The 54,027-nt window shown below is 50.2% G+C and carries 51 protein-coding genes and 2 pseudogenes (1 of these 53 only partly in view); 21 read left to right on the top strand and 32 right to left on the bottom strand.

The genetic code is table 11. The features are described from left to right. Positions 1–354: 354 nt before the first annotated feature. The 3 genes from pstA to NK662_RS13795 all read right to left on the bottom strand — a co-directional run bounded on the left by pstA (position 355) and on the right by NK662_RS13795 (position 3,130). Positions 355–1,275, bottom strand: a complete 921-nt coding sequence (gene pstA / locus NK662_RS13805) for a phosphate ABC transporter permease PstA (RefSeq protein WP_254759528.1) — start codon at positions 1,273–1,275, stop codon at positions 355–357. Continuing rightward, a complete protein-coding gene (gene pstC / locus NK662_RS13800) occupies positions 1,275–2,168 on the bottom strand; it encodes a phosphate ABC transporter permease subunit PstC (protein WP_254759520.1) in 894 nt (297 codons plus the stop codon). Before pstC ends, pstA begins: the two co-directional genes overlap by 1 nt. 68 nt (positions 2,169–2,236) lie before the next feature. Beyond that, positions 2,237–3,130 carry a phosphate ABC transporter substrate-binding protein PstS family protein gene (locus tag NK662_RS13795; protein ID WP_254759519.1) on the bottom strand — a complete coding sequence of 298 codons (894 nt, stop codon included), beginning with the start codon at positions 3,128–3,130 and terminating at the stop codon, positions 2,237–2,239. 385 nt (positions 3,131–3,515) lie between these two features. Between NK662_RS13795 and NK662_RS13790 the strand changes: the two genes are divergently transcribed. From NK662_RS13790 to NK662_RS13780, 3 genes are read left to right on the top strand one after another with little or no spacing between them, the layout of a single operon-like run. Then, positions 3,516–3,776, top strand: a complete 261-nt coding sequence (locus tag NK662_RS13790; RefSeq protein WP_254759518.1) for a FeoA family protein — start codon at positions 3,516–3,518, stop codon at positions 3,774–3,776. Continuing rightward, on the top strand, positions 3,769–4,491 hold the full coding sequence (locus NK662_RS13785) for a FeoB small GTPase domain-containing protein (RefSeq protein ID WP_254759517.1): 723 nt from the start codon (positions 3,769–3,771) through the stop codon (positions 4,489–4,491). The genes NK662_RS13790 and NK662_RS13785 overlap by 8 nt, the downstream gene beginning before the upstream one ends. Further along, on the top strand, positions 4,469–5,866 hold the full coding sequence (locus NK662_RS13780; protein WP_254759516.1) for a nucleoside recognition domain-containing protein: 1,398 nt from the start codon (positions 4,469–4,471) through the stop codon (positions 5,864–5,866). The genes NK662_RS13785 and NK662_RS13780 overlap by 23 nt, the downstream gene beginning before the upstream one ends. A 36-nt stretch (positions 5,867–5,902) precedes the next feature. Here the strand turns inward: NK662_RS13780 and NK662_RS13775 are convergent. From NK662_RS13775 to NK662_RS13760, 4 genes and pseudogenes are all read right to left on the bottom strand, one after another. Continuing rightward, positions 5,903–6,043, bottom strand: a pseudogene (locus tag NK662_RS13775) (phosphatidylglycerophosphatase A); the annotation flags it as partial. A 36-nt stretch (positions 6,044–6,079) separates the two neighbouring features. Further along, positions 6,080–6,232 (bottom strand): hypothetical protein, encoded by a 153-nt coding sequence (locus tag NK662_RS13770; RefSeq protein WP_254759515.1) that lies wholly within the window; start codon positions 6,230–6,232, stop codon positions 6,080–6,082. A 58-nt stretch (positions 6,233–6,290) separates the two neighbouring features. After that, positions 6,291–6,764 (bottom strand): spore coat protein, encoded by a 474-nt coding sequence (locus NK662_RS13765; protein WP_254759514.1) that lies wholly within the window; start codon positions 6,762–6,764, stop codon positions 6,291–6,293. Between the two features lie 112 nt (positions 6,765–6,876). Next, positions 6,877–7,578, bottom strand: a complete 702-nt coding sequence (locus NK662_RS13760) for a C39 family peptidase (protein WP_254759527.1) — start codon at positions 7,576–7,578, stop codon at positions 6,877–6,879. 477 nt (positions 7,579–8,055) lie between these two features. Here NK662_RS13760 and qoxA point away from each other — a divergent pair, with 477 nt between their 5' ends. From qoxA to qoxD, 4 genes are read left to right on the top strand one after another with little or no spacing between them, the layout of a single operon-like run. Next, positions 8,056–8,928 carry a cytochrome aa3 quinol oxidase subunit II gene (qoxA, locus tag NK662_RS13755; RefSeq protein ID WP_254759513.1) on the top strand — a complete coding sequence of 291 codons (873 nt, stop codon included), beginning with the start codon at positions 8,056–8,058 and terminating at the stop codon, positions 8,926–8,928. A gap of 21 nt (positions 8,929–8,949) precedes the next feature. Continuing rightward, the gene (gene qoxB / locus NK662_RS13750; RefSeq protein WP_254759512.1) at positions 8,950–10,881 is read left to right on the top strand and encodes a cytochrome aa3 quinol oxidase subunit I; all 1,932 of its coding nucleotides are present in this window, start codon (positions 8,950–8,952) and stop codon (positions 10,879–10,881) included. A 13-nt stretch (positions 10,882–10,894) separates the two neighbouring features. Beyond that, positions 10,895–11,506 carry a cytochrome aa3 quinol oxidase subunit III gene (gene qoxC / locus NK662_RS13745; RefSeq protein WP_254759511.1) on the top strand — a complete coding sequence of 204 codons (612 nt, stop codon included), beginning with the start codon at positions 10,895–10,897 and terminating at the stop codon, positions 11,504–11,506. Positions 11,507–11,508: 2 nt separating this feature from the next. Beyond that, complete coding sequence (qoxD, locus tag NK662_RS13740) at positions 11,509–11,814, top strand: cytochrome aa3 quinol oxidase subunit IV (protein WP_254759510.1); 306 nt, start codon at positions 11,509–11,511, stop codon at positions 11,812–11,814. Positions 11,815–11,850: 36 nt separating this feature from the next. Here qoxD and NK662_RS13735 read toward each other — a convergent pair whose 3' ends face one another. Next, positions 11,851–13,248, bottom strand: coding sequence for a radical SAM protein (locus NK662_RS13735; RefSeq protein ID WP_254759509.1), 1,398 nt, complete (start codon positions 13,246–13,248; stop codon positions 11,851–11,853). Continuing rightward, positions 13,220–13,993: a prolipoprotein diacylglyceryl transferase gene (locus NK662_RS13730; protein WP_254759508.1), complete on the bottom strand. Its 774-nt coding sequence runs from the start codon at positions 13,991–13,993 to the stop codon at positions 13,220–13,222. Before NK662_RS13730 ends, NK662_RS13735 begins: the two co-directional genes overlap by 29 nt. Positions 13,994–14,100: 107 nt before the next feature. Here NK662_RS13730 and NK662_RS13725 point away from each other — a divergent pair, with 107 nt between their 5' ends. Then, complete coding sequence (locus tag NK662_RS13725) at positions 14,101–14,352, top strand: hypothetical protein (protein ID WP_254759507.1); 252 nt, start codon at positions 14,101–14,103, stop codon at positions 14,350–14,352. Between the two features lie 32 nt (positions 14,353–14,384). On the opposite strand, the gene NK662_RS13720 is transcribed toward NK662_RS13725, so the two are convergent. Together NK662_RS13720 and NK662_RS13715 are read right to left on the bottom strand one after the other, a co-directional pair. After that, complete coding sequence (locus NK662_RS13720) at positions 14,385–15,671, bottom strand: NCS2 family permease (RefSeq protein ID WP_254759506.1); 1,287 nt, start codon at positions 15,669–15,671, stop codon at positions 14,385–14,387. A 216-nt stretch (positions 15,672–15,887) separates the two neighbouring features. After that, positions 15,888–17,027 (bottom strand): 3D domain-containing protein, encoded by a 1,140-nt coding sequence (locus tag NK662_RS13715; protein WP_254759505.1) that lies wholly within the window; start codon positions 17,025–17,027, stop codon positions 15,888–15,890. A gap of 335 nt (positions 17,028–17,362) precedes the next feature. Here NK662_RS13715 and NK662_RS13710 point away from each other — a divergent pair, with 335 nt between their 5' ends. Both NK662_RS13710 and NK662_RS13705 read left to right on the top strand, forming a co-directional pair. Beyond that, a complete protein-coding gene (locus NK662_RS13710) occupies positions 17,363–17,863 on the top strand; it encodes a PCYCGC motif-containing (lipo)protein (RefSeq protein WP_254759504.1) in 501 nt (166 codons plus the stop codon). Positions 17,864–17,971: 108 nt separating this feature from the next. Further along, a pseudogene (locus tag NK662_RS13705) lies at positions 17,972–18,079 on the top strand (YjcZ family sporulation protein); the annotation flags it as partial. A 156-nt stretch (positions 18,080–18,235) separates the two neighbouring features. On the opposite strand, the gene NK662_RS13700 reads toward NK662_RS13705, so the two are convergent. The 3 genes from NK662_RS13700 to NK662_RS13690 form a co-directional block, all read right to left on the bottom strand. After that, the gene (locus NK662_RS13700) at positions 18,236–20,089 is read right to left on the bottom strand and encodes an ABC transporter ATP-binding protein (RefSeq protein WP_254759503.1); all 1,854 of its coding nucleotides are present in this window, start codon (positions 20,087–20,089) and stop codon (positions 18,236–18,238) included. Then, on the bottom strand, positions 20,082–21,845 hold the full coding sequence (locus tag NK662_RS13695) for an ABC transporter ATP-binding protein (RefSeq protein WP_254759502.1): 1,764 nt from the start codon (positions 21,843–21,845) through the stop codon (positions 20,082–20,084). Before NK662_RS13695 ends, NK662_RS13700 begins: the two co-directional genes overlap by 8 nt. A gap of 323 nt (positions 21,846–22,168) precedes the next feature. Continuing rightward, complete coding sequence (locus tag NK662_RS13690; protein WP_254759501.1) at positions 22,169–23,812, bottom strand: PAS domain-containing sensor histidine kinase; 1,644 nt, start codon at positions 23,810–23,812, stop codon at positions 22,169–22,171. Positions 23,813–23,982: 170 nt separating this feature from the next. Between NK662_RS13690 and NK662_RS13685 the strand changes: the two genes are divergently transcribed. Then, on the top strand, positions 23,983–24,195 hold the full coding sequence (locus NK662_RS13685; protein ID WP_254759500.1) for a hypothetical protein: 213 nt from the start codon (positions 23,983–23,985) through the stop codon (positions 24,193–24,195). 58 nt (positions 24,196–24,253) lie between these two features. Here NK662_RS13685 and NK662_RS13680 read toward each other — a convergent pair whose 3' ends face one another. The 7 genes from NK662_RS13680 to NK662_RS13650 form a co-directional block, all read right to left on the bottom strand. Beyond that, the gene (locus NK662_RS13680) at positions 24,254–26,110 is read right to left on the bottom strand and encodes a PTS fructose transporter subunit IIABC (protein WP_254759499.1); all 1,857 of its coding nucleotides are present in this window, start codon (positions 26,108–26,110) and stop codon (positions 24,254–24,256) included. Positions 26,111–26,129: 19 nt separating this feature from the next. After that, entirely contained in the window at positions 26,130–27,035 is a 906-nt protein-coding gene (pfkB, locus tag NK662_RS13675; RefSeq protein WP_254759498.1) for a 1-phosphofructokinase, read from the bottom strand. Beyond that, entirely contained in the window at positions 27,032–27,781 is a 750-nt protein-coding gene (locus NK662_RS13670; protein WP_254759497.1) for a DeoR/GlpR family DNA-binding transcription regulator, read from the bottom strand. Before NK662_RS13670 ends, pfkB begins: the two co-directional genes overlap by 4 nt. Before the next feature lie 376 nt (positions 27,782–28,157). Next, positions 28,158–28,388: a heavy-metal-associated domain-containing protein gene (locus tag NK662_RS13665; RefSeq protein ID WP_254759496.1), complete on the bottom strand. Its 231-nt coding sequence runs from the start codon at positions 28,386–28,388 to the stop codon at positions 28,158–28,160. A gap of 15 nt (positions 28,389–28,403) precedes the next feature. Then, entirely contained in the window at positions 28,404–28,901 is a 498-nt protein-coding gene (locus tag NK662_RS13660; RefSeq protein ID WP_254759495.1) for a helical membrane plugin domain-containing protein, read from the bottom strand. Continuing rightward, positions 28,876–31,857: a formate dehydrogenase subunit alpha gene (fdhF, locus tag NK662_RS13655; protein ID WP_254759494.1), complete on the bottom strand. Its 2,982-nt coding sequence runs from the start codon at positions 31,855–31,857 to the stop codon at positions 28,876–28,878. Before fdhF (NK662_RS13655) ends, NK662_RS13660 begins: the two co-directional genes overlap by 26 nt. Continuing rightward, positions 31,854–32,663: a formate/nitrite transporter family protein gene (locus NK662_RS13650; RefSeq protein WP_254759493.1), complete on the bottom strand. Its 810-nt coding sequence runs from the start codon at positions 32,661–32,663 to the stop codon at positions 31,854–31,856. Before NK662_RS13650 ends, fdhF (NK662_RS13655) begins: the two co-directional genes overlap by 4 nt. A 161-nt stretch (positions 32,664–32,824) precedes the next feature. On the opposite strand from NK662_RS13650, the gene NK662_RS13645 reads away from it, so the two are divergent. Continuing rightward, positions 32,825–33,079, top strand: coding sequence for a hypothetical protein (locus NK662_RS13645; RefSeq protein ID WP_254759492.1), 255 nt, complete (start codon positions 32,825–32,827; stop codon positions 33,077–33,079). Between the two features lie 198 nt (positions 33,080–33,277). On the opposite strand, the gene fdhD is transcribed toward NK662_RS13645, so the two are convergent. The 6 genes from fdhD to moaA all read right to left on the bottom strand — a co-directional run bounded on the left by fdhD (position 33,278) and on the right by moaA (position 40,645). Beyond that, positions 33,278–34,081, bottom strand: coding sequence for a formate dehydrogenase accessory sulfurtransferase FdhD (gene fdhD / locus NK662_RS13640; RefSeq protein ID WP_254759491.1), 804 nt, complete (start codon positions 34,079–34,081; stop codon positions 33,278–33,280). A 23-nt stretch (positions 34,082–34,104) separates the two neighbouring features. Next, positions 34,105–34,467: a Na-translocating system protein MpsC family protein gene (locus tag NK662_RS13635; RefSeq protein ID WP_254759490.1), complete on the bottom strand. Its 363-nt coding sequence runs from the start codon at positions 34,465–34,467 to the stop codon at positions 34,105–34,107. Between the two features lie 106 nt (positions 34,468–34,573). Next, positions 34,574–35,053, bottom strand: a complete 480-nt coding sequence (locus NK662_RS13630; protein ID WP_254759489.1) for a helical membrane plugin domain-containing protein — start codon at positions 35,051–35,053, stop codon at positions 34,574–34,576. After that, positions 35,053–38,025, bottom strand: coding sequence for a formate dehydrogenase subunit alpha (gene fdhF, locus NK662_RS13625; protein ID WP_279664533.1), 2,973 nt, complete (start codon positions 38,023–38,025; stop codon positions 35,053–35,055). Before fdhF (NK662_RS13625) ends, NK662_RS13630 begins: the two co-directional genes overlap by 1 nt. Positions 38,026–38,398: 373 nt before the next feature. Continuing rightward, entirely contained in the window at positions 38,399–39,211 is an 813-nt protein-coding gene (locus tag NK662_RS13620; RefSeq protein WP_254759488.1) for a formate/nitrite transporter family protein, read from the bottom strand. Positions 39,212–39,631: 420 nt separating this feature from the next. Beyond that, positions 39,632–40,645 carry a GTP 3',8-cyclase MoaA gene (gene moaA, locus NK662_RS13615; protein WP_254759487.1) on the bottom strand — a complete coding sequence of 338 codons (1,014 nt, stop codon included), beginning with the start codon at positions 40,643–40,645 and terminating at the stop codon, positions 39,632–39,634. A 463-nt stretch (positions 40,646–41,108) separates the two neighbouring features. On the opposite strand from moaA, the gene NK662_RS13610 reads away from it, so the two are divergent. Next, entirely contained in the window at positions 41,109–41,312 is a 204-nt protein-coding gene (locus NK662_RS13610) for a cold-shock protein (RefSeq protein ID WP_254759486.1), read from the top strand. A 72-nt stretch (positions 41,313–41,384) separates the two neighbouring features. After that, entirely contained in the window at positions 41,385–41,579 is a 195-nt protein-coding gene (locus tag NK662_RS13605; RefSeq protein ID WP_254759485.1) for a cold-shock protein, read from the top strand. Between the two features lie 38 nt (positions 41,580–41,617). Here NK662_RS13605 and NK662_RS13600 read toward each other — a convergent pair whose 3' ends face one another. Both NK662_RS13600 and NK662_RS13595 read right to left on the bottom strand, forming a co-directional pair. After that, positions 41,618–42,217: a YitT family protein gene (locus NK662_RS13600; protein WP_254759484.1), complete on the bottom strand. Its 600-nt coding sequence runs from the start codon at positions 42,215–42,217 to the stop codon at positions 41,618–41,620. A 71-nt stretch (positions 42,218–42,288) separates the two neighbouring features. Then, on the bottom strand, positions 42,289–44,832 hold the full coding sequence (locus tag NK662_RS13595; RefSeq protein ID WP_254759483.1) for an AAA domain-containing protein: 2,544 nt from the start codon (positions 44,830–44,832) through the stop codon (positions 42,289–42,291). A 177-nt stretch (positions 44,833–45,009) separates the two neighbouring features. On the opposite strand from NK662_RS13595, the gene NK662_RS13590 reads away from it, so the two are divergent. Both NK662_RS13590 and NK662_RS13585 read left to right on the top strand, forming a co-directional pair. After that, a complete protein-coding gene (locus NK662_RS13590) occupies positions 45,010–45,915 on the top strand; it encodes a GNAT family N-acetyltransferase (RefSeq protein ID WP_254759482.1) in 906 nt (301 codons plus the stop codon). Positions 45,916–45,984: 69 nt separating this feature from the next. Further along, a complete protein-coding gene (locus NK662_RS13585) occupies positions 45,985–48,012 on the top strand; it encodes a molybdopterin-containing oxidoreductase family protein (protein ID WP_254759481.1) in 2,028 nt (675 codons plus the stop codon). Positions 48,013–48,110: 98 nt separating this feature from the next. Here the strand turns inward: NK662_RS13585 and NK662_RS13580 are convergent, their stop codons facing one another. Beyond that, a complete protein-coding gene (locus NK662_RS13580) occupies positions 48,111–48,950 on the bottom strand; it encodes an EamA family transporter (RefSeq protein ID WP_254759480.1) in 840 nt (279 codons plus the stop codon). Positions 48,951–49,024: 74 nt separating this feature from the next. On the opposite strand from NK662_RS13580, the gene NK662_RS13575 reads away from it, so the two are divergent. Beyond that, positions 49,025–49,651 (top strand): MOSC domain-containing protein, encoded by a 627-nt coding sequence (locus tag NK662_RS13575; protein ID WP_254759479.1) that lies wholly within the window; start codon positions 49,025–49,027, stop codon positions 49,649–49,651. Between the two features lie 37 nt (positions 49,652–49,688). Here NK662_RS13575 and NK662_RS13570 read toward each other — a convergent pair whose 3' ends face one another. After that, positions 49,689–50,648, bottom strand: a complete 960-nt coding sequence (locus NK662_RS13570) for a DMT family transporter (RefSeq protein ID WP_254759478.1) — start codon at positions 50,646–50,648, stop codon at positions 49,689–49,691. A gap of 104 nt (positions 50,649–50,752) precedes the next feature. Here NK662_RS13570 and NK662_RS13565 point away from each other — a divergent pair, with 104 nt between their 5' ends. From NK662_RS13565 to NK662_RS13550, 4 genes are all read left to right on the top strand, one after another. Next, on the top strand, positions 50,753–51,406 hold the full coding sequence (locus NK662_RS13565; protein ID WP_254759477.1) for a YczE/YyaS/YitT family protein: 654 nt from the start codon (positions 50,753–50,755) through the stop codon (positions 51,404–51,406). A gap of 101 nt (positions 51,407–51,507) precedes the next feature. After that, positions 51,508–52,002 (top strand): DUF6803 family protein, encoded by a 495-nt coding sequence (locus NK662_RS13560; RefSeq protein ID WP_254759476.1) that lies wholly within the window; start codon positions 51,508–51,510, stop codon positions 52,000–52,002. A 109-nt stretch (positions 52,003–52,111) separates the two neighbouring features. Beyond that, positions 52,112–52,654, top strand: coding sequence for a DUF420 domain-containing protein (locus tag NK662_RS13555; RefSeq protein WP_254759525.1), 543 nt, complete (start codon positions 52,112–52,114; stop codon positions 52,652–52,654). 260 nt (positions 52,655–52,914) lie between these two features. After that, entirely contained in the window at positions 52,915–53,679 is a 765-nt protein-coding gene (locus NK662_RS13550; RefSeq protein ID WP_254759475.1) for an SDR family oxidoreductase, read from the top strand. A 29-nt stretch (positions 53,680–53,708) separates the two neighbouring features. Here NK662_RS13550 and NK662_RS13545 read toward each other — a convergent pair whose 3' ends face one another. After that, on the bottom strand, positions 53,709–54,027 hold the 3' portion of the coding sequence (locus NK662_RS13545; RefSeq protein WP_254759474.1) for a hypothetical protein. 77 nt of this gene lie beyond the right edge of the window; only the last 319 of its 396 coding nucleotides appear in the window; the start codon falls outside the window, past its right edge — the gene reads right to left on this strand; it ends in the stop codon at positions 53,709–53,711.

Genomic DNA, 54,027 nt, shown 5'->3' with positions numbered 1-54,027 from the left:
ACTCTCCATAAAAGTGTTTGTCTAGCTTCAAAAAATAAATGTTGACGTTTTGTGTTTTGTTCAGTTTTCAAAGAGCTTGTCCGCCGCTCAAAAGCGACTTCTCGATATTAACATGTTCAATTCCTTATGTCAATATCATTTTCTATTTCACTTTCCACCGCCACACTGCAGCAGCGACGTTTATTAATATAACAACTTACAGAAGGAAATGCAAGAGCCTTTTTAACTTTTTGTAAAAGAATCCTTCCCTATCTTCTCTTACTGTATAGAATCTCTTTACGCCATACATCCAAACAAAAGAGCCGCCCCATCGTCCGTATCGGACCTCAGGCCGGCTCTTTCTTCATCAGAAATTCAGGCAGCAGACTTCCCTTTACTGCGCTTGCTCGTCTTCAGCGTTCCGGAGAAGTATTTGTGTAAGATCCCCGCTCCAAAACGGGCCAGTACGTTGAACACAAGAACCATTACAATAAGCAGTGCGGCTGACTTTGTTGCAATGGCCTTTGCATCCGGTACAATTCCTTCAGAGTTCAGCTTCCAAATATGCACCGCCAGTGTTTCGCCATTGCGGAACGGGTTGAAAGGATTCATTGGAGCATCCACTGGCGCGCCGAAGTTCAATAACGGCGCAACGAGGCCAGCTGTAAAAATAAGAGCAGCAGCTTCTCCAAAAATACGGCCTGCTGACAGGATCACGCCCGTGATAATTTGCGGCAGAGCAGCCGGAATGACAACACGGACAATTGTCTGCCATCTTGTTGCCCCCATGCCGAGACTTGCCTCCTTCATGCTGCGCGGCACTTCGGCAATCGCCGTTTCACATACACGGGTCAAGCCCGGGAGGTTCAAAATCGTCAGCGCAAGCGCCCCTCCCATGATGGTATAGCCCCAGCCAGTCAGATTGACAAACACCAACAAACCAAACAGCCCGACTACAATGGACGGCAAGGATGCCATTGCCTCAATACAAAGGCGAATAAAGTTTAGAAATTTCCCGGGTTTGGCGTACTCGGCCAAGTAAATGCCCGCTCCAAGACCCAACGGGACAGAAATGAACAGCGTTAACACAAGCATATAGAAAGAGTTGAACAATTGCGGGCCAATTCCGCCTCCCGCCCTTGTGTTGCTCGGTCTGCCTGTCAAGAAGCCCGGGTCCCAAAATCCCCAGCCCTTTGAAAGAATTTCATATACAAGGAACAGAAGCAAAATGACAACTAAAGCCGAAATGGCATATAAAATACCGGTCCAAATATTGTTGACTGTACGTGCATTCATCATGAACGCTCACCTCTCTTGCCGATTGCCCGGATGATTAGAATGAACAGGAACGACATCAGCAGCAAAATCATAGCCAATGTCCATAGTGCATTATTCCATGCTGTGCCGTTCAGCGTGTTTGTCATGTCCATTGTCAAAACACCGGTCAGCGTGGAAGTTGGACTGTACAGACTTTCCGGAAGCTTCATTGTATTTCCGATTACCATCTGTACAGCAAGAGCTTCACCAAATGCACGCGCCAAACCGAGAACAACACCCGTTAAAATTCCTCTTTGTGCTGCAGGCACGATAATCCGGCTGATTGCCTGCCATCTTGTGGAGCCAAGGCCATAGGAAGCCTCCAAGTACTCAAATGGGACAGCGCGTATTGCATCAGATGCGATGCTGGCAATGGTCGGAAGAATCATGATGCTCAGCACAACAATACCGGCAATCAGACTGAAGCCGACACCCCCGTAGGATTCACGGAGCAGCGGCACAAGGATGGTGACACCAAGCAACCCGTATACAACAGAAGGAATTCCAACCAAGAGTTCAAGAACGGGCTTCAGCACCTTGTTGCCGAACTTGGGCGAAATAAGGTTCATAAATACCGCCAAGGCTACAGCAATCGGCGCGCTGATCACTACAGCTCCGATTGACACAAGCGTAGATCCTGCAATAAAAATGAACGCGCCAAACTTTGGTTTTTCCGTATTCGGACTCCAGCTTGAGGATGTCAGCATCTCAAAAAAGGAGACTCCGTTTTGGGAAAATGTCTGAATTCCCTTTCCGCAGATAAAAGCAATAATCGCCAATGTGACTGCTACAATAAGGAAGCCGCACAGAGTAACCAGCGTCCTCCCTGCATACTCGCTTTTGAAATAATTTGTCTGTTTTTTCCCCTTCATCCATGTTCACCTTACCTTGTGTAGTGTGAATAGGACTGGCTATGCAGCCAGCCCTTTTCTATCTATCTTTACTTATTCAGCTTTGTCATTGGGATGTAGCCCATTTCTTCCACTTTCTTTTCAAAGTCCTTGCCGGATACAAACTCGATGAAGCCCTTTACTGCTTCCTTTGCTTCGCCTTTTGTAATCATGTACTCGTAAGACCAGAACGGGTACTTATTCGCAGCGATGTTAGCAGCTGTCGGCTCTGCTCCATCAATCTTCAATGTCTTCAGAGATCCTTTTTTGTCGCCTGTCATATAGGACATTGCAAGGTAGCTGACTGCTCCCGGTGTAGAGTTTACTGCCTGTTCAACCGCACCATTGGAGTCCTGTGTCGTGCCGACGCTGTCGTTTGCTTTCGCTTGCAGCATAATTTTTTCAAATGTAGCGCGTGTACCGGAGGATGCCGGACGGTTGATGACATTGATTTTCTCATCTTTGCCGCCTACGTCCTTCCAGTTTGTGATTTTGCCGGAGAAGATATCTTTAATTTGCTGTGTTGTCAGGTTGTCTACTGTAACATCTTTGTTTACAACGAGAGCGAAGGCAATGCCCGCCACTTTATGGTCAACAAGCTCCTTTGCTTTTTCTGCATCCAGCTTATCTTTGGAAGGAACATCAGAGTTGCCGATTTGCACCGCGCCTGCTGCCACCTGATTAATGCCTGTGCCGCTGCCGCCGCCTTGGACCGTGATGGAGACGTTTGGATTCTCATCCATGAATTCTGCCGCTGCTTCATCTGCAAGAGGCTGCAGCGCTGTGGAGCCTGCCGCTGTGATTGTGCCGGAGAATTCCTGTTTCGCAGTATTGTCTTTTTTGCCTTCAGACGCCTTGCTGTCCGTGCTTTCATTTGTACAGCCTGCCAGTGCGCCGGAGACTACCAATGCTGCGAGTGAGAACTTCAAACCTTTTTTCATCATTTTTGTTGTACCCCCAATTTAATTTGGCTTTTTCTGCTTTGGCATGTGAAGTGCGCATGTCCTTCAGCACAATTTCATTGTAGAGCAGCAATATTAGGGGAGTATTAAGCAAGTTTTAATTTTAAGTAAACCCCGGGAAGCCCTCATTTTCCGCGCTGATGGGCTGTTTGATACGAATTGTAAATACAATGTAAACACAAACAGCTTGCCCAACAGAAAAGTTTCCCTCACGCAAATAAATTGGAACTATTTTAAAATGTGGCACATACTCTAAGAATATAAATTGACAATTGCGTACGAGACTCTCTAAAATCAGCTATAAGCAAAAGTTTCTCTACACCAACTTTTTAGAACATAGACAAAAAAATAGGGGTGGGTAAATATTATGACTGTGGAGCAAATACAGCCGCTGTCCGAGTTTCCGGCCGGCAGCCTTGTCCAGCTCGTCAAGCTTGAACTACAAGGACCTTTGAAGCGCCGGCTGTTGGATTTGGGATTTATTCCAGGAGCAGCGGTAAGAGTGCTGCAAAAAAGTCCGCTCGGCGATCCGGTTGCCTACCGGGTCAGCAACACGACAATTGCACTCCGCAAGGAAGAAAGCTCCCTTATGTATGGGAGACCGGCAGAGGATGAAGAGCATGAGTAAACATTACATTGCACTTGCCGGGAACCCGAATACGGGGAAAAGCACGCTATTTAACACGTTGACCGGTTTGCGGCAGCATACGGGGAACTGGACTGGAAAAACGGTTCTGAAAGCAGAGGGAGAATACGAGCACAATGGCCAAACCTACGTGATTGTAGACCTTCCCGGCACCTACTCCCTCCACTCCAATTCGGCAGACGAAGAGGTGGCGCGCGACTATATTCTGTTTGAAAACCCGGAAGTGACAGTCGTTGTGCTGGACGCAACCGCCATGGAACGGAACTTGAACCTGGCGCTGCAGGTAATGGAAATGACCAATAAAGTGGTTGTTTGTGTGAACCTGATGGATGAAGCCCAGAAGAAAGGAATCATTGTGGATGAGAAAAAGCTGGCTGAGGTGCTGGGTGTGCCGGTTGTGAAGATCTCAGCCCGCAATAAGACCGGATTAAACAAGCTGCTGGACACAGTGGAACAGATGGCGGCCGGAAATATCCCCACAAAGCCGTATCAGATTGTATACAGCAAGGATATAGAGGAAAAAATTGCGGCATTGGAGCCGGAGGTGCGGGAGCTGTTCGGGGATGCCTATCCGGCACGCTGGGTGGCGCTCCGTTTGCTGGATGGCGATCAAAGCTTCCTGGAGGCGCTGCAGCAGCATCACAATCAGCCGAAGACAAAGGAGGTGTTGGTCAATGGAGTTTCGTTCAGCCAATAACCCCCTTCTTGAACAGCTGATGCGGCATGCCCGCGAGCTGAATCAGGAGGAAATCCGCGATGATATCGTCGGCAGCATCTATCGTTCTTCACAGGGCATCTGCAGAAGCGTTGTCACTTATCAGGATAAGGGTAAGCTGTACCGTTCGGAAAAGCTGGACCGGATTTTCACTTCGCCGGTTTGGGGCTTCCCGATTATGCTGGCCATGCTTGGCATCATCTTCTACATTACCATCGCCGGCGCCAATGTTCCCTCGGCTATGCTTGGAGACTTTTTCAGCTGGGTGGAAGGCTATCTGGCTTCCCTCTTTCAGGAAATCGGCGCACCCGATTGGCTCTACGGAGTATTGGTGCTTGGCTTCTATCGGGGCACGGCCGCCGTTATCAGCGTCATGCTGCCGCCGATGGCCATCTTCTTCCCGGTTTTTGCGCTTCTTGAAAACTACGGATATCTGCCGCGTGTCGCTTTCAATATGGATCGGCTGTTCAAGCGTGCCGGCGCCCATGGAAAGCAGTCGCTCACCATGGCCATGGGCTTTGGCTGCAATGCCGCAGCCATTATGTCCACCCGCATTATTGAGTCCCCCCGTGAACGCATGCTGGCAATTTTGACAAACAACTTTGTTCCCTGCAACGGCAGATGGCCGACTCTGATCCTTCTTGCTTCCTTATTTATGGCATCCGGCTTCACCGGAGGCATGCAAAGCTTTGTGACCGCTGCAGTTGTTGTCGGCATGGTGGTGCTTGGCATTATCGTTACACTCGCTGTATCCTGGGTGCTCTCCAAAACAGCCTTGAAGGGAGTGCCGACTCAATACACGCTTGAGCTTCCTCCTTATCGGCGCCCCAAGATATGGAATACAATCATGCGGGCCACACTGGATAAATCCCTCTATGTATTAAAGCGTGCTGTTGTTGTTGCAGCACCGGCTGCAGTGGCCACCTGGATACTGGCCAATATTTATATCGGCGATACCAGCATTCTCGGCTATATCGTACAATTCCTTGATCCATTTGCGCAGCAGCTTGGACTTGATGGATACATCCTGGCAGCCTTCATCCTTGGCTTGCCCGCAAATGAAATTGTCATCCCCATTCTGCTGATGGGTTACCTGTCCACAGGAGCGCTTACTGAGGTTGAAAGCTTGGCTGAAATCAAGCAGATTTTCCTGCATCACGGCTGGACGTGGCTGACCGCCCTGAACATGATGCTGTTCTCGCTGCTGCACTACCCTTGCGGCACTACGCTTGTCAATATATATAAGGAAACCAAAAGTGCGAGATGGACCTTCCTCTCCTTTGCCATTCCAACCGGCTTGGCAATTCTGATCACCTTCCTGGTGGCGCAGGCTGTCAGAGGGCTGGGGCTTTTATAAATGAAAGAAGAATCGGCCCCCGCCGATTCTTTTTGCTTACGAAAATGATCCCCGCTCCAATCTTTCACGCTGCTCATGCGCGAGCCGGCTGGAGGCGGCAGCCACAGCGCCGACTACATCGTCTAAAAAGGCTTGCACTTGGCCAGAGGACTTATTATTAAGCTTCTTCAAAATCCCATAAGCTTCTCCTTCTGGCTGTCACAGCATCGCCTGTCAGCGGTCGGTCCGCAGGTCATCCGTATGCGGATTGGAGGCCAAGTTATTGTTCTTCTGAAAGTTCACCGGCGGCAAATCCATTTGATACTGCCGCTGATTCCGCTGGCCCGGCGTGCCAAGCGGACGGCGGCGTTTCTCTTCGCTGTTCATATAGAATCCCCCTTTACATGTACTACCCTTAGTATGTGTAGGGGCATTTCGTTTATCACTACATATTAATGGCATTTTGCGCCAGTGTGACATCCACCTGTAGCAATTTACCCAAATCATAGGCGGGGTACAGACCCCGCTGCGCCATGTAGGTAAAGACCTTTTCATGCCAGCGTACTGCGGCATTCAGCTGTTTTAGGAAGATCTCCCGCAGCTCCGGTGTGGCTGTCTCCGTAATGGCAATTGCATAGTTCCGGACAGCCGTTTTTGCCGCCCCCAACAAATCCCCCGCGTAAAAGCTGTCCGTAATGCTTGGCATCATATCCCCGCCCCGCGCCGGCTCCACGCTGGATAGAAATCCAAGCAGCTCCTGCAGGTTTCCTTGCAGCGCGCCTATCGAAAACTCGTACAAGGAGCGCAATTCGGGGTCTTGTATTTGCGGAAGCACCATCTTAAACTTTGCCAGACAGTGGGCTTGCGATGCGATGAGTTCACCCAGCTCCAGTGTTTCGTGCCATGCCAATGTTCTCATTTTCCTCTCCCCCTTTTCAGCTTCTATTGTATGCCTTAGAGCATGGTCATTAGCACCGAGAAACAGAACTCCGCAGGCATAGAAAAAAGGCTGCCTCCATCGGCAGCCTGTCTTATTTTGGGGCAATGGCAATGGCCTGCTGCCCCATTTGTGCCCAAGCCGCTTCAAAAGGGGCGCGGCTCAGCTTTTGCGGCTGGCTGGCCAAGGGGTCATTTACATACACATACCCCTCATCATAGCCGACAACCACAACACTGTGCTCATGGTACGTAATCTTCACTGGTCCTGCAGCCGTATCCCACGTCATGAATTCATCATCAGGCAGCGGCTGAAACTCCACATTGGTAATCACCCATACAGGTGATCCTTGCTCCACAGCACGATATACCTCTTGTATAGTACGGCCCGTTAAATCCTGCACTCTCTCTGGCACATAAGTCTTGGCCAGTTGGGCAATCGGCGTATGGTACACGCCATAGCCGGGCTCATCCAGCGTATACATACTGCCGACAAAGCCCTCGTTTGGATGGCCGCGTTTCCCGTTTGCCTGAAATGGAACCTTCTTAATCTCACCGGCCAGCTTCATTTTATCTGTCTGAACCCCGTGATATTGCAGCAGCATTGCCAGGCTTGTCACTTCACAGCCGCGCGGGAGCTCCGGCCGCTGCTGAATCAACGGCACATTTTGAATATAAGCCCGCTTTGACAAAGAGACCGGCTGAATTTCCTGTACCTTCTGTACAAGCCCATCCTTTCCCTGCTGCAATACATCGAGGATTTGACTGTTGCTGCAGCCCGCCAGCATCCAAAACATCGCTGCAAAAACGCCTGTATATGTGAATACGCTTCGTCTCATAGTTTCCTATCCTCATATTCTCTTAATTTATACATCATACTCGCGTCAGCAAATGTTTCGAACTGACATTTCTCTTCTTTATTATAATGTTTGAAGCAGGATTTGCCCATCACACAGAAAAATAAATCTTTTTATATAAATAAAACGAAAGAAAACGTTTTCTTGAAAAAATATCCTTACATTCCTTATGAACACAATTTTGATAGGAACTAGATAAACTGTCATAAGTTAAATTGTCGAAAAACTGCAGAATGTATCCCAAAATGACGATAATGTTATACAATGTACTCATGTTGCGAACGTTATACATCGTTTATAACGTTCATTTGTGTCTAATTTTCGACATTGTTTTCGCACCTCTTGCCAATCTAATATTACTACGTTTATAGTATTTTATTGGCATAGTATTAAAGAAAAGAAAGGAGCATTTCTGCCGTGCAACCAAAGAAAGCACCCTGGAAGTTACTATCACTTCTTCCGTTGTCTCTTGCGTTGTTCCTTGGCGGCTGCAGCAACATGGCTGTATTAAACCCGCAAGGACCGAACGCGAAAAGTTTGTTGGACTTGATCTCATGGTCCTTTGGTCTCATGATGATTGTTATCGTAGTTGTATTCGTCCTCTTCACTATCATTATCGTTAAGTATCGTGAAAGACCAGACAACATGGGCTACGAACCGCCTGAGCAGCACGGTAACACGTTGCTTGAAATCGTTTGGACAATTGTTCCTGTTATTATTGTTATCGCGTTGGCTATTCCAACTGTTAAAACAACTTACGCGTTGGAGAAGCCGCCTGTATCAACAAAGAACATGAAGCCGATTGAGATTTATGTAACTTCTGCGAACTGGAAATGGATTTTCAGCTATCCAGAAGAAGGAATTGAAACCGTGAACTACGTGAAAATTCCTGCCGGCACACCAATTAAATTTAAACTGACTTCCATTGGTCCAATGAACTCCTTCTGGGTACCGGAGCTTGGCGGTCAGAAGTATACAATGGACGGTATGATCATGGACTTGTACCTGCAGGCTGACAAAACAGGGGACTACCTGGGCCGCAGCGCAAACTTCTCCGGTGAAGGCTTTACAGACATGGAATTCACAGTTGAGTCTGAGACAAAAGACGACTACAAAAAGTGGGTTGAAGAAGTTAAAGGTACAGCTTCTAAGCTGACAAAGGAAAAGTATACTGAAGTTACCAAACCTGGTGTTGTGGGACGCATGACATTCTCCAGCAACCACTTGGGCTATGTAGATGCAAAGTCTCTTGAGTATTGCGATTATAACTACTGGAAAAATAAAAAGTAATTATAGAATGGAGTGAACACAGTGAAGCTTAGTGAATTTTTTGTCACAGGCGATCCGATTATTTACGGTGCTGACGCCTCCATCGTCCTTGTTACGGTAGCAATTCTCTTCTTCTTGACAAAGTACAAGAAGTGGAAATGGCTTTGGGACGAATGGCTCACAACGGTTGACCATAAGAAAATTGGTATCATGTATATTCTCTCTGCAGTTCTGATGATGTTCCGCGGCGGTATGGACGGTCTGATGATCCGTGCGCAGCTGACTTTCCCGGACCATCCATATTTGAATGCAGAGCACTACAACGGCATTTTCACAACGCACGGTACAGTTATGATCCTGTTCATGGCGATGCCGTTCGTTATGGGTCTGATGAACGTGGCAGTTCCGCTCCAAATTGGTGCGCGTGACGTTGCATTCCCTTACTTGAATGCCCTCAGCTTCTGGCTGTTCTTCGTCGGTGCGATGCTGTTCAACATTGCATTCGTAATCGGCGGCTCTCCAGATGCTGGTTGGACCATGTACTTCCCGCTGGCAGGCACTGAATTCAGCCCTGGCATCGGTAACAACTATTATGCAATTGCATTGCAGATTTCTGGTATCGGTACCCTGATGACGGGTATTAACTTCCTTGTAACAATCCTGAAGATGCGTACACCTGGCATGAAGCTGATGCAGATGCCGATGTTCACATGGTCTATTCTGATTACTTGTGTCATCATCCTGTTCGCATTCCCTGTATTGACAGTGGCACTTGCACTGATGTCCTTTGACCGCCTGTTCGGCGCCCACTTCTTCACAATGGCAAGCGGCGGTATGCCGATGCTGTGGGCGAACTTGTTCTGGGTATGGGGCCACCCTGAAGTATATATCGTAATTCTGCCGGCGTTCGGTATCTTCTCCGAGGTTGTGAGCACGTTCTCACGCAAGCGCCTGTTTGGTTACAATGCGATGGTTTACTCTATGATTGCGATTGCGGTTCTCAGCGGTCTTGTGTGGCTGCACCACTTCTTCACAATGGGTGCTTCACCAGCTGTTAACTCATTCTTCTCCATCTCTACGATGGCAATTTCCATCCCGACAGGGGTTAAAATCTTTAACTGGCTGTTCACCATGTACAAAGGCCGCATCCGCTTTACAGTTCCGATGCTTTGGTCTCTGGCATTTATTCCGAACTTCGTAATCGGCGGTGTGACAGGGGTTATGCTGGCGATGGCTGCTGCTGACTATCAGTACCACAACAGCTACTTCCTGATTGCGCACTTCCACTACGTATTGATTGCAGGTACAGTATTCGCAATGTTCGCCGGTCTCCATTATTGGTATCCAAAAATGATGGGGTATATTCTGAACGAACGTCTTGGCAAGTGGACTTTCTGGTGGTACATGATCGGCTTTAACATCTGCTTCTTCCCGCAGTACTTCCTTGGTCTGATGGGTATGACACGCCGTATGTACACTTACTCTTCCAGCCTGGGCTGGACAGGCTTGAACCAGCTGTCTTCCGTCGGCGCAGTGATGATGGGTGTCGGCTTTGTAATCTTGTGCTACAACGTAGTTTACAGCCACCTGCATGCTGAGCGCGACATGACTGGCGATCCATGGGATGGCCGTACGCTGGAGTGGGCAACACAATCCCCAGTTCAGCATTACAACTTTGCGGCACTGCCTGAGATTAAGACTGCTGATGCTTGGTGGTACATGAAGAAAAATGGCGAGTCCCACATTGATCACAAGAACCTGAAGCCAATTCATATGCCAAGCAACACAGGTCTTGCAGTAGTGATTTCTGTATTCTTCTTTATCGCTGGATTCGGTCTGGTATTTAAATGGATTCCAGTAGCCATTATCGGCGGCATCGGTATTGTAATTGGCTTGTTTGTCCGTTCCTTTGACTATGACAACGGATATTACATTTCCGTTGATGAAATTAAAAAGACTGAAGACGTAGCATGAGAGGTGAAGCATAATGGCAGCAATCAGTGAAGCATATAAAAATGCGCCGCTGGAGTATCAGGATGGCCAAGGCCGCCTGAACATCCTCGGGTTCTGGATCTTCCTCGGAGCGGAAATTGTGCTGTTTGCGACACTTTTCGCATCCTATCTGGTGTTGGCCGGCCGTACGTCAGGCGGACCGACACAGACTGATTTGTTTGAAATTGGCCCCGTTATGGCCGAAACATTGGTTCTTTTAACAAGTAGCTTCACTTGCGGCATCGCAGTGTACTACATGCGCAAGCAGAATGTGAAAGGAATGCTGGTTTGGTTTATCCTGACGCTTCTGTTGGGTGCAACGTTCCTTGGTCTGGAAATTGACGAGTTCATCACTTACGTGCATGAAGGCGCCAAAATTCAGACAAGCGGCTTCCTGTCCGGATTCTTCACGCTTTTGGGAACACACGGTTTGCACGTAACACTTGGTTTGTTCTGGGCAACAGGTGTTATCATTCAGATCCGTAAACACGGCTTAACGCCAATTACAGCAAGAAAGATGTTCATCATCAGCTTGTACTGGCATTTCCTTGACGTAGTTTGGATCTTTATCTACACATTAGTTTACTTGCATGGGATGGTGGCGTAATTATGGCACAACACAACGCGCAAGCAACACACCATAAAGGATTTCCTTGGTCCCACGTATTCGGTTTCATCATGTCGCTTGTTCTGACATTTGCGGCACTGTATATCGCTCTGTATACAACGATTCCATTCGGCACAATCATGACAGTCATTGTTATTATGGCAGTCATCCAAGCTGTTCTGCAGCTGGTAATGTTCATGCACTTGTCCGAGGGTGAGGGTGTCATTCAGAAGGTTGCGATTCTCTACAGCTTCTTTATCGCTGCGGTAACTGTAATCGGTACGGTGTGGATTTTCTTCACAATGTAATTACAAGGAAAGGACAGCCCCGCGGCTGTCCTTTTTTTATACTCTTTCTCCCTGCAGTTCCCTCAGATATGCTTCCTTTTCATCCCGATAGAACAGGTTATATGTATCAAACGGGATGATACGGCCGTCCGGGTGCACAATATGCACACAGGATTTCTTCACGGAGCGCACATCCAAGTCATAATGATCCATGAACTTCATGATTAAGACACGGAACACATTCTGATAGCCGATGCCATTTGGCAGCACAACCCGCGGCAGACAGCACAGCAGGTCCTTTAAGGATGAAAAGCCGCTCTCCGGCGAATGATTCAGGCTGAACAGCTTGAATACCTTGTCGCGCAGATGTTCATCGCTTTCAAATACGATCGTGTTGCGGTCCCCTTCAAGCAGGATCGCAGGATCAATCATGCCTGTCAGCGGTGTAATCGTATCCCCCAGCTTCAGGGCATAGCCCATGGCCAGACTATCCGGGTGGCATGGAACTGGAATGATGTCCTCTGCCTGAAAGAAATCTGACTGGTCTATAATCATCTGCCGCACCTCACTCAACGTCAGGCGGTCCGTTGCCGGGTCATAATCTTCTGTCCGCCCTGCCTGCTGGATAGGCTGGAAGGTAACCCCGCGAATACAGCGCTGCTTGGAAGCATACGCAAGGATTTTGCCGATTTCCCGGTCATTTAGACCCTTTTTCAAGGTCACCACCAGTGTAGTGGAAACATTAAACTCATTGAGATGGGCAATGGCCCTTTCCCGTACCTCCCGCAAATCCCGGCCTCTCAGCTCGAGCAGCGCTTCCTTTTCAAAGCTGTCAAACTGCAAATACAGCTCAAAGCCCGGCATATATTGGGACAGCCGCTTGGCAAAGGAGCGGTCTTGCGCAATGCGGATGCCATTTGTATTTACCATCAAATGCTTAATCGGGCGCTGCTTGGCCATATCAAGAATGGTGAAGAACTCCGGATGAAGGGTCGGCTCTCCCCCGCTGATTTGTACCACATCAGGTGTTTTTTCATTTTTCACGACGGCATCCAGCATAAACTCCACCTGCTCCAGGCTGCGCCATGCTGTCCGCTCCGGAGAAGACTCGGCATAGCAAATCGGGCAGCGCAGGTTGCAGACATCTGTAATTTCAATAATGCTGAGACAGCTGTGCTGCTCGTGGTCCGGGCAAAGGCCGCAGTCATACGGACAGCCGTACCGGATTGGTGTATTCCAGCGGTGCGGCATCTCGCTCGGCTTCACAAAGTCACGGCATTTCTTATAGTACTCCACATCCGTGGACACCAGCACCTTCTCCGGGCCATGCTGGAGGCAGCGCTTCAGCATATATACCTTGTTATCCTCAATGATAATCTTTGCCTCCGCCTTGCGCAGGCACGTGGAGCATACGCTGCTTGTTAAATCATGATATATATATGGTCTGTTCGGCATTCCGCTTCTCCCCTTTTCGCTTCCGCATTATTAATGCCACATAATATAGGATACCTGCAGCACAGGCCCACTGTATGGCGCTTGAACCGCCGTACAGCTTATCCGTCGGCTTCAGCCATTCTATCCCCCAGCGGAACAGCAGATACAGCAGCATGAACAGCTGAAATAAGAAGCCCTCCCATGGCTTTTTGCTTGTAAGCAGCAGCATTCCTCCCGCCAACAGCAGCAGAAAAGCAATTTCGTACAGCTGTGTCGGATGCCGGGGCACGCCGTCTCCAAAATCAATGCCTGTCCACCAGCTTGTTTTGCTTCCGACTGTTTCATCGGACAGCCCGGTCAAGAAGCAGCCGACCCGTCCAAGCACAATGCCCAGAATAAGCGGAAGGACCATATCATCACCAGTCGATTCACGATGGCCGACAAGCTTTTTTACGCCCTCCACCCCCATAAGGCCGCCAAGCAGGCCTCCGACAATCGTTTTTCCCTGTACAAGCGCCAGTGCCCCCGCCTGCTGCCAATCTCCCTGCACCTGATGGAGATGCTCAAGCGCTGCCAATCCAACAGCGCCTATGAATGCGCCAGCCAGTGCGCCAAGAAAAATAAAGAGTGCATGCGATTCCTGAATGCGGTTCTTCCGACGTATTTTTAAGTACAAGCGGAATCCCAAAAACATACCCAGAGATTCCATCACCGGATGCGGATGAATGCGCCATCCCAGCACTTCTATGTAAAATGGAAAACTCATATAGTCCCTTCCCCGCAAAATAGTATGGTGTGCCCTTATATTCTGTTATACACTATACTAAAAGTTTCCACAATTTTATATTTTAAGAATAATAAGGAGGTTATGCAATGGAGCGAAAGCCGTTCCGGGAATGGGGAATTGGATTGGGAGCTTTTCTCGCCGGCAGTGTTCTTGCCTTTCTTCTGGCCACGATTTATCCCTACCTTGGCTATCTTCCTGGTCTGGGCGTCTTTGTTTGGGGAATTTACATGGCTGCAAAAAGGCGGCCCTATATTCTGATTGGCATTGTCAGCGCCCCCTTCATCCTTGGCTTCATTTCCCTCATTATTTGTGGCAGCTTCCTGCTGATCAATTCATGAAAAAAACATCACCCGGCTTGGGTGATGTTTTTTTACAGAAACAGATGACATCCAAATAAGACTGCAAACACGTAGAGCAGCAAGGGAACATCCTTCGCCCGGCCGCGCGCGATTTTTAAAATCGGATACAGCAGGAAGCCAAGAGCGATGCCATTGGCAATGCTGGAGGTAAGCGGAATGCTCAGCACTGTCAGAAATGCAGGCAGAGCCTCATCAAATTCGCTCCACTGAATCTCGCGGACAGACTGCGCCATCAAGCTGCCGACAATGATAAGAGCAGGAGCCGTCACGGCAGCCACACTTGATAAGGAAGCAATGAACGGGCTGAAGAACGCTGTAATAATGGTTAGACCGACGGCAACAAGGCCGGTAAGCCCCGTGCGTCCGCCCGCTGCTATGCCGGCGGACGATTCAATCGTAGCCGCCGTCGGGCTTGTGCCAAGCATTGCCCCGGCTGTCCCGCCTAAAGCATCCGCGATAAAGGCTTTTCCAAACCGCCCCTCCTGATGATTCAGACCGGCCTGTTTCACCAAGCCGAGCAAAGCACCGGTTGTATCAAATAACAACACAAGCAGGAATGAGAACATCACCCCGTATAAGCCATAATGAATGACATCCTGCACAGACTGAATGGGATTCCAAATCAACAGCCCCTGCGGAAGATGCGGCATCTGCACAATATGCTTTGGAAGCTCCATCTGCCCTGTCAGGAGCGCGATCACTGCTGTTAAAAACATGCTGATAAACAGCGCCCCTCTTACACGCAGCACCATAAGCACCGCAGCAATGATCAGACCGGCCAATGTTAACAGGACGGAGGGAGAATGGAAATCGCCGATTGTCACGAGATTTACCTCATGCTTGGCAATAATGCCGGATAGGCGCAGGCCAATAAATGCAATAAATAAACCAATCCCTGCTGTAATAGCATGCTTCAGGCTGTCAGGAATCGCCTCAATCAGCCTGGTCCGGAATGAAGTAAGCGAAAGCGCCAAGAAAATAAGGCCTGTCAGAAACAAGGCAGAAAAAGCCACTGCGTAGGTGATGCCCTTGTCAGGCTGAACGACGGCATAAGCAAAATAGGCATTCATGCCCATAGCCGGCGCGATGACAATCGGATAATTTGCCAGAAGTGCCATTGCCACTGTCCCAACAATGGTAGCAAGAATCGTCGCCATAAAGGCTTGGTCAAATGCTACACCGCTGTCTGAAAGAATTTTCGGGTTTAAAACGAGAATATAGGCGAATGTGACATACGTCGTAATGCCAGCCAGAAGCTCCTGTCTCCAGGAGGTCTGATATTTTTGCAATTGAAACATAAGACCGACCCTTTCTATATTTAAAAAATAATTACTTAATACTAATGAAGTCATACTTTCAGGTCAAGACCTCTTAAAATTGTTCCTTTATTAAAATGAATCCCAATATTCGCCCTAAACAGATAGCTTTTCATTCGTGCCTTCCTATTTATAGTTCCCATTTTTCCGCATACAAAAAGCAGCCGATTGGCTGCTTTGATTTGAGAAGCTATGACTCTATAACACTTTAATTTTCACAACACGCCGGCCCCAGGCATTGGCTGCTGCCTTGGATGGCTTCAGCACGTCAATAATATATCCCTTAATGGCGCCGCCCGTATCAGCTGCAATGGCGGTTCCGTAGCCTTCCACCCATACCTTGGAGCCAAGGGGAATAATGGAAGGGTCCACTGCAATCAGCAGCGCATTCGGGTTCTCTTTAATATTATAGCCGCCCCAGCGGGTAATGTACCCATTCGCGAAGGTTTCCTCCCAGCTGTAGGCAGTTGCTTCCACATACATTTCCCGTCCGCTGGCCGGAGCCGGACCTGCTTGTCCGCTGCCGCCCTTTGCCGCTTCTGCTTTTGCCGCAGCTTCAGCTTTGGCTGCAGCTTCAGCCGCCGCCTGCTCGGCAAGCCGCTTCTTCTCTTCCGCCTGCAGCTGCTGAATGGATGCCAACAGCTGTGCATTTTCCTGTTCTTTTGCTGCAGCTGTCTGTTGGGCAGCTGTCAGCTTTGTCTGCAAATCCTGCAGCATGGCTTGCCGCTTCTGCTGGTTTTGCTGCTGCTCTCCCTGCAGGGCAGCCAGCTTTTTCATTTCGGCTTGCTGTGCCTGCTCCTGCTTCGCCACTTCTTCCTTCTCCTGCTCAATACGAGCCAAATCACGCTGCTGTGATTCCATAATATCTTTATCAGCTGTCAAGATAACAGCTACAGCATTAATCCGGTCCAGCAAATTCGCCAGGCTGTCAGAGCCCGCCAATGCTTCAATGATCAGGCTTGTGCTCTGCTTGCTTTGCTCTGCCAGCAAACGCTGCTTCATTAGGTCCTTCCGCGTATGTACCTGATTTTCCAAACGCACAATCTGCAGCTTTTTCTGTTCAATCAGCTGCTGGACTTCTGCAATGCGGCGCTTTGTTTGCTCGACCTGACTGTTCGTCTCCGCCATTTCCTTATCTAATGCTTCCAGTTCCTGCTGCACACGCTGTATCTCCTGCTGCAGCTGCTGTGCCTGCTGCTTTGCGTCATTCGCGGCAGCTTGGTTTTGCTTCTGCTTCTCCTGCAGGCTTTCAATTTGCGCTGTTTCTGCGTAAGCCATGCTTGACATCAGAAAGCTGCCTGTTAGTGCCAGTGTAAGGATACGTTGAATAGATCGCATATTTCGACCCCTTTCTTAGTACTAGTTATACCATAGATTTGAAATGTTTTATTTTACAATCTCTTTAAATTAAATCGCAACTTTTGAATATGAATGCGTGACATTATATTGGCGGCAGCAAGTGTGCTCATTCCGTGTTATTCCTGCGCCGGATAAAAGCCCGTTTTCGGCCCTGGATGGGAGACATGGATTCCCTGCCGCAGACCTGTAAGAGGAAAGAAAAAAACTGAAGGAGAGAAATCCGATCGGTTTTTTCCTTTTCACAAATCCGTACATTCCCCTGTGCCGGCCAATTTGCTAGAATAGAGGAGTATACAGGTAAAGGAGGACATTCCATGTATCGAACAGCAATTGCACTGCTTCTCGGCTTTCTGCTTGTGCTGGCAGGATGCGGGGCAAAGGAAGAAACGAAAACAACGGGAGCTGCTTCCCCTCAGCACGAAGCGCATGAACAAACAGGAGATCTTGCAGAAACAACAAAGGACATCCACACCTTGCCAAGCTTCCTTTCTTCTTATCCAAAAGAGGTGCAGCAGGTATACATGGTTGCCGGACAAAATCATGAGCTGCTGAACTGGATTCCTTGCTATTGCGGGTGTGGGGAGAGTGTTGGACACCGCAGCAATAAAAATTGCTTTATCCGCGAAGTAAAAGCAAACGGAGAGGTAGTATGGGATTCTCATGCAACCACCTGTGTGAACTGCATGGAGATTGCCTTGGAGTCTGCTTCCATGAAGCAGGATGGCAAGTCCGCTTTGGAAATCCGTAAGTACATTGACAATAAATACAAGGAAGGCTTTGCAAAGCCAACACCGACACCAATGCCTGCAAATTAAGGCACAAGCCCGTTTTCCAAGCGGACTGGCTCTTTCTTACCCAGACTACATACTCTTTATGGAGTGCTGTTTTTATTTGGTCCCTATACGGACTAAGGAGGAAGAAAGATGAGTCATAACAGCGGAGGCGGATATAACGGCTTCAACAGCGGTTTTGCATTGATTGTAGTGCTGTTCATTCTATTGATTATTGTTGGTGCAAGCTTAGTGGGAGGCGTTGGCACAGGACCTGTTTCTCCTGGCTACACGTATGGCTATACTTCACCATACTATTGCTGACAAACTATAAAAAGCCGCTTCCTAAGTCGGGGAGCGGCTTTTTTGCACAAAAGGAAACGTAATGTTCAAAGAAGTTGTTTCTCCTGCCATACATCAGGCTGATGCATGCTCAAACTGGCTGTTGTACAGCTCCGCATAGAAGCCGCCCTTCTCCAACAGCCCCTGATGGCTGCCGCTTTCAATAATCATACCGTCCTTCATTACCAGGATGAGATCAGCATTTCGAATTGTGGAAAGGCGGTGGGCAATGACAAATGAGGTTCGCCCCACCAGCAGCTGGTCCATTGCCTGTTGAATCAATGCTTCCGTCCGGGTATCCACCGAGCTTGTCGCTTCGTCCAGAATCAACAGCGGCGCATTTTCCACCATGGCCCGGGCAATTGTGATCAGCTGCTTCTGCCCCGCAGAAAGATTGGCTTTGTCATCCAAAATCGTGTCATACCCTTTCGGCAGCGTTTGAATGAAATGATGCAGGCCAACCGCCTTGCAGGCTGTCCGCACCTGTTCATCCGTAACACCCTGCTTGCTGTAAATGATGTTTTCTCGAATTGTTCCTTCAAATAACCATGTATCCTGCAGCACCATGCAAAACAAGTCGTGCACATTTTCACGGGTCAGCTCACGGATCGGCACGCCGTCAACAAGAATTTCACCGCTGTTCAGCTCGTAAAAGCGCATCAGCAGGTTGACGAGGGTTGTTTTTCCGGCGCCGGTCGGTCCGACAATTGCAATCTTCTGTCCAGCCTTTACATGTGCAGAGAAGTCTTTAATAATGGTTTGACCTTCCTGATAGCCAAAGTCCACATTCTTGAATTCCACCTCGCCCACTGCCCCGGAAATTGTTTTTTCCTTTCCGCCTTCATCTGCCAGCTCTTGTTCCTGCAAAAATTCAAATACCCGCTCGCTCGCGGCCGCCGTAGATTGCAGGCTTGTCGCCGCCTGAGCGATTTGGGCCAGCGGCTGGGTGAAGAGGCGGATGTACAGCATGAACGCTACAATAACCCCGAAGGAAATCTTATCATTTACTGCCAGCAGCGCCCCGACTACGCAGACCACAACATATCCAAAGTTCCCGACAAACATCATCAGCGGCATCATAAGTCCGGATACAAACTGTGACTTCCAAGCACTTTCATATAAACGGCCATTAATTTCATGGAAGGTTTCCTTTGCCGCTTTCTCTCCGTTGTACACCTTCACGACATGATGGCCCGCATAAAGCTCCTCAACATGACCATTCATTTTGCCAAGCTCACGCTGCTGCTGGCGGAAAAATGTCTGTGATTTTGAAATGATGGCACTCATGAGCACAAAGCCTATCAGCGTAGCTGCAATTCCTGAAAATGCCATAATCCAGTTCGTATAAAACATCATAACCAGAGAACCAAGAAACATGGTCACAGAGTTTGCCAAAGCACCCAGACTTTGGTTCATTGTCTGGCCGATTGTATCTACATCATTTGTCACCCGGCTTAATATATCCCCATAGCTTGTGGAATCAAAATACTGCAGCGGCAACCGGTTCACCTTTTGGGAAATATCTGTCCGCAGCCGATTGGACACACGCTGTGTAATCGTGGCCATAAGAAATCCTTGGCAATAGTTAAATAGAAAGCCCAGCCCATACAACACAGCCAGCACCAGTCCGATGCTTGTGACCTCCTGGAGGTCAATCCCCTTCACGGTCCCCTCTGTAATTAAATCTGTAATGTCCCGAAGCTTTTCAGGACCGATAATATTGAAGATGGAACCGGTAATGGCTAAAATCAGGGCAGTCATGATCAGCGGCATATAGACACGGCAATATACCGCCAGCTTTGCTATTGTTTCCTTGAAGTTCTTCGGCTTCTCTCCGACCGCCATGCCGCCCATCGGACCGCGGCCGGGCCCCATCGGCCGGGGGATGCTCCTGTTTGCCTCGCCAATTTGGTACTCATTCTTAGCCATTTACAAGCTCCTCCTTTGACAGCTGTGAATAGGCGATTTCCTGATAAACCCTGCATGTCTTTAGCAATTCCTCATGCCTTCCCATACCAACCACTCTTCCTTCATCAAGGACAATAATCCGATCTGCATCCCTGATTGTGCCAATGCGCTGCGCAACAATTAAGGTGGTGGCTCCTTTTGTCTCCTGCTTTAATCGGGATCGCAGCACATAGTCAGTCTTATAATCGAGCGCGGAGAAGGAATCATCAAAAATATAGATTTCCGGTTTTCGGCAAATGGCGCGGGCGATGGCAAGCCGCTGCTTCTGTCCGCCGGACAAATTCGTGCCTCCCTGTGCGACAGTTCCCTCGTAGCCGCCCTCTAGCTTCTCTACAAACTCTCGGCCTTGGGCAATTTCAACTGCACGATGCACATCCTCGAGATCTGAGCGGTCCTTGCCATTGTCACCGTAGGCCACATTGGATGCGACTGTTCCGCTGAAAAGGACCGCGCGTTGCGGTACATATCCGATTTTGTTATGCAAAACCTCCTGTTTGTAATTCCTGACATGTATGCCCTCTACAAGAACGTCCCCTTGAGTGGCATCATAAAAACGTGGAATCAAGTTAATAAGTGTGCTCTTCCCGCTTCCGGTCGACCCGATGAATGCGACTGTTTCTCCGGCTTTTGCATGGAAGCTGATATCACGCAGTACATATTCCGCTGCGTCGGGATACTTGAAGCTGACATTTCGGAACTCTATTTCACCGCGCTTTCCTGCTTCGGAAGCAACAGCTGTTCCCTCCCTGATGGTTGCCTTTGTACTGAGCACTTCATTTATACGCTTTGCAGCCGCCGATGCCCGCGGCATCATGATAAAAATCATCGTCAGCAGCATGAAAGCCATGATCACCTGCATGGCATAGGCAGAGAAAACCACCATGTCGGAAAATAGCGTCAGCTTCTCCGGCATAGCAGCAGCATCAATGAGATATGCGCCAATCCAGTAAATAGCGAGGCTCAGTCCTGACATCAGCAGGCCCATTCCAGGCTGTATGATTGCCATGACCCTGCTGGCATACAGGTTTGTACTCGTCAGTTCATGATTGGCCCGCTCGAATTTCTCCTGCTGAAATGCCTCCGCATTATAAGCGCGAACCACACGGATACCCGTCAGGTTTTCCCGTGTTACTCTGTTCAAGCTATCTGTCAGTCTCTGAATCATTTTAAATTTCGGGATGGCAAAGATCACAACAACTGTCAGCATCAGCAGCAAAAACACGACTGCCCCGCCCGTTGTGGCGGTCCACTGCCAGCTTTTATCAGCAATCTTCCAAATTGCCCATGCAGCAAGAATGGGTGCCTTCACAATTGCCCGCAGCCCCATGGCAATAATCATTTGTACTTGCGTGATGTCATTCGTAGAGCGTGTAATTAAACTGGCAGTGGAAAAGCTTTGAAATTCCTCCATGGAAAAAGACAGAGTTTTTTCAAATATATGAGCGCGAAGCCGCATCGCAAAGCCAGCCGCAATCCGGGATGCAAAAAAGCCTACAATGAAGGAAGCAGCCAAGCTGCCAAGCGCACAAAGCAGCATCTTGCCGCCGGCAGCAAGGATATCTGCCATGGCGCTTCCCTTTCTCTCCACCAGGATTGTAATTTCCGCCATATAGTCTGGCAGCTTCAAGTCCAACCATACCTGTACAATAATAAAGACAAAACTATACAGGACAAGCAGCCACTCCCGCTTTTGCAAATACTTGAAAAGCTTCAACATAATTTCTCACTTCCTTTTTCTGATTGTATAAAGAGGATAATAGATGAGGATGACTGAGGATGTGGTTTCATTGTATCATCTTTCCAGCAGGGCAACATCAGCATAAAGTGCATGCATCCATTTCGGAGTTCCCATGTAAAATTATCTGTATTCATGCAGGCCATGGGCTTCCGAAGCGCTTCTATACAATCATAATAGTGTCATTTCAGCATTTGCCCGGGGCAGCCCGCAGCCCTGCATACTCCTCTGAAAGATATGAGGAGGATGCAGATTTCTAGAAGCTGGCCCAAATAAAAAATGGCCCGGCTTTCCGGACCATTTTTCTATACCGTCTCCAACGCAGGCTCGGCAACCGGCAGCAATATTTCCACCGTTGTCCCCTCGCCAAGCTTGCTGTCAAACTTCATTTTTCCTTTGTGTGCATCAAGAATCCGGTAGCTGACTGTCAGACCCAGTCCCGTTCCTTTTTCCTTATACGAGAAGAACGGCTCGCCAAGGCGCTTGATCCGCTCCTCCGGAATGCCGCAGCCATTATCCTGGACCTTTATCTTTACGTGTTGGTCTCCCGCGGCTTCCAAGCTTACATCCACAAGTGTGGAATCAGCTTCAATAGAGTTCTTCATTAGATTCAGGAACACCTGCTTCAACTGGTTGCATTCACAATTGATCAGCGGCACAGAGCCCTTCACGCTCATAGCAATTTCTACACCTTTGTAGTTGGCCTGTGACCTGGCAAGAGCCACCACATCCTGCATAATGCGCTCCAAATCCCCCATCTGAAACTTCAGCTGCTGCGGCTTGGCCAAAATCAGCATTTCGCCGGCAATCTGATTAATCCGGTCCAGCTCCGCAATCATAATATTATAATAGTGATCATGCTGATCATCGTCCTTATGAAGCAGCTGCACAAAGCCGCGAAGAGCTGTAAGCGGATTGCGGATTTCATGCGCCACACTGGCAGCAAGTTCTCCCGCCACGGACAGCTTTTCCGTACGGCGCAGCCGTTCTTCCGTTTCCTTGAGCTTCGTAATATCCTTGCTGTATCCGATTGCCCCTACAATTTGATTGTCAATCACCATTGGTACAAGCGTACAGCTGAGGATAACCTGCCGCCCGTCCTTGCGAATAACAGTCATTTCATTATTGCTTGAGCCTGTGCCACTTTCAATGACCTGATAAAACAGCTCTCTGACCGCCTGTCTATCCTCATCAGCCACGAATTGCAGAATGGGTTCGCCAACATACTGTGCGCTCTCGTATCCTGTAATCACTTCAAACTGTGGATTCAGGTTCGTAATTCTTCCCTTCAAATCCACCATATACACAAGATCCGGGTTATATTCAAACAAAGACTTATAACGCTGTTGGCTCTCAGCAAGCTTCTGTTCTGTAATTCGCCGTTCCGTAATATCACGGCCGATTACGACCAGACCCTTGCGGCTGCCGTCCTCCTCAAAGAGCGGGACTTTGATTGTATCGAAAATTTTGTTCTCCCCGTTCGGTATCGGGACTGTTTCTTCACAGTACGTGATCCCTCCCGCCTGCCATGCCTCCTCATCGGAGGTTTCGCAATACCGCAAGGCGTCACTATAGAATTCCGTATAATCCGCCAGCTCAGAATCCTTTTTTCCCCTATAGTTCACATGTTCCAATTGGAACAGCTTCAGGCCGAATTCGTTCGCTTCAATCCAGCGGCCTTCCCCATCCTTAAAATTTACAAAATCCACCATTGCATTGATCAAAGTGGATAGCCTTTGCTCTCCTTGTTTGGCTTGCTCAGACTCCTCGTGCTTGGTAAGCAGGGAATAGATGAAGCAGCCGGTTAGTCCAATATAGACTGCACCCTTAACGTACTGCCAAAGCATCATGTTTCCGTCGAACTTCTCCAGCAGGTAGTCTGTCAAAAACAGCCAGATGAAGCTGAGCAAGAGATAACCTATCAATATATTGCGTTTCTTCAATTTCACTTCACCTTTTTCTGTCTGTTTGCATTCATAGTAAATTTTACATCACCATCGCTGAATCAACAATCAGAAATGTGTAAATGTGTGAAGAAATTGTCGTTTGATTGCAAGGAGGAAAAAATAAAAGCTTACGGAATGTATAAGTAAGACTTTTTTGGATAAGGGAGGAAACGATGGAGATTGCCAAGCGTCTCGTTGTCGGCGGTTTTGCAGCAGTTTGTTTCTTATTTATTTGCTCCCAAATTGGTCCTGGCAAGCCCGAACCGCAGGAAGAATTGATTCTTACCGACTATCCGGCCAAACGAAGCGATGTGCAGACAGGCTACAGCCATTTGCAGCTGCTGCATACAACAGATTCCATAAATACTGAAGCATTCCGTGAATAAGAAAAAGGATGTGCTGCAGGGCTCTCTCGCTCCTGCAGCACATCCTTTTTTGCTTATATTACTCTTTTACTTCCTTCTTCCAAAGACCAAGCATCACTGCTGTAACAGCAGAGCCGATCAGGATGGAAAGGACATACAAGAATGGGTTGCCCTTTACAATCGGAATAACGAAGATACCGCCGTGTGGCGCCGGAAGACCGATGCCGAATACCATTGCCAAGCCGCCTGCAATTGCAGAGCCAACGATGATGGACGGAATGACGCGTCCCGGGTCAGCTGCCGCGAATGGAATAGCGCCCTCTGTAATGAAGGAAGCACCCATGATGTAGTTTGTCTTACCTGCTTCACGCTCAGCTTTTGTGAACTTCTTCTTGAAGAATGTTGTTGCCAAAGCAATGCCAAGCGGAGGAACCATACCGCCAGCCATGATTGCTGCGTGCGGTGCATAGTTGCCTGCATCGATCATCGCGATACCGAATGTGAAGGCTGCTTTGTTGATTGGGCCGCCCATATCAACAGCCATCATACCGCCAAGAACAATACCCATCAGAACAAGGTTGCCTGTGCCAAGACCCTTCAACCAGCCTGTCAAGCCTGCGTTCAATGCTGTAACCGGAGGAATTACGGCTAACTTCATGATAACGCCTGTCAGCAATATACCGAACAATGGATACAGTAATACCGGCTTAATCCCTTCCAGTGACTGCGGAAGACCGCTGAAGGCTTTCTTCAGGCCCACTACGATGTAACCAGCCAAGAAACCTGCAATCAAACCGCCAAGGAAGCCCGCGCCGCCGCTTGCTGCCAGGAAGCCGCCAATCATACCAGGAGCAAAGCCTGGACGATCTGCAATACTCATTGCAATAAAGCCGGCCAATACCGGAATCATCAGACCGAATGCGCCGCTGCCGCCGCCGATGCCCATCAGCAATTCTGCAATTGCATTATGAGAAGGATCCTTCGGGTCGAACGCCTTAATCCCCCACATGAAGGAGATGGCAATCAGAATACCGCCGCCCACAACAAATGGAAGCATGTTGGATACACCATTCATCAGGTGCTTGTAGAAGCCTGTGCGCTCTGTTCCTTTTGATGCTTGGCCTGATCCAGTTGCGCGGTATACAGGCGCATCTTTCTTAACAGCTTTTTCAATCAGTTCCTGCGGCTTGCGGATTCCTTGTGCAACCGGCACTTGAATAACGTGCTTGCCGTCGAAACGATCCATTTCCACCTGCTTGTCCGCCGCAACAATGATTGCAGATGCTTTCGCAATTTCTTCAGCAGTCAGTGCGTTTTTAATGCCGCCGGAGCCGTTTGTTTCTACTTTAATGTCCACACCCATGTCTTTTGCTTTTGCCTTCAATGCATCAGCAGCCATGTATGTGTGCGCAATGCCTGTCGGGCATGCTGTTACTGCCAATACAAGCTGGCCGCTGCCTGCAGGCGCTGCTTCTTCTTTTACTTCTTCGTACTGGTCGATGGCAGCCAATACATCCGCTTCAGTTGAAGCATTCTCAAGCTTCGCGCGGAATTCGCTGTTCATCAGCAGGGAAGAAAGACGTGCCAGTGTTTCCAGGTGCGCGTTGTTTGCGCCTTCTGGAGCTGCAATCATGAAGAACAGGTGGCTTGGCTGTCCGTCCAGTGCTTCATAATCTACGCCAGCCTTGGAACGGCCAAACGCGATTGCCGGTGTCTGTACCGCACTTGTTTTTGCGTGCGGAATGGCAATGCCTTCGCCAATTCCTGTTGTGCTTTGCTTCTCGCGTGCCCAAATAGCTTCTTCAAACTTTGCTGCATCTGCCAGTTTGCCTGCATCCTGCAGCTTCTTAACCAGCTCAGTAACTGCTTGAGCTTTTGTAGAAGCCTTCAGGTCGAGAATAATTGTATTACTTTTCAGCAAATCTGTAATTCTCATGTGAATCCCCCTTTTTTGATTAAAGAATTTGCACTTCTGGTAAAAGCCTTTCAACGTCCTGCTTTGTACATAAGTCTGTGGAAAATGCCGTTGCGCTTCCTGAAGCTACACTAAAACGAAACGCCTGCTCCAAGCTTTGCCCCTGCGTGTAGGCTGCTAAAAATCCTGCCAGCATAGAGTCGCCTGCACCAACAGAGTTTCTTACTGTTCCGCGCGGCGGCTTGGCAAAAATCACTTCATTTTTGCTGATGAACAGCGCACCGTCGCCAGCCATGGAAACAAGAACGTACTCAATCCCCATATCCACAAGCTTCTTGCCGTACTCGATTGCTTCATCCGCTGTTTGGATGTCCACTCCGAATAATTCTCCAAGCTCATGATGGTTCGGTTTCACCAAATTCGGCTTCGCTGCGATAATCTCCTGAAGTGCGGGTCCGCTCGTATCAACTGCTACTTTCGCGCCTCGTTCCTGTGCTGCCTGAACAATGCTTGTATAAATAGATGATGGCAATGAAGATGGTACACTTCCAGCCAGAACGAGAATGTCCGCGTGCTGCAGTTCGTTGATTTTTGCGAACAGCTGCTTCAGCTGCTCTTCCGAAATGATTGGGCCTTGGCCGTTAATCTCTGTTTCTTCGCCTGATTTCAGCTTCACATTAATGCGTGTGTCTCCGGTTGCTTGAATGAAGCTGTGCCGGATCTCTTCTTTCTCCAGCTCCTGCTTTACAAATTCACCGGTAAACCCTCCGATAAATCCAAGAGCTGTACTTTCGGCCCCAAGGCGCTGTAATACACGGGAGACATTGATGCCTTTTCCGCCTGGATATTTAGCTGTGTGTGTTGCGCGGTTTACAGCTCCAACCTGAAATGCATCCACTTCTACGATGTAATCAATCGAAGGATTTAACGTGCATGTGTAAATCATGTTTCCACAACCTCTATTCTTGTTTTCTCTTTATACGGCAGCAGTTCTTCTCCATAGGCATCAGTAATGATGATGGCCTCGTCCAAGTCAGCAATTTTGGCAAATGTACTCTCTCCCCATTTTGTATGGTCTGCCAGTACGTATGCCTTTTGGGCCAAGGAAATCGCCCTTGCTTTTACTGCAGCTTCCTCTGGATCTGGCGTGGTAAATCCATATTCCAAGTGGATGCCGTTTACGCCGATAAAGCTTTTGTCAAACCGATACTGCTCCAGCCCTCTCATGGCGCCTTGTCCGATTAAAGCCCTTGTCACCGGCTTTACTGCCCCGCCGATGATGTAGGTGGGAATGTTCTTTTCAAGCAGAGCCTCCAAGTGCGTAATGCCGTTTGTCACAACGACAATATCCTCCGCATTCAGAAAAGAAATCATCTGCATGGTTGTTGTTCCTGCATCCAGGTAGATACAGTCCCCCTTCCGGACAAGGGATGCCGCACAGCGGGCAATTTCTGCTTTCTCTCTCAGATTCTTGGCAGATCGTTCAGACATGCTCAGTTCTTCCCGCTTCTGGTTCAGCAAGGCTGCTCCGCCATGCACCCGCTTCAGTTTTTTCTCCTTTTCGAGCTGGCTTAAATCCCTTCGGATTGTAGACTCTGATGAGGATGTAGCATCCACGAGCTCTTGCAGCTTCACGACCTTCTGCTCTTCCAGCAGGTTCAGAATAATTTGATGTCGTTCTGCTGTCAGCATCACTTCACCTCCTAAGCATATGTCCTATTTGACTACGCTTTCATCATAGCGCAAATTTCGACACAAAGCAATCAAAAACATTCAAATTAAATCATTATCAACCAACATTTTTTAACTTAACAACATGAAACAATCAAAAACAACCAAAAGCATACAAAGCTGTTTGCAAAATACAATCCCTGCTTATGTAAAAAGGGTGCCGGATTGTTATGATTCCGGCACCCTCCCTGCTAGAACAAGAAATGGGACTCCGGCATTCTCCTGTCATTTTGACAGTTCTCACACAGATGCAGAATATTGGTTTTCTGCATCTCTGCCTCCGTCTCTTCCATTTCCTCTTGGCAGCCGCATACTTCACAAATCCGCAGCATTTTGCTCACTCCCCGCCATTGTTTTCTACCCGTTGTACTGTGAATCCGACATCTGCAAGCGCCTGTTCAAAATCCTGGCAGGAGGCTGCCTGCTCATCATAGCTGAAGTATGCCTCCTTCGTCCGCACATTCACCTCGGTCCGGCGTATCCCCCAGACCTCATGTAATACTTGTCGAACTTTGTCAGCATCCCGTTCGCTGTTCATCTCGGGAATATGAAACAAGCCTGTTTCCATCTGTTCCGCCCCCTTCTAATGAACATGCCGGCTGTCATGGGAGAAAGCTTCTCCCATGCCATGCAGGAATTCCGTCATTGTTGTCAGAGATGTGCGAATCTCGGGATGGCGCATGCTTTTGCCGATTTGCCACAGACTTGGCTTGTCTCCCCGTTCCACAGCATCTGTCAGACGCTGCAGGCCGCGCCCTACACCGTTCAGCATTATTTCCAGCCGCTCCGGTTGTACCGATCCAAGAAATTTCACGGCGTTCATCCCGTTCTTCATCATATTGTGCATGCCTGTCTGATTCATCTGCCCAACCGCAATTGCGCCTACATCCACCCGTTTTTCGAGCAGCGCATGCACTGCATCCAGCGCCCCCATTTCATGCAGTTCCTTTAAAATGCCTACCGTTTTCAGAATGGCATCCTTGTTTTCAGCAAGCACAGCCACCATGTCTGAAACTGCCTGCATTTGCTGCTCCTGCGGGTCCGGCGCTGTCTGCTTAATTTGTTTGATGGCTTTGGCCATATCCTTCCCCTCCTGTACCAAACATTTCTGGAAGCGGTGTGTAGTCCTCGCGTTTCCACTTGTCCTCCACACGGACACTGATCTGCGGAATCCGGTGGCCGAAACGATGATTGACCGGCGGCAGCGGACACTCTCCAGATTCCTCCAGCACTTCCATCTTCACACCCATTTCCTTGTAGTTCGGCGTATGAGTAATTGTATCGTGATAGCTGCTTGTCAGGCGGTTGACCGCTTCAATGTCCTCCAGCCCGTTCATGGTCAAGTACAGCTCATTTCCTTCCACGCGGTCCGTCACAACAGCCCGCACTTTCACATGGCCGTACGGCGAAGTCAACCTCACAAGCGCCCCATCCGTCACCCCGCGTGCCTCTGCAGCCTCCGGTGAAATCTCAAGCCATGGGTGCGGCACCTTATGCGTAATACCGCTGGATCTGTAGGTCATATTTCCTTCGTGGAAATGCTCCAGTAAGCGGCCATTGTTCAAATGTAAATCATACTCCTCGCCGGCAATGTATGGCGGTGTCCAATCCACCGGCGACAGTCTTGCTTTTCCATCCGGGAAAGCAAACCGATCCTTATACAGAAGCGGTGTGCTTGTGCCGTCCGGTTTGACCGGCCAGACGAGGCTGTTGAAGTCCTCCAAACGCTCATAGCTGACACCGGCGAAAACTGGCGCCAGGCTTGCCGCTTCTGCCATAATTTCACCCGGATGCTTGTAATTCCAGTTTGCGCCGAGGCGGTTGGCAAGATCTTGGAATATCTCCCAATCCGGACGTGCTCCCTCCATAGGCTCAAATACACGATAGAACCGCTGGATGCGCCGTTCCGTGTTCGTGAACGTCCCTTCCTTCTCCAGGCTTGGCGCTGCAGGCAGCACCACGTCGGCATGTTGAGCCGTTCTGCTGAAGAAAATATCCTGCACAACAAAGAACTCAAGCTTTTCAAAGGCGGATTCCACATGGTTGGCATTGGAATCAACGATGGCCATTTCTTCACCAAACAGATACAGTGCCTTCAGCTTGCCCTTGTCAATGCCTTCCACCATTTGATGGTTATCAAGACCAGGCTCGCTCGGAAGCGGAACGCCCCATGCCTTTTCATAGCGTTCACGCACCCGGTTGTCCTGCACAGGCTCATAGCCCGGGAACCAAGCCGGCATCGTGCCAAAATCACAAGCACCTTGCACATTGTTATGTCCACGCAGCGGGAAGGCCCCCGTTCCGGGGCGTCCATAGTTGCCGGTAACCAGCAGCAAATTGGAGATGGATGCGCTTGTATCCGTTGCTCCCTTATGCTGTGTCACGCCCATTGCCCAGCAAATACAGACTGATTTTGCTTCGTGAATCATGGTTGCGACTTCAATCAGCGTGTCCTCTGACAGCCCTGTCATTTCCGCTGCATAGCTCAAAGTGTATTTCTCCAATGATTTCTTGTATTCATCCAGCCCCAATACCCGCTTCTCCAAAAACTCTTTGTCCTCCCAGCCCTGATCCAACATATACTTGGTCACTGCTGAAAGCCAAATCAAATCTGTGCTTGGCTTTGGATGAATATAAAGATTTGCCCGCTCCGCCATTTCGTTCTTCCGCAAATCTGCCACCAGCAGCTTTTGGCCATGCAGCTTATGGGCCCGCTTCAGGCGCGTTGCCAGCACCGGATGGGACTCCGCCGGGTTTGCCCCGACAATCATGACCAAATCGGCCGCCATTAAATCCTCCACCGTGCCGGAATCACCGCCGATGCCGACCGTCCGCAGCAGGCCGGCTGTTGCCGGAGACTGACAGTAACGGGAGCAGTTGTCCACATTATTCGTACCCATGACTGCGCGTGCAAATTTCTGGAACAAATAGTTTTCTTCGTTTGAGCACTTTGAGGAGGCGATATAGCCGATGGAATGCGCACCATGCTCTTCTTTCATTTCACTAAGCTTAGATGCAATCAGACTGAGCGCCTCGTCCCATGTTGCTTCCACGAACTCGTCGCCTTGCCGGATCAGCGGCTTCGTCAGACGCTCCGGACTGTTGACAAAATCCCAGCCAAACTTTCCTTTTACACAGGTGGAAATGCCATTGACCGGTGCATGCGCTTGTGGCTCTACCTTCAGAATGTGCCTGTCCTTCGTCCACATTTCAAAGCTGCAGCCGACACCGCAATAGGTGCAGACCGTTTTGGTGCGCTTGATGCGCGCCCGCCGCATCGCTGATTCCATTTCCGAAATCGCAAAAATTTCTTTATAGCCCGGCTCCACTTCCTTTGTAATGTCAATCATCGGCTCCAGCACCTTCGGCGGAATGGCCGTCAGGAAGCCTGCCTCCCCGAGCATGGATTTCTCCATCAGGGCGTTGCACGGACAAACGGTTACACAATGTCCGCAGGAGACACAGGAGGACTGGTCAATCGGCACATCATTGTCCCAAATGACACGCGGCACTTCCCGGCTCCAGTCAATCGTCAGTGTTTCATTCACCTGCAGATCCTGACAGGCCTCCACACAGCGGCCGCAAAGAATGCACTGGTCCGGCTCGTACCGGTAAAAAGGATGCGAGTTGTCCGGCGCATATGGCTTTGCCCGAAATTCATATTTCTGGTGCTCAATTTCTAGAAATTCCGCTGTATTATGTACCACGCAGTTGCCATTGTTGTTATCGCACACCGTACAATATAACTCATGGTTTTTCAGAATGCGGGACATCGCCTCATATTGGACATCCTTGACCCGCTGTGACAGAGAATCCACCCTCATACCAGGTACAGCCTTGGTTGCACAGGAACGAACCAATTCGCCATCCACTTCCACATGGCAGGTGTCACAGGTTTGGATGCTGCCGAGATTAGGATGGTAGCAAATGCTTGGAATCATATAGTTATGCTCTGTCGCAACCTCCAGAATGGTTTGCCCGGGCCGCGCTGTGAACTCCTTTCCATTTACATAAATTGAAAAGGTTGTCTCGTTCATGCTGCCCCTCCTTTTCTTCCCCGCTTAGCCGCCGGCTCCAGATATCCTGCATAGGCAACCCAATAGATTGCCGCCACAAAAATACCGCCGCCGATGGCATTCCCTATAAATACCGGTATAAAGTTGCTGATATACTGTGCCCACGTAGCCTGTCCGGCAAAAACAGCCGCCGGAATCACAAACATATTGGCTACCACGTGCTGAAACCCAATTGCGACGAATCCCATAATCGGGAACCAAATGGCAAGGATTTTTCCGCCGATGCTTTCGGCACTGTAGGAAAGCCAGACGGCAAGGGCAACAAGCCAGTTGCAGCCGACGGCCGATAGCATGGCCTGAAGGAAGCTGTCATGCAGCTTCGCCTGGGCAATCGCCACGGTTTTTGTCAGAAATGGCCCTTCGGCAGTCAGTCCCACCACATGCCCAAACACATAAGCAATAAACACTGCGCCGATAAAGTTCATAATTGTAATCCAAAACCAATTCACGGCAAGACGGCCGACGGAAATGCTTTTTGTCAAACAGGCCATTGTCACTGCCATCATATTCCCTGTCAGCAGCTCTCCGCCGCCGATAATAATTAAAATCAACCCTAGAGGAAAGACCGCTGCCCCTAAAAAGCTGCCAAATGTCCCCCAATCCTTTGGTAAATTGGCGACAACACGGATATCCAACAAAAATCCGAGTGCAATAAAAGCCCCGCCCAAAAATCCGAGCACAATGATACTGCGCAGCGGCAGGGTTGCCTTCCGTTGCCCGGCCTCTGCAGCCATCCGGGCAATTTCCTGCGGACTATGAAACGCCATAATAATCTCCTCCTTTCATGTATAGGCTTACTATTTACATTTTTTTTAATCTCATAAGGTAAATCGCAAACAAACCGTGCGGAAGAATCTGTATAATCCGCTCCCCGGAATGCAAATGATATGGATGGAGGGGACTGCTGAACAAAAAGGAAGGTGGATTTATGAATAAGGAGCATTTGCTGCAGCGTGTCAGCGGCATGATTATGTCTTCTACCTACAAGCCAAAATATGCTGTGCTTTCAAGTGCTAAAATTGCAAATTTAATGGATACAACCCATACTGCGGTGGAGAAGGGTCTGCAGGAGCTTGTAGCGGAGGGCAGGCTGCAAAGGTCCGTGCTGTCTGATTCGCCGCACTACCAGATTTATCTGCTGCCTGGGCAGGAGCATGCCGAGGTGCTGACTCAAAGCAGATAATCCGCTGATATTTACATGGTATAAAAGCGGCCCAAGACTGAACGTGTCAGTCTTGGGCCGCTCCTATGTTACTGTTTCTTCTATAATAATGCTGCAACGCATGCCCTGCGGGCGCCATACAGGCAAAAATAAAACCGCCCCGGGGGAGCGGGGCGGTTCTTCCGTTCATTGTCTGCCAATATGCAAAGGGGAAAGGGGTTAGTTTGCTTCCATGATAATTCGTTCTGGTTTCGTGTACACATTCAGAGAACTGTTGCGGATGAAACCGACAGTTGTGATGTTCAGCTCGTCAGCGAGGCGCAGTGCCAGCTCTGTGGGGGCAGATTTGGACAGTACGATGCCACAGCCAATTTTCGCAACCTTCAGCAGAACCTCCGAAGAAATGCGGCCGCTGAACACAATGACTTTATCATGAAGAGAAATGTTATGCTGCAGACAATGGCCATAAATCTTATCCAGCGCGTTATGCCGTCCGATATCCGTACGCGCCAGAAGAATGCCATTCGCATCACACAGGGCGGCATTATGCACACCGCCGGTATCCTGGAAAATGGTGGAGCTTTGCTGCATGGACTGCATGAGGCGGAAGCAATCCTCAATGTTCACTTGTACCCCATGCATTGGAACAGGCTTCACTGTCCGGGCATCATTGTAAAAGTAAAAGCTTTGCCGGCTTTTGCCGCAGCAGGACGTCACATAGCGCTTGGAGTGAAACAGTTCGTTCAGCTTATTGATGCGCCGCGTTGCAACATGGGCTTTCCCTGTCGTTTCCACAACATGAATGCTTTCAATGTCCTCATAGCTGCTGATGGTGCCCTCCGACGCCAGAAAGCCAATGACGAGCTCCTCAATATACTCAGGGCTGCAGACAAGTGTCGCAAACTCCTGATCATTCAGCATAATTGTGATGGGGTATTCTGTCACAATTGTGTCCTCGACTGTCCGTACAGCACCATTTTCATACCGCCAAACCTTACTTGTTACTTGCATCGGCTGATTCATGCCCGCTCCTCCTCTCAGCCTTTCTACTTTTGCTTATTCTCAAGATTTCGGTCAAAGACAAAGACAGTCATCGCGATGTCCTCGTCGATATTGATGTCAGAGAACAGCCGCTCTACCTTCGCATCCAGCAGCTTCTCGAACTTATCGACCACCTCTGGACGCTTATAAATCTGCTTCACAAGCTTTGTCCGGGTTTCATGCACCATCTGCTTGCCCTTTGCCGAGCTGATCATGAATTTTTCAACATTCGTAAGGTTGCCCTTCATTTCACTGATTGCCCATGAACCGACAAAGCGGGTGCTGATTTCCTTCGGGCCGTTGCCGACATACTCTTTACGGATTTCCCGGACAAGCATGCTGAATTGATGCTCCAGATTTTTAGACATCGCCATTCCTCCTTACCTTCCGTACAGACAACAGAGGGAAAGCTCCCTCTGCCGCAGTCTTCCTATTTTTATAGCCTTCAACAAATTGTGCATTCTCATGCAAGAGTTACTTGCGCAGCCCTTCGCCGACACCCTTCAGCACATCAAGCCCGAAGCCGAGCGCCCGGTTAATATCCGGATCCTTCATGGCCTTCATCAAATCGAAGATGCCCACTTTTCTGCCGCTTTCAATGCCTTCCTGTGCCTTCTGCAGGCCGTTTGCGACACTGCCCATCAATTTCTTTGTCATTTCCGGATCCATTTCTGTCAGAGCGCCGCCTGCAGCCATGGCATTGTTGATCATGTTCGTGACAGGAGGGCGCGTCAATTGGCCCACAGCAATTTTCGCTACGTCTTCCTTCACCTTGACGAGGCTGTTCAGCGCCTCTAAAATGCCGCTGCTGTGCAGCTCCTGCAGCAATTCCAGCGTCTGCAGCAAGGAATCTTTATTTTGCGCAACCTCGGAGAGAAGATTCTCCAAGGATTGCGCTTTTTTCTGCTCTTCAGTGAGCTCGATTTTCTGAATCGTAGAAATCGGTTTTGCCATTATGCGTTCCTCCCGTCATACGTACCTGGCTTCACGTACTCGTTCACGCTTGCGATGGACACATAGTCCCCGCGCTCCCACTTGCGGTAAATTTCCAGACCCATTTGCGGTGTGCGCGTCGCGTTGCGCGGATTGAACTTCGGAAGTGGATTTTCACCCTCAAGCTCCAATACTTCCATACGAACCTTTGCTTGCTTATAGGCTGGTGTATGCGTTACAACATCCACCGCGCCGCCTGTCAGCAGGTTGACTGCACTTTCGTGGCTGGAGGAGTGCATTGGCACGTATATTGTCTTGCCTTCCACGCGGTCTGTCACCAGAACCGGCAGGCGGATTGCGCCATATGGCGATACAAGGCGCACCAGTGTGCCATCCTTCACGCCGCGCTCAGCAGCCAGTTCAGGGGACACTTCGACAAACACTTTCGGGAACTTGTACTGCAGACCCTCTGTCTTGTATGTCATGTTTCCTTCATGGAAGTGCTCAAGCAGACGGCCATTGTCCAGGTTCAGATCGAATTCTTCCGGGAATTCTGCCGGTGCCACATAGTCGAACAGACCGAAGCGCGCCTTCTTATCCGGGAAGTTGAAGCCGTTCAGATACAGAATCGGCGTGCTGGAGCCGTCTTGAGAGCCCCACAGGAAGCTGTTCCAGCCTTCAAGCACATCATAGTTACATTGTGAGAAGAATGGTGTCAGGCTTGCCATTTCATCAAAGATCTGGCTTGGGTGCGTGTAGCCCCAATCATAGCCAAGCTTCTTCGCGAGTTCCGTCAGAATGACCCAGTCCGGCTTGCTGTTGCCTGTCACGTCAAGAGCCTGATACAGACGCTGTACGCGGCGCTCAGTGTTTGTAAATGTTCCGTCCTTTTCCAAGGATGGCACACCTGGCAGGATAACGTCCGCAAACTGTGCTGTTGTTGTCAGGAAGATTTCCTGCACAACGAGGAAGTCCAGCTTCGCCAGCATATCCTGTGTATGGTTGGAGTCCGCATCCACCCAGGCCATATCTTCACCGACAATGAACATACCGCGCAGCTCGCCTCTGTCGATTGCTTCCAGCATTTGAATGTTATCAAGACCCGGCTTCGCAGGGATGCTTGCACCATACGCCTGTTCAAACTTCGCGCGAACCTCGTCATTGACAACCTGCTGGTAGCCCGGGAAGATGTTCGGCATAGTTCCCATGTCGCTTGCGCCTTGTACGTTGTTATGGCCGCGCAGCGGGAATGCCCCTGCGTTTTCACGCATCATGTTGCCTGTAGCAAGAAGAAGGTTTGCAATCGCCACGGACGTATGAGAGCCCGCGATGTTCTGCGTTACACCCATACCCCAACAGATTGCTGTGCCATCTGCATCGCGCACCATCTCTGCCACTTGAATGAGAGTTGCTTGGGAAATACCTGTGATTTTTTCTGCTTCTGCAAGCGTGTACGGCTCCATCATCTTCAAGAACTCATCGTACTGGTTGACATGCTGCTTGATGAACGCTTCGTCATGCCAGCCTTGGTCGATGATGTACTTTGTCACAGCAGACAGCCATACATAGTCTGTTCCTTGCTTCGGACGGATGAACAGGTCCGCACGGTCGCCCATTTCGTGGCGGCGTACGTCCACCGTAATCAGCTTCTGGCCATGCAGCTTCTGCGCACGCTTGATGCGGGATGCGATGACCGGATGTCCTTCTGCAGGCGCACAACCGACAAGAATGACAAGTCCGGCGCCCATGATATCTTTCACTGTACCTGTATCACCGCCGATGCCGCCGGTCTGCTGCAGACCCCAAGAAGCCGGAGATTGGCAATAACGGGAGCAGTTGTCCACATTGTTTGTGCCGAATATTTGACGGGCCAGCTTTTGGATCAGGTAGTTTTCTTCGTTTGTAATCTTGGAGGAAGCAATGAAGCCCAGTGCATCGCTGCCATGCTCCGCTTGAATGCCGCGCAGCTTTTCTGCCACAACAGTCAAAGCCTCATCCCATGTTGCTTCTACAAACACATCGCCCTTACGGATCAATGGTGTCGTAATACGCTCTGGAGAGTTGACGTAATCCCAGCCGAACTTACCCTTTACGCATGTAGAAACGCTGTTTACCGGTGCGTTCTCGGATGGCTCAATCTTCAGAATTTCGTGGTCCTTTGTCCATACCTCAAAGGAGCAGCCTACGCCGCAGAAAGTACAAACTGTTTTTGTTTTCTTGATGCGAGTGTCGCGCATGGCTGCTTCCACTTCGGAAACTGCAAAAATCGTTTGATAGTCCGGTTCAACCGCTTTCACAAGGTCAATCATCGGAGTCAGCAGGTCATCTTCAATGCCTGTCATGAAGCCCGCGTTGCCCAGCATGGATTTCTCCATCAATGCGTTACATGGACATACAGTCACACACTGTCCGCAGGAAACACAGGAGGATTCGTTGATGCTCTTGCCGCCGTCCCACAGTACGCGAGGACGATCATTTTCCCAGCCAATTGTCAGCGTCTCGTTTACCTGCAGGTCTTGGCATGTTTCTACGCAGCGGCCGCACAGGATACACTGATCAGGATCATAGCGATAAAATGGATGAGACATGTCTACATCGTAGCCCTTAGAAGTGTGCGGGCGTGTCTGATGCTCTACTCCCATCAATTCTGCTGTGTTGTGTACACGGCAGTTGCCGTTGTTGTTGTCACATACTGTACAGTACAACAGGTGGTTTTCCAAAATACGGTCCATTGCTTCCTCTTGCGCGCGTTTTGCCAGCTCAGAGGAGGTCAGGATGTTCATGCCGTCCTCCATCTCAGTGGAGCAGGCGCGCAGAATCTGGCCATTCACTTCACACATACATGTGTCGCAGCTTTGCACCGGTCCAAGAATTGGAGAGTAGCAAATATGCGGGTGCTGCATTTCCTGCTGCAGCAGGTAATCCAAGATACGTGTACCTTGTTCTACTTCGTGTATTGTTCCATTAATGCGAACACTCACTCTTTCTGCCAATGTAAGTCCTCCTTTTAGTAAAAGAAAAGCGGCGGCTCCTATGTCCGATGTATCCCGGATCCATTTAAGCACGTAAAAACCCCCATAAAACAGTCACTATACCATCAGGCACAAAACCGTTTTATGGGGGGAGAATGTCTGAGTATAATTAGAATACCAGCAATCTTTCCCGCCATATTGAAAGCGGATGCAGGAAACCGCAGCAATGTTAAGCCATGACCAGGGTATCAATACATCCTCTTGGGTTTCTTCTATTTACATTATTACTATAGCACACTAGTGAAATTTTTGTGAATGAAAACGGCTTACCACCTATTATCCACTTTATTCCAATCTTATATTATAATGAAACGTTTTTCGCCCTGTATATGAATCAGCTTGCTTTTTTCATGCTTCGGCTTGCTTCCGCGCCTGTTTCAAGCGCCTCCTTATGAACCATCCAGTACATAAAGCCGACAAATACGCCGCCGCCGATTGCATTTCCGATAAATACAGGAACAAAGTTGCTGAAGTAATCAGCCCAACCGAAGTGCCCTACAAAGATTGCCGCAGGAATAACAAACATGTTTGCCACAACGTGCTGGAAGCCGATTGCTACGAAGCCCATGATTGGGAACCAAATACCAAGAATTTTGCCGGCAATATCCTCTGCGCCAGCAGCCATCCAAACAGCAAGGCATACAAGCCAGTTACAGCCGATTGCGGAAACCAGTGCCTTCACAAATGTATCACCAAGCTTTGCTTGTGCGATTGCCACTGTTTTCGCCAGGAACGGGCCTGCTTCTGTCAAGCCGACTACATGACCGAAGAAATACGCAACGAAAATCGCGCCGATAAAGTTACTTACCAAGATTAACAGCCAATTTCTAATAAGCTGTGCTGCTGTAGCACGCTTTGCGAGTACCGCAACCGGAAGTGCCATCATATTCCCTGTCAGCAACTCTCCCCCTGCAATTACGATAAGCATAAGTCCAACCGGGAAGACTGCTCCGCCGATGAAGGAACCGAATGTGCCCCATTCCTTTGGAAGATTTGCGATAACGCGGATGTCGAGCAAGAAGCCAAGAGAAATGAATGCTCCACCTAAAAATCCTAATAAAAGTGCTTGCTGAACCGGCATCTTTGCTTTCTTGGCGCCGGCTTCAACCATCAACTGCGCAATGCGCTGCGGGCTGTGAAATGCCATAATTACTTCCCCCTGATCCTATAGTTTTCATGCTATTGCAAAGCACGTTCAGCGATCCTGTTAACGCTTACGAAAGCAATATAACAGCCTGCATGCTGGAATAAGGAATTTTTGAAAACGTTTATCCAACCATACAAAAAGCCCACCATAAAGCGGTTTCATGCCAAATACATACATCATGCATTGTGCATACCGTTTTATAGTGGGCTGACAGCTGAGCATTGTATCATACTTAGCAATCCTTCCCGCCATAGATCATACGCTTGGACCAGGACATACAGACAATTCGACATTATCCGACGTCAATAAACAAAGCGTTTTCTGATGACATTTCAAAATATAACACGAAACGACAGCTTTGTGAACAAAATATGAACGTTTTTTACAGCTATTTTTCACTTTAACCGTCAAATTTCTTCTTTATCCGCCAATATACGACATTTCGATTTTTTTCCGTTGCTTTCCTGTCGCGTGATAGGCCGAGCGCAAGTCAGAATAGCGGTCGTCGCGCTTTTGCCATGTCCGGTCTATCACCTCGAGAATGTTCTCGTCAGATGCGCCATTGCGCAACAGCTCCTTAAAGGATGTTCCCTGTTCAGCAAACAAGCATGTATAGAAGCTGCCGTCTGCAGATAAACGGGCTCGGGTGCAGGAGGAACAGAAGGATGCGGATACAGAGGAAATAAACCCTACCTCAGCATCTGTGCCGATATAACGATAACGCTTGGCAACCTCGCCAAAGTAACCCGGGTTTACCGGCTCAATTGGCATTTCTTGATGGATCATATCATGGATTTCCTTGCTGGTCACCACTTCATCCATCTTCCATCCATTGGTTACGCCGACATCCATAAATTCAATAAAGCGAAGTGTGATCCCCTTCTCCTTAAACAGGCGTGCCATCGGCAGGATTTCGCTGTCATTCATGCCTTTTTTCACAACCATATTCACCTTGACCGTCAAGCCATTTTCCACAGCTCTGTCAATTGCTTCCAAGATGGTTTCGGAGCGGGCGCCAATTCCGTTCATTTTCATGAAGACGGCATTGTCTACGGCATCCAGACTGACATTCACGCGGTTAATTCCTTTCTGTTTTAAAATTGGGGCATATTTCTTCAGGAGAGTGCCGTTTGTGGTGATGGATATATCCTGCAGCCCTTCAATTTCCGCCAGCATAGAGATCAGTTCCGGGAAGTCCTTGCGCAAGAGCGGCTCCCCGCCGGTCAAACGGATTTTTTCCACTCCCCGGCTGACAAATAAACGCGCCATGCGCGCGATTTCCTCAAAGGTTAAGAGCTCCTCCCTCGGCATGAAGCAATGATTCGGGCCGAATTCCTCACTAGGCATACAATATACACATCGGAAGTTGCAACGGTCTGTCACCGAAATGCGCAAATCCCGGAGCGGGCGCTGATATTGATCGTATAATTTCAAAGCACGTGTCCCCCTTTCTTTTTCTTTCTTTACTAAGGAGACGAATCTCCGTAGCTCTCATCATAATATTAATTAAATGCTATGTAAATGCAAGAAACCTGATGCAAATATGTCCAAAATTAAGCTTGTAATTTTGCGGAAATAATCTTTTGGACAAGCGCAATCGGATTTGGCAAAGCTTTTACGTGGCTCAGGCAGAAGGGTTTGAAATCAAAAAGACATAGAAATTCCTGTTACATAGGCGAAAATATCATCCTAATTTAAAATAACCATGCCTACAGCATGTCACAGTTGGAATTTTTGTTGTTATTTTTGGCAAAATAGGATATACTTAACCTGTAAATCAAATATGCGCGGATTGAATTCACATATTATCAAGCACTATAGGATGATATGACCCTTTGTTGCTTGCTAATGTGTGAATTCTTTTTTTGCGGTCATATGCCCAAGGAGGAAATACAGTATGAAAGCAACAGGTAAAGTGAAATGGTTTAACGGCGAGAAAGGTTTCGGCTTCATCGAAGTCCCAGGCGGCAACGATGTATTCGTACACTTCTCCGCTATTCAAGGCGAAGGCTTCAAGACGCTTGACGAAGGTCAATCCGTAAGCTTCGAAATCGAGCAGGGCAACCGCGGACCGCAAGCAAAGAACGTAGAAAAGCTGTAATGTGACAAAGGGGGACTGTTCACCATCTGGTTGGCAGTCCCTTTCTGTACTCTTTTCGAAAGGGTGGTTTCTATGCATTGGAATAAAAAGCGTGATCAAGCGCAAGAAGAACGCATACAGGAAGAGGTTCCTGTATGGGAATGCAGTTCTGAGGACTGCAAAGGCTGGATGCGAAAAAATTTCTCCTTCACTGAAAACCCCGACTGTCCGCTTTGCGGCAGCGAAATGAAAAGCGGCGAACGCTTGCTTCACGTACTGCCAGATTGAACACACAGAAAACCGCTTTCCCGAGGAAAGCGGTTTTCTTATGCGGCCTTTTGCTGCTGGGGCTTGGCCTGATTTTGCTTTGCAATCCGTTCTTTGGCAAAGCTGATGATCGTCGAAATGACAAAGATAGACAGAATGGAGTACAGTCCTTTCAGGATTCCTGTGGTGTAGAAGCCGCTGAGTACCACACATAAATCAAACACAAAGTTTACCTTGCCCGGGTCAAATGAAAGCTTTCTCTGCAAATACAGCGCCAGAATGTTGGCTCCGCCAAGCGAGGACCCGTTGATGAACAGCGTGACAAGCCCGCCCCCGATAACAGCGCCGCCAACGACACTGCCGACCAGCGGATGCACCGAAAAGTGCGGAAAAGCATGGAGCACACCATTCATCACAGACAGCAGGGACACTGCCAGAATAGTGGAAATCGTAAATTTCATCCCCATCTGCATAAAGCCCAGTACATAAAATGGAATATTAATAACAAAAAAGACAACTGCAAACGGCACCGACAGCAAATAAGATAAGCTGAGCGACAAGCCTGCCGTGCCGCCTGTCACCAACCCGGCTGCCTGCAGCAGCAGCACCCCAACGCTGACAATCGCACAGGCAAACAGCATCGCAATCCATTTCTTCACATTCATTTCCTCCTTCGCTCCTCTCAACCTTTTCATTGTAAGAAAAAATGACTCATTTCGCACCAATTTTCTTACCAGAGCGCAGAGACAGGAACAACCTCCTCGCATATTTGACACAGAGCATGTAAATCACGGCCTGCTCCTGCAGCCTCCAAAGGATGCTTGCGGGCGCAGGTTACGTTTGCATGCTCCAAATACTTCGCAAACAGCCATGGGGGCAAACCGTTGCCGCCGCCGCAGTAATCACAAGAAAGACGCACAGCTCCTTGTCCGTTCAGCTCGGCCCGGCGGATGCTGCGGCAGTTGGGGCACTGGTCCCAGGACGCCAAATATTGGTGCAGGGTATAAGAGGTCCGGAGCATGTCCCCCCCTTTCCTTGCAGCCTGCTCCGCCTTCAGCTCCAGAAAGCTGAGCAACACACCGGCTCCACGCGGCGAAGCAAGACGTGCTGCAACATACGGCGGTTGCGGGCATCCCCCGTAACGTGCATCAACCGTAAGCGGCATACCAATCCAAATCAGTTGTTCATCTATCACACAAAACGGCATAGCTGCGCTTTGTCTCGCATGCCAAAAGGCCTGAAGCGGAATTTCCTCCCGCCGCCCGGCCATAATCGTAATAACCAGACTGCCTTCACGCTGGTCCAGAGCAGTCCACAGCTCATGCGGGACCTGCTCCGGCAGCGGAAGGGACAGCAGCACACTCTGCTTAGCGTTATTGATATCGCTTATAAGCTGTGACAGGTCTTGTGCGGGAACCCACTGCAGCATGTCTGTCAGCCGGCGCGGCAAATGATGCATCGTACGGACGCGTCCGGTTTCCTCCATATAAGCTGTCAAAGCCCCCAGCGCATTTTTTCTCGCCAAGCGCGGCTGCATATAAGACCGGTCCGTCAGCTGGATGAACTTTCCGCGGGCGCGGGTTACCGCCACATTCAGCAGGCTCTTGCTTTCTTTTCCCGTCAGCAGAATGCCGGGGCGCGGCTGCGGAAAGCTGTCTACGCTGTCAAACACAATGAGATCGCGCTCTGAGCCTTGAAACCGGTGCACGGTGGCAGCTGTTATCCTTTTTTCATCCGGAAACAAATCTTGCATGCAGGCGGACACAAAACGGGCCTGTGCCCTGTACGGCGTAACAAAGCCCGCCGACTCCATGCCGCTTTTCTTCCCGCCAAGCAGCAGCTGCAGGCCGACAAAAGCGGAATAGAGGTTGAAGCGGGACTTCGAAGCCGCGTCCTGCAGACAATACGCCCCTCTCCCCGCCAAATCCAACAGTACAGCCGCTTCACCGGCAAAAGGCGCCAAGTCTGCAATCGGCTGGCGCTTCTCTGCTGCCGTCCGGCTGTCTGTCACCCTGCCGCCATATATGAACGCATTGGTGAAGCCGGAAATGTGCGGGTGCATCCGCCGCTGCTCCCGCAGCATGACCAAATTGGGGTGCTCCCGGCCCGCATCCACTGCTTCCACAACTTTTGCGGCTTGGAATATATCCTGCTTCAGCCAGCGCTCCGTCAGCTTATGCTGGCTGGAAGCGATCGGCGGCAGCTGCCGGAAGTCGCCGCACACCACAATCCGTTTTCCCAGAGAAGCCGCAAAGGCCGTCTGTGGAATATACGCCATGCTCGCCTCGTCGACGATCACCACATCGAATTCCCGCTCATATACAAGCGGGTCCATGGCGGCCTTCGACAGCGTGACCCCGAGCACAGCGGCATCCTCCACAAGCTGTGCTTCCTCTTCCTTCAGCTGCCGCCGGACCGCCCGCAATGAACGCTCAATGTCCGACAGCGAAGCCGACAGCCGGCCGCTCCGCTTCAGACCTGAACGCTGCAATTCCAGTGCCTCCCGCTCCTCCATCAGCTCCGGCTGCGCCATCTCCAGCAGACTTCCTGCCAAAAGCCCTTCTGCCTGCTTCAGCTCCGGATTTCGGCTGAAGCCATAGCGAAGGACTGCTCCTGTCTTCCAGCTGCCCTTCTTTTGCAGAAAGCGGGCCATCTCCAGCATCAACACATCGACCGCGGCATTACTGTGGGCCACGATGAGCACACGCTTCCCTTTCAAGTAATGATTTGCCGCCGCCCGGGCCAGCGTATATGTCTTCCCGGTGCCGGGCGGTCCCCATACAAAGGTGACCGGATTATAAGCGGAACGCAGAAATACCTCATGTACCTTGCTCTTCACTTTTTCCGCTGGATGCTTGGCCGGAAGATCGCCGCGGATCAGCTGCTGTACCCGCTTTTGCTTTGTCAAGGATTCATGCACCGTATCCAGGCGCTTTGACAAAGCATCCAGCAGCTCCCACGGCTCACTGAACAGCAGCGCCTCCGGTACTCTGTCCCCGATATAAGCCTCCAGCTCAATCATCAAGTCAAAGCCCTCCACCGCGACCACACGCCCTTTGACAGACTCGCCCCGATACTCGAGACGGACAGGGGAATCCTCCGGCAGCACAGCTTCCCCGTTCAGGAGAAACCAATACACGGCTCCCCGTTCAGTCCGCTCCAGGCAGCGGCCGTCCGACACGATATACCGCGCGCCGCCTTGCTCCTGCAAATGCCGCATCTCAATCCGGAGGGCCTTTTGCCATTGAGTGATATAATCCTGAATTTTTGCCATATAAGCCTCCTTCTCCCTCATTGTGTATGAAAGGCCGTTGTCCGGCTCCTCGACGTTATGGTCACTTTTGCCCTTGTCAAAAAGCACATATATTTTTTCCTGATTATTCCTGTTTTTTTGTGATACAGTATCACTATAGCTTGAACATTATACATGAAAAGTGAGGGAGGGGATACGATGAACAGCTTGTTTCACATTACGCATCCACAGGCCACAGATGCTCCGGCTATCACAGCCCTTTTGCAAGCTTACGATTTGTACATATCAGGAACCATATCCACCTCTGAAGAAGAGGTTGCGAATTTGCTTTCTTCTCAGTCCGGACAAAACAGCTGGGGGGTTGTGAACGAAAAACAAGAATATGTAGGATTTGCCATTGTAACAGGCAAGCCTCCCCTTCTGCCGGCCTTGATGGTGTTGCATCCGGACTGGCAGCATCAAGGAGTCGAGAACCTGCTGCTGCCCCTTATGACTGCTTATGCGGATCCATACCCGGAGACAGCAATATGCGTTTCAGCCAATACTTCCTATGAGGAATTTTTCTTTTCACAGGCCGGGTTTCAGCCAGTCCGCTACTGGTACGAAATGGGGATACAACTGCGGAACCGACAGCCCGTTGTGCCGGATACACTGGAGATTGGAACGGCTTCCTTATATACCGACGGCCGGAACATACATGCCGCTTTTGAGGAAGTATTCTCTGACCATTTTGACTATCGGGAGCGGTCTTATAAGGAATTTATGGAGCGCACGCAAAAGCCGGAATTTACGGAAGACCTGTGGTTTTTGCTGCGGGACGGGGAAGAACTTGCAGGCTTTGCATTCTGTACCCTTTCTCCGGACGGCAAAACCGCTGAAATTACGCATTTTGGCATGCGGCGTTCCTGGCGTGGCAGAGGGCTTGCAAAAGTTCTTCTGCAGTATGTGTTTTATAAAATGCAGGAGGCCGGCTGCAGCCAAGTCAAGCTCTCCGTTGACTCAGACAGCCTGACCCATGCAACAAAGGTTTATGAAGCGGCAGGGATGCAAGTGCTGCGCAAGTTTGTCCGCTATGACTATAAAACCGGTTCACTGACAATTTAAAACACTAGGTTTGTTACGGAAATTATCTTATAATTTGGACTATCATTTCGTTTTAAAGGGGGCTATTCATTGAAGGAGCAATTTATCACCGCCTGCTCGCTCGACTGCCCGGACACGTGCAGCCTGCTTGTCGAGACAGAGAACGGCAGAATTGTCAAAGTAACAGGCAACCCGGACCATCCGGTCACGAAGGGCGCCATCTGCCATAAGGTGCGCCATACACCGGACAAGCTGTATCATCCGGACCGCATTCTGTATCCGCTCAAGCGGATTGGCGCGAAAGGGGAAGGCAAGTTTGCCCGTATTTCCTGGGACGAGGCCTATGCAGAGATTGCTGGCAAGTTTTCTACTATTATAGAAGAATATGGAGCCCAGGCCATTCTGCCATACAGCTTCTACGGCAACATGGGCATTATTAATACGGAAGGCATGGACCGCCGCTTCTTCCATCGCCTCGGCGCCACGCAGCTGGAGCGGACGATTTGCAACGCTGCCGGCTCCACCGGATATATGTACACAATGGGCCGCAGCGCCGGCATTGATCCGGAGGACACCGTCCACAGCAAGCTGATCATCGTCTGGGGCTGCAATATGCTGAGCACCAACATGCACCAGGCTGTCTTCGCCAACGAAGCGCGTAAAAAGGGCGCCAAAATTGTTGTGATTGATGTACATGAAAACCGCACCGCCAAGTGGGCCGACTGGTTCATTCCGATTCAGCCGGGCAGCGACGCGGCGCTGGCGCTTGGCATCATGCATGTGCTCATGGAAGAGAACCTGCTGGACGAAGCTTTTATTTCGCAGTATACAACCGGCTTTGCCGAGCTGAAGGAAGAAGCAAAGGCATATACACCGGAAAAAGTCTCCGCAATTACCGGCGTTCCGGCTGCTGACATTGTGGAGTTGGCGCGTATGTACGGCAGGACAACACCTTCCTATATCCGCATCGGCAACGGGCTGCAGCACCACGATAATGGCGGCATGGCGGTGCGCGCCATTTCCTGCCTGCCGGCGCTGACCGGGCAATGGCAGCACCTTGGCGGCGGAGCGATGAAGGGCAACAGCTCCTTCTCTTCCACCAATTCCTTCCTGCTGGAGCGTCCGGATCTGATGCCGAATCCGGCACCGCGCAAAGTGAACATGAACCAGCTTGGCCGCGTTCTGCTCGAAGAGAGCAATCCGCCGGTCAAAGCCATGTTTGTCTACAACTGCAACCCGGCGCAGGTGGCGCCGGAGCAGTCTAAGGTTGTGCAAGGCATGCTGCGTGAAGACTTGTTTACTGTCGTGCATGAGCTGTTCATGACGGATACAGCCAAATATGCCGACATCGTTCTGCCGGCGACAAGCACGTTCGAAAACCTGGATTTGTATGCTTCCTATTGGCATCTGTACATGAGCCTTGGCGAACCGATTATTCCGCCGCAGGGCGAAGCGAAGTCCAACTTCACCCTGTTCAAGGAGCTGGCTGCCCACATGGGCTTTACGGAGCCTTGCTTCTCCGATACAGAGGAAGACTTGATCCGCCAGGCGTTGGACAATCCTGACAATCCGCATCTGCTCGGGATAACCTATGAAGCGCTGAAGGAGAAAAAATGGCTGCGGCTGCATACAGAGGGCATCGTACCGGCATATAAAAATCCGCCGACGCCGTCCGGTAAAATTGAGTTGTTCTCCGCAGCGCTGGAGCAGCAGGGCTTGTCCCCTGTGCCGGTTCATACACCGCTTGCAGACAATCAATATCCGCTCCGCTTCGTTCCGGCGCCAAACCATCAGTTCCTGAACAGCACAATGGCAAATCTGCCGAAGCTGCAGCAGCTGGAAAAGCGCCCGGAGGTATACCTGCATAAGGATGATGCAGCGGCGCGCGGCATTGCAGGCGGCGACCTCGTGGAGCTTTGGAATGACCGCGGCTCCTGCCGTCTGCATGCCAACGTCGGCACCGCCGTTCTGCCGGGCGTTGCGGTGACACAAGGCTTATGGTGGTCCGATGCAGAGACCGGCTACACCTCTGTCAACGCATTGACACCAGATTCCTTGTCTGATATCGGCCGCGGCGCCACGTTCTTTTCCGGAACAGTCGATGTGCGGAAAATATAGACGAAAAAACAGCCCCATGAAGCTTCATGAGGCTGTTTTTCTATGATTTTTACATCAAGCCAACCGGCTCAGCTGTTTATTGTTTCATTCCCTAATTTCTACAGCTTCGTCAGCACCAAGCCAAACAATGCCGCCGCAATCCCCAGCATCTGATACATCCGCAATCGTTCCTGAAACACATAGCGGCCCGCCAGTACAACCACCAGGCAGTTCAGACTGACCACCGGAAACACAATGCTGGCCACCCCTGTGCGCACCGCGAAAAAGTAGCTGCTGTAGCCGACGATGCTGAGCAGCCCGACAAGCAGGCCCACCTTCGCCTCACGCATCCGCAGGCTTGTCCGCTGCAGGCGCAGGCCCAGATACAGAGCACCGCCGCCATACATGGATACGAGCGCATCCAATGACTGGATGTGCAGCTGTGAGGACAGCTTCATCAGAATGCCAAGTGTGCCGAACGACAGCACGGCGAGCCCGACACGGAACAGCCATGGCCGGTAATTGCTGCTGCCCATTGCCCCCGGGCTGTACTGGATGACGGCAGCTGAAGCCAGCATACACACAATGCCGATCCAGTGGATCGTCTCTACTTTTTCATGAAACAGCAGGCCCGCCGCAAGCACCGGCAGAATGACGTTTGAAGCAATGACCGGGGCGGTCAGACTGACAAACCCCTTTTCAAAGGCTGCCGACATCTGAATATTGCCGTTTGCGTTTAAAATGCCAATTGCGGCGCCGAGAAGAACCGACACCGGGCTAAAATGAAACGAGCTGTACAGCAGCCCGTATGAGAGCGTCAATAGAAACGCCGCTGCGTAGAAAAAGAACTGCAAATTGATTTTTGACATCTGCTGCTTCGTGCTCCACTTGAACAGCGTGTTATTAATGCCAAAGCAGACTGCTGTCAGAAGTGCCGCCAACAACCACATACGTCCCATCTCTCCCTTTACTTCCACCAATTTCTGTACCTATAATACCATTAGTAGCCATATAAGAAAAAGGAGGATGCGGCATGAAATGCGAGCAGCTGTTTGCCGGCAAGGTGCAGACCTTGTCCCGTAAAGGAAAAGAAGTAAAGTCCGCTATTTTCAAAAGCCGACTGCCGGAAATTCATGTGCATGAGACCGGCGTGCTGGGAGATGAACAGGCCTACCATGGGCACGGCGGGCCGGAGAAGGCCATTTGTGTGTATCCGGTGGAGCATTATCCGTTTTGGAATGAGTATTATGGCACAGACAGCTTCGGCCCTTCGTCCTTCGGTGAAAATATTGCCTTCTCCGGCGGGACAGAGCGTGACATCCATGTCGGTGATGTGTACCGGATCGGCACAGCCCTTGTGCAGGCATGCCAAACACGTCCGCCTTGTTCGAAGCTGGATATCCGGAACAATGTGAACGGCTTGGCGCAGGCCTCCCGTGAACGCGGCTATGTCGGCTTCTATCTGCGGGTATTGGAGCCCGGCACCATCCGCGAGGGTGATGACTGGATGTTCGTATCCCGTCCGGAGGGTGCGGTTTCCATGCATGATTACGCCGATCTGCAATTTGGCAATGTGCAGGACAAAGCAGCACTCCAAACCCTGCTGGATACGCCGGAGCTGTCTGAGGAAGCGAAGAAGGATTTGCGAAAGATCAAATAAGGAAAAGGACGGGCTTCTTCGCGCCGTCCTTTTCCCTTTACTTGCCGGCAGCCGCCCGATTGATTTTGAGCGGACGCCGTGACACATAGCTGTGCAGCACCATTCCCCCTACAACGAGCCCAAGCCCAAGCCAGGATATCGCATCCGGCCAAGGGGCATGAAGAAACACAACTTCGCCGGCCAGCGAGAAGATAACGGATCCCGCTTGTGTCGCCTCCACCGCCGCCAGCTTGCGCCCATCTCCTTTTGTCAGATCAGTTGCAAAAAAGAACAGGGTGGTCGCAATGACACCGGAGCTGATGGCCACAACCAAGCATTGCAGCGTCTGCTCCAGGCTCGGGAGTCCGACAGACACGTATGCACCGCCCGAAAGCAGCAGCCAAAACGGCAGGCTGCAAAGCGTCATGCCGAGCACCCGCTGAAATGTATCCAGCCGGCCGCCGCACACCTCCATCATCTTTCGGTTCCCAAGCGGATAGGCAACGGAGGCAAGAACAATGGGAAGCATACAGGCCAGCGCTTCCTTCCCCCCAATCGTGCCGGCATGCTTCCACTGCATCAGCACGATGCCAAGCAGAATGAGCAGCGACATCAGCATGCCCCGAAACGGGATTTTTCCGCGGACGCGCCTGCCGCCCGGCAATGTCTGATAGAAGAATGGCGTAAGAAGAATGCCCGAAATGATTGTGACCTGCCAGGAGGAAGCAATGAGCCAGCCGGGCCCAAAGGAAGCGGCAAAGGTCAGCGGTCCATAAAATAAGACAAATCCGCTGAAGCTCCACAGCATCCATTTCCCCGGATTCCGGCGCATTTCCTGCAGCATCGGCCTCAGGTTGCTCCGCAGCAGGACAATACAGACCAAGAACGGCACCATAAAGAAATAGCGCAGAGATGCGCTCCACATCCAGCTGCCGCCGTTCAGATCCATGGCACGATTTAAAATAAAGGTGCATGCAAAGAAAAAGGAAGCGGCAACTCCCAACAAGACGGCTTTCATCGCTTCACCCCGCTCTATGGATTCTCTGTAAATATGAATCTTGTATTGTCTGGCATCTTGCTTTACATTTAAGTTTATTAAGAAAAAAGGGAGAGGATGACACCATGACAATCCGGCTGCTCCGCCTGCTGCTGTTCTTCGGCGGACTAATCTGCTTCGGCCTTGGCAACGCGCTTGCCGTACAAGTAAAATTCTTAGGCATTCACCCGTGGGAGGTGCTGAATGTCGCGCTGTACCAAAAGTTCGGGCTGACGATCGGCACCTGGAGCGTGCTGTGCGGCCTGTTTCTTGTCTGTATTTCCCTTTTCACCGCCAGACACTATATCAGTGTCGGCACCTTTCTCAATGCGCTGCTCATCGGACCCATCATGGACTTTTTCCTTTGGAGCGGCTGGCTGCCGCATGCCACACACACTTGGATGGATTATCTCATCTTGCTGGCCGGCATTCTCATTACCGGCATCGGCGGCGGCATGTATGTAGCCGGCGGCTTGGGTGCAGGCCCGCGTGACGGCTTCATGCTTTCCATCTCGGAAAAAACCGGTCTTTCTGTCAGCCGCGCCCGCATGGTTGTAGAGAGCGTGGTGCTGGTGATTGGTTTCCTATTGGGCGGGCCGGTATTCATTGTCACCTTCCTGTATACCTTCATTCAAAGTCCGGTGTTTCAGCAGTCGCTGAAGATATTCCGCGCTTTGCTTGCCAGGCTGAATCAACAGCAAAAACAATCCTCCGCGGAAAGCATATCCAAATTGTCATAGAATGCGAGGGGCTGCTTGAAACAAAACTGCCACACCTTTTCCATCAGTTCTGCACAATGTCCTGCTAGGATGGAAGCATCTTAGAGAAGAGGTGGGCACTTATGAATATGACACATTATATGGAGCTGCTGGCAACAGGCCAGCCATGGAATCTGATTTTATTCATGGCGATTCCGGTCATTTTGGCAGAAACGGTAGCCATTACCGAGCTTGGCGTTCTCTTCACCCGCCGCACGGACGGTACGCTGCGGGCCGTGAACAAATTTGCCAGCGTCACTGTCGGGCTGTACTTCACGGTTGTCTTTGTATACCTGCTGTTTCAGGTGGTCATTCCATTGACAGCGGGCGGCGGATGGCGCGGATGGGTGGATGTGGCGGCGGTCAGCTTCTACCTGCTTGGCATCGTCCCTCTGCTTGGATTGGCCTTGCTGGACATGGGGCTTTTGCAAAAAGGAAGACCGGAAGCGCAGCGGCTGAAGATACACGCTTATTTTGTCGGCATCTTCCTCGTCGTCACCCACCTGGCCATGATTTTCGGCATGCTGGATCCGTATCTGTTCAGCACGGTGCCTGTACATATGTCGCATCCAATGTAAGAGGACGGCTTTTGCGCCGTCCTTTTCCCTTCTCTGCCATTCGCATCTTGCCGGACAACATGGTAGAATGAAAAAAAACTACACATGAAGGAGTTTGGCAATGAGCAGTATGCATGAAAAACCGACGACACAGCGCAACTTCACCGCTGTAATCGTGACACTCTCAATCGTTGTGAATGCTTTAATTTTAATTGTCTTCTTCGGCCCATTCGGCCATAAGGGGCATGTCGGCTTTGACATCACCTTTATGCCGCGCATGAATGCGGTGTTCAATAGCTTCACATTTGTCTTCCTGCTGGCAGGCTTGTATTTCATCAAGAAGGGCAACGTGACGCTGCATAAGCGCTTTGTGCTGGCAGCCTTCACCACTACTCTGTTGTTTGCCATCACGTATTTGACCTACCACTACCTGTCGGCACAGCCGACGCACTACGGCGGCACAGGCTTCATGAGAACGTTCTATTTCTTCATTCTCATCACGCACAGCATTCTGGCTGCCATCATTGTGCCGATGGCCCTGTTCTCCCTCGTCTGGGGCTGGACCAATCAGCTGACGAAGCACAGAAAAATTGTGCGCTGGACGATGCCGCTTTGGCTGTATGTCAGCTTCACCGGCGTACTCGTATATGTCTTGCTTTCCCCGTACTATTAAAACAAGCAGCATGGCTCATCACCATGCTGCTTCATTTTTGGCGGCGGTTTTTCGGAATCTGCCGCCACATATTATAATACGTAAACAACAAAAAGCTGACGACACCGAGTGTGCCAATGTATTGCAGAATGCGAATGGTCTCCATGTCAATCCCTCCTTTTCCCTTATGCTTCCGCAGATCCCTCTTCTTATACAATTTTTCCCTATTTGACTGGACAAGCTGTGAATATTTGGTGTACGTTCATACAGAGGTGAAGACTATGAACAATCGAATTGCCCTTGTGACCGGCGCCGGCCGGGCAAAAGGAATCGGGGCCGCCATTTGCCGTTCCCTGGCGGATGCCGGCATGGATATCTTCTTTACATACTGGTCCTCCTATGATGCCTCCATGCCGTGGGGCGCGGGGCAGGAGGAGCCGCTGCAGCTTCGTGAGGACATTCGCAGAACAGGCGCACGCTGTGAAATGCTGGAGCTGGACCTGTCTGATCCGGCAGCTCCCGGCCAGCTGATGGAAGCAGTATGCGCACGGCTTGGCACACCTGACGTACTGGTGAATAATGCTGCGTATTCCACAAGCACGAGCTATGCTGATATAACCGCTGAAGAGCTGGACCGCCATTACTTCATCAATGTCCGGGCCACAGCTTTATTGAGCGCCGCATTTGCCCGCAGATTTGAAAAAGGCAATGGCGGGCGCATCATCAATCTCACCTCCGGGCAGTCGCTTGGGCCGATGCCAAATGAGGTGGCGTATGCCGCGACAAAAGGAGCTGTTGACGCCCTGACCGTCACGCTTTCCGCAGAGCTTGCGCCAAAGGGAATTACGGTCAATGCCGTCAATCCGGGCCCGACCGACACGGGCTGGATGACGCCGGAGCTGCAGGAGGAGCTGCTGCCGCTGTTCGGCTTGGGGCGGATCGGCCTGCCGGCTGACGCGGCACGCGCTGTCCGCCTGCTGGCAAGCGAGGATGCCGGCTGGATCACCGGACAGATTTTGCACTCGGAAGGCGGATTTAAACGCTAAGAAGCCGGCTCTATGAGCCGGCTCTTGCCCTATTCCCAGGCAGCCAGCCTGAACAATAAGACGGCGAGAATGGCTGTAAGCGGGGTCATCACGATCGTTTCCAGACTGGACAGAGACAGCAGGTTGCCGGCTGTATTCAGCACCATCAAACCAAACAAAGCCCACAAACCAATCCGGACCGCCCCTATGAATCGGCCTTGCAGGATATAGCCCGCCCTTGCGGCTACAAGTACAATAAAGAGAAGCTGCATACCGATGGAGACACTTTCAAAAAGCACAAGGTCACTGCCCCGCTGCAGCCGGCCGCCCCAAACAAAATCAGACGGCAGCACGCCCAGTAGAATCAGC

The organism is Ectobacillus ponti (assembly GCF_024294785.1).
In the GTDB taxonomy this organism is placed as follows: domain Bacteria; phylum Bacillota; class Bacilli; order Bacillales; family Bacillaceae_G; genus Ectobacillus; species Ectobacillus ponti.
Note: the sequence above shows the minus strand (reverse complement) of the source record. Positions and strands in the feature narration are given on the sequence as shown.

Bases quoted from the DNA above. Each gene is read 5' to 3' on its own strand.
- NK662_RS13550 (WP_254759475.1), top strand. From the start codon at position 52,915: ATGAACAATCGAATTGCCCTTGTGACCGGCGCCGGCCGGGCAAAAGGA.
- NK662_RS13670 (WP_254759497.1), bottom strand. From the start codon at position 27,781: ATGCTGACAGCAGAACGACATCAAATTATTCTGAACCTGCTGGAAGAG.
- pfkB (WP_254759498.1), bottom strand. From the start codon at position 27,035: ATGATTTACACATGCACGTTAAATCCTTCGATTGATTACATCGTAGAA.
- NK662_RS13560 (WP_254759476.1), top strand. From the start codon at position 51,508: ATGAATATGACACATTATATGGAGCTGCTGGCAACAGGCCAGCCATGG.
- NK662_RS13580 (WP_254759480.1), bottom strand. From the start codon at position 48,950: ATGGGACGTATGTGGTTGTTGGCGGCACTTCTGACAGCAGTCTGCTTT.
- qoxC (WP_254759511.1), top strand. From the start codon at position 10,895: ATGGCAGCAATCAGTGAAGCATATAAAAATGCGCCGCTGGAGTATCAG.
- NK662_RS13720 (WP_254759506.1), bottom strand. From the start codon at position 15,671: ATGTTTCAATTGCAAAAATATCAGACCTCCTGGAGACAGGAGCTTCTG.
- NK662_RS13565 (WP_254759477.1), top strand. From the start codon at position 50,753: ATGACAATCCGGCTGCTCCGCCTGCTGCTGTTCTTCGGCGGACTAATC.
- NK662_RS13795 (WP_254759519.1), bottom strand. From the start codon at position 3,130: ATGATGAAAAAAGGTTTGAAGTTCTCACTCGCAGCATTGGTAGTCTCC.
- NK662_RS13685 (WP_254759500.1), top strand. From the start codon at position 23,983: ATGGAGATTGCCAAGCGTCTCGTTGTCGGCGGTTTTGCAGCAGTTTGT.
- fdhD (WP_254759491.1), bottom strand. From the start codon at position 34,081: ATGAATCAGCCGATGCAAGTAACAAGTAAGGTTTGGCGGTATGAAAAT.
- NK662_RS13730 (WP_254759508.1), bottom strand. From the start codon at position 13,993: ATGAGTTTTCCATTTTACATAGAAGTGCTGGGATGGCGCATTCATCCG.
- NK662_RS13555 (WP_254759525.1), top strand. From the start codon at position 52,112: ATGCATGAAAAACCGACGACACAGCGCAACTTCACCGCTGTAATCGTG.
- NK662_RS13620 (WP_254759488.1), bottom strand. From the start codon at position 39,211: ATGGCATTTCACAGCCCGCAGCGCATTGCGCAGTTGATGGTTGAAGCC.
- NK662_RS13665 (WP_254759496.1), bottom strand. From the start codon at position 28,388: ATGGAAACAGGCTTGTTTCATATTCCCGAGATGAACAGCGAACGGGAT.
- NK662_RS13710 (WP_254759504.1), top strand. From the start codon at position 17,363: ATGTATCGAACAGCAATTGCACTGCTTCTCGGCTTTCTGCTTGTGCTG.
- NK662_RS13630 (WP_254759489.1), bottom strand. From the start codon at position 35,053: ATGGCAAAACCGATTTCTACGATTCAGAAAATCGAGCTCACTGAAGAG.
- NK662_RS13725 (WP_254759507.1), top strand. From the start codon at position 14,101: ATGGAGCGAAAGCCGTTCCGGGAATGGGGAATTGGATTGGGAGCTTTT.
- NK662_RS13695 (WP_254759502.1), bottom strand. From the start codon at position 21,845: ATGTTGAAGCTTTTCAAGTATTTGCAAAAGCGGGAGTGGCTGCTTGTC.
- NK662_RS13575 (WP_254759479.1), top strand. From the start codon at position 49,025: ATGAAATGCGAGCAGCTGTTTGCCGGCAAGGTGCAGACCTTGTCCCGT.
- NK662_RS13765 (WP_254759514.1), bottom strand. From the start codon at position 6,764: ATGAGAACATTGGCATGGCACGAAACACTGGAGCTGGGTGAACTCATC.
- NK662_RS13635 (WP_254759490.1), bottom strand. From the start codon at position 34,467: ATGTCTAAAAATCTGGAGCATCAATTCAGCATGCTTGTCCGGGAAATC.
- NK662_RS13605 (WP_254759485.1), top strand. From the start codon at position 41,385: ATGCATTGGAATAAAAAGCGTGATCAAGCGCAAGAAGAACGCATACAG.
- NK662_RS13590 (WP_254759482.1), top strand. From the start codon at position 45,010: ATGAACAGCTTGTTTCACATTACGCATCCACAGGCCACAGATGCTCCG.
- NK662_RS13650 (WP_254759493.1), bottom strand. From the start codon at position 32,663: ATGGCGTTTCATAGTCCGCAGGAAATTGCCCGGATGGCTGCAGAGGCC.
- fdhF (WP_254759494.1), bottom strand. From the start codon at position 31,857: ATGAACGAGACAACCTTTTCAATTTATGTAAATGGAAAGGAGTTCACA.
- qoxD (WP_254759510.1), top strand. From the start codon at position 11,509: ATGGCACAACACAACGCGCAAGCAACACACCATAAAGGATTTCCTTGG.
- NK662_RS13570 (WP_254759478.1), bottom strand. From the start codon at position 50,648: ATGAAAGCCGTCTTGTTGGGAGTTGCCGCTTCCTTTTTCTTTGCATGC.
- NK662_RS13700 (WP_254759503.1), bottom strand. From the start codon at position 20,089: ATGGCTAAGAATGAGTACCAAATTGGCGAGGCAAACAGGAGCATCCCC.
- NK662_RS13785 (WP_254759517.1), top strand. From the start codon at position 3,769: ATGAGTAAACATTACATTGCACTTGCCGGGAACCCGAATACGGGGAAA.
- NK662_RS13680 (WP_254759499.1), bottom strand. From the start codon at position 26,110: ATGAGAATTACAGATTTGCTGAAAAGTAATACAATTATTCTCGACCTG.
- NK662_RS13770 (WP_254759515.1), bottom strand. From the start codon at position 6,232: ATGAACAGCGAAGAGAAACGCCGCCGTCCGCTTGGCACGCCGGGCCAG.
- NK662_RS13645 (WP_254759492.1), top strand. From the start codon at position 32,825: ATGAATAAGGAGCATTTGCTGCAGCGTGTCAGCGGCATGATTATGTCT.
- NK662_RS13760 (WP_254759527.1), bottom strand. From the start codon at position 7,578: ATGTTTTGGATGCTGGCGGGCTGCAGCAACAGTCAAATCCTCGATGTA.
- pstC (WP_254759520.1), bottom strand. From the start codon at position 2,168: ATGAAGGGGAAAAAACAGACAAATTATTTCAAAAGCGAGTATGCAGGG.
- NK662_RS13790 (WP_254759518.1), top strand. From the start codon at position 3,516: ATGACTGTGGAGCAAATACAGCCGCTGTCCGAGTTTCCGGCCGGCAGC.
- NK662_RS13660 (WP_254759495.1), bottom strand. From the start codon at position 28,901: ATGGCCAAAGCCATCAAACAAATTAAGCAGACAGCGCCGGACCCGCAG.
- NK662_RS13780 (WP_254759516.1), top strand. From the start codon at position 4,469: ATGGAGTTTCGTTCAGCCAATAACCCCCTTCTTGAACAGCTGATGCGG.
- NK662_RS13595 (WP_254759483.1), bottom strand. From the start codon at position 44,832: ATGGCAAAAATTCAGGATTATATCACTCAATGGCAAAAGGCCCTCCGG.
- pstA (WP_254759528.1), bottom strand. From the start codon at position 1,275: ATGAATGCACGTACAGTCAACAATATTTGGACCGGTATTTTATATGCC.
- NK662_RS13715 (WP_254759505.1), bottom strand. From the start codon at position 17,027: ATGCGATCTATTCAACGTATCCTTACACTGGCACTAACAGGCAGCTTT.
- NK662_RS13735 (WP_254759509.1), bottom strand. From the start codon at position 13,248: ATGCCGAACAGACCATATATATATCATGATTTAACAAGCAGCGTATGC.
- NK662_RS13610 (WP_254759486.1), top strand. From the start codon at position 41,109: ATGAAAGCAACAGGTAAAGTGAAATGGTTTAACGGCGAGAAAGGTTTC.